This is a genomic window from Paenibacillus sp. XP01, from assembly GCF_057364885.1.
Map to the genome: position 1 here is coordinate 2985383 of NZ_CP139481.1, position 57671 is coordinate 3043053.

Here is a 57671-nt window from a genome sequence, read left to right on the forward strand (position 1 = left end):
TGCACAAAGCGATAATATGAGCAGTGCAGTGCCAGCCAAGCAACGCCTGCAAGAATCGGGCAGCGAGAATCAGGGCATAGCTGGATGAAAGGGCGGCAACCGTGTTAAAGGCGGCAAAACCAACGATGACGGCGAGCAGCAATGGGCGTCTCCTTCATTTGCCTGTAAACATGGCAATCCCTCGCTGATCTGCGGCAGCAAACCGGCTGGAAACGGTAATGATGCAGATGAATCCGGACATGGCCAGTGCGAGTTCTATACATTAATTTCAATGCAGTTTACTTGTCAATCACTTCCGGATCGATTAGTATAATGAGCATATTCAACGCTTGCTGGCCGCCGAACGCGACGCTTCAAAACGGTGGCTGATTCGCAGTTTTTTTGCGAGTTTATAATAACGTTCGGATTTGTTTGGGCAAAACCGGGCAACCCGGCGTATAATGATATATACATGTATTGAAGACAAGGTGGTAGAAATCATGAATTCTTATCAGGCATTATGCCAAACCCTGTTTGGCGATTTCCCCGAGGAACATATCAAATATTCCGAATTGATCCGGAATTATACGTATACAAGATTGGGCGGCGCCGCCGATGTGCTGATGTTCCCGACAACGGTCGACGAAGTGGCAGCCATCGTAAAACGATCAGCCGGGAATGACATCCCGTTGACGATTCTGGGCTATGGTTCGAACATGATCGTGCGGGACGGCGGCATTCGCGGCATTACGATGTCCCTCCAAAACCTGAACAAGATTGAAGTGCACGGAAACACGATCATCGCCCAGAGCGGGGCGGCGATCATAGACGTTTCTAGACAGGCGCTGGCATCCAGCCTCACGGGTCTTGAATTTGCCTGCGGCATTCCGGGTTCGGTCGGTGGGGCGCTCTACATGAACGCCGGAGCTTATGGCGGCCAAATGTCCGATGTGATGGAGTCGGCGACGATTGTTACTGAGGCGGGAGAAATAATGACGCTGCAGAGTGAAGATATGCTGCTGGGCTATCGCAAGAGCGTATTTATGGGCAAGAAGGACATCATCATCGATATCAAGCTCAACCTGGCGCCTGGAGATCCGGTGCAGATTAAGGCCAAAATGGATGAACTGACCTATGCGCGGGAGTCCAAACAGCCGCTTGAATATGCTTCCTGCGGAAGCGTGTTTAAACGTCCGGAGGGATATTTCGCGGGCAAGCTGATTCAAGATAGCGGGCTGCAGGGAACCCGGATCGGCGGTGCGGAAGTGTCCCGTAAACATTCGGGTTTCATCGTTAACGTGGACAATGCGACGGCGCAGGATTACATCGAAATGATCGCGCTCATTCAGGAAACGGTGAGCCGCAAATTCAACGTGGACCTGGAGACGGAAGTCATCATCATTGGCGATGAGGCGCCGGCAGGCAGCTAAGCACGCATCTTATAACCATAACCGAAGATTTTGGTAAAAGGACCTGCAGCTCAAGCCGAGCGGCAGGTCCTCTTCATTGTTCATGTCTGGTGCTGATCTTCTAATGATAACGTCGCGAAGTACTCGACAACGACCTCGCGAAAATCATGGGCGGCACGAGAGATATATCGGTTTTTGTGCGATAACAGGGCGATTTCCCGCACCAACTGAACGTCTTCTACTCGCAAATAAGATATCCGCTCTCTCGGATTTTTTGCTGTGCCCGGGATGAATCCAATGCCGATCCCGGCTTCCACCAGCGAGCTCAATCTGGCGGGTTCATCTCCTTCGTACACGTAGTTGGGTACGAATCCGACCGAGCGGCATCTGGCATCGACGAGGTCGCGCGTAGCGTAGCCTTTTTTTACGCCAATAAACCATTCGTCCTTTAATTCCGACAAAGGCACGCTGTGCCGATTGGCCAGTTGATGACCATGGGGGACGGCCACGAGAATCGGGTCGGCATATACCGTTTCGCAGTGAATTTCATCCGATTTAACCGGGGGCGAAGACAGGCAGAAGTCGACCTCTCCGCGATGAAGGCGAACCAGCATCTCATCCGTGGTCAGCATTTGCACATGAAAATGAAGATGAGGGTGCTTTTGCCGAAAAATGCTCAAAATTTGCGGCAGCCGGCTTGCGGTGGTTACGGCCAGCTCCAACGTACCGTGTTCCGGACCGGACAAGTCCTTGAGCTCCTGCTGTCCCTGTTCCAATTCAAATAATGCTCTCTCCGCACGCTGAAGGAAACGGTTACCGAATTCATTCAGCCGCAATTTCCTTCCCGTACGGTCGAAGAGGGGCACCCCCAAATCCTCTTCAAGCCGCTGAATCGTTTTGCTTAACGAAGACTGGGTAACGTGCAAGCTCCGTGCTGCCTCGGTGACATGCTCCAGCCTGGCGACGGCCAAGAAATAGTGCAATTGTAACAGTTCCATCTCCATTCTCCTTTGCTTATTCCCTTGAGTACATGAAATCATAACATAAAATGCGTTGGAATAAATGAACAACCTCCGGTAAGATGACATCATCAACAACAGGAGGGTACCACAATGAATGTGAATCGCAGATGGTTAATCATTTCGGTAGGGCTCGGCATTTTATTGAACCCCTTGAACTCATCCATGATTTCCGTGGCCGTGGCCAGGCTGAAAGAAGTGTATGCGCTGGATTTTGCGACGGTATCGTGGATCGTGTTTTCGTTTTATGTTGCGAGCGCAATCGCCCAACCCATTATGGGCAAAGCCAGTGACCTATTCGGGCGCAAAAAAATATTTTTGACCGGCCTTGCCGTTGCTTTTATCTCCTCCTTGCTGGCGCCGTTGTCCCCAACCTTTGGCTGGTTAATCGTTTTCCGGATCATACAGTCCATTGGCACAAGCATGATGATTGCCGTTGGCATGGCACTCGTTCGCGTGCATGTGACGACCAAACAAGGGGCGGCCTTGTCGGTATTGTCCATTTTTTTATCCGGCGCGGCTGCGATCGGACCTTTTGTCGGGGGAATGCTCATCCATTGGCAGGACTGGCCCGCCATTTTTCTCGTCAACGTTCCGTTCGTGGTGGCAGGGTTCTTGTTATCGTGGAGGTTCATTCCGGCTGAAAACACGCGACAGTCCGGAGCGAGAGCAAGATCTTTTCGCGAATGGTTGAAGTTCATCGACTTCTACGGCATATTGCTGTTCTCCTTGGCGTTGATCGGCACTTTGGTAAGCTTGCTCTCCTGGAGCTCTGTCGGAAAATGGTCCTTGTGGCCGGTAATCATCGGGGTTGTCGGGTTAATCGCATTCGTTTTGTTCATTAGGCGCGAACTGGCTATAGATAAACCATTTATTCCTTTGCGGGCGTTTGTCCGGTATCCGGGCATGGCTTGGGTCAACGTACAATACATCCTGATCAATGTGTTATATTATGCGCTGTTTTTCGGCGTGCCTTCGTACCTGCAGATGGTTCGGGCCGTTGACGAATTTAATACGGGTTTGATCATGCTGACGCTGGGACTATGCTCGCTTGTGGCATCGCCGTTTGCAGGCCGTTGGGTGGATCGTGCGGGAGCCCGGCCAGCATTGCTGGCTTCCAGCGCACTTATGGTGTTTGGTTCCATATGGATGGTGAGTTTGAATGCGTACTCGTCCGTTTTCGGGGTGATCGTGGCCTTGGCTGCATTCGGGATCGCCAATGGCTTGAACGGAGTGGGAATACAGGCAGCGCTGTTCCATAGTTCACCCCATGAAATGATCGGCGTCGCATCCGGACTGTTCAATACGTCGCGATATTTGGGTACGATCGGCTCGTCATTGTTAACAGGCATTATTATGGGTAAACAGTTCAGCGCCTCGGGATTTCGTGTGCTTGGTCTGGTTCTTGCCGTCATTGCCGTGTCTCTGGTTATCATTAACCTGAAAAAGTCCGAATCAGCCGTAGTGGACAAGACGTTTTCATGAAAACTATAATATCTGTGCCAGCATATATAAATTGAACGATATAATTAACGAGAACGGAGAGGGCAGAAAGAATCTGAAGAAGCGAAGCGGTCGCCTAAAAGCTTTCTGAAGGAAAGCTGCATCGGAAGCATAAGCTATCACCGGATTTCCCCTTGAGAAAGGGATAAGAAAAATCTGGGGATAACAGCGATCGGAAGATGGTTCTGACCACGTAGTTGCTCTGTGTAAATAGTGATTCTGAATTCCGATGGGAGCGTGGGCAATGATCACCAAAACGATCGATGGCGTTTCGTTTGATTTGCAAGAAGACTTCGATTTTGAGTTTCTGTCGGACTATGGACGCGTGTTTAAAGTTTATGACCAGCAGGATTCGGGCAATTTGTGTTTCGGAGTTCAGAGTGCAGAACGGAAACGGTTTGTAAAACTAGCGGGAGCGTCGACCGTGCGGTCCAATACAAGCCCGGATGAAGCCGTGAGTCGCATGAAAGGCACGATTTCCATTTACGAAGACTTGTCTCACCCCGCGCTAATCCATTTGATCGGGCATAAGGAAGTTAACGGAGGATATATTACCGTGTTCAATTGGTTTGAGGGTGATTGTATGGGTAGGCAGTATGCGTCACATGCACGGTTTGAAACGTTGCCGCTGACAGAAAAATTAAACATCTTTCATGAAATTGTGTTATTCCATATCCATGTTCACTCACGAGGGTACATCGCCATCGATTTTTATGACGGTTGCATCTTGTACGATTTCGAGCGAAAGCAAATGATGCTGTGCGACATCGAGTTCTATAGCAAAAACAAACCGATCATAAACACGATGGGGCGGATGTGGGGGTCAAGCCGTTACATGTCGCCGGAAGAGTTTCAACAAGGGGCCGTGATTGACGAAAGATCAAATGTGTATCTGATGGGTGCTGCCGCTTTCCAGCTGTTCGGCGGCGGAACGGATCGTTCGCGGGAAGCGTGGAGAGCAGGGGATGAATTGTACCGTATTGCCTTGAAGGCCGTGCAGGCGGAAAAGGCAGAGCGGTACTCAAGCATTAACGAGTTTCATTCGGCTTGGACGGAAGCTTTAGCCCGATAAGCCCGATGAGGGGAATCGGTTATTCATCGTTGCGGAAATTTCATGGGATTAATCAAAATATACGGATGCACGCCACCATGAGCATAATCAAAAGGGCGGACCTGTAAACAGGCCGCCCTTCCATTTTAGCTATACGACTTACAGCGTAGCGACGTCAATGACGAAGCGATAACGAACATCGCTGCGCAGCACGCGCTCGTACGCTTCGTCTACCTGATCGGCGGAAATGACTTCGATCTGCGGCACGACGCCATGTTCTGCGGAGAAATCAAGCATTTCCTGGGTTTCGGCGATGCCGCCGACGAGGGAACCGGCAATGCTGCGTCTGCCCATAATCAGCGAAAATACGCTGAATTGATTCGGTTCGGCCGGCGCACCCACATTAACCATCGTGCCGTCGATGCGCAGCAGTGACAGATAAGCATCCACATTGAGGTTGGCCGATACGGTGTTCAGGATCAGGTCAAAGCGGCCCGCGAGCGTCTTGAACGTTTCCGCATCGCCGGTAGCATAATAGTGGTCTGCGCCAAAGCGGAGTGCTTCGTCTTTCTTGTCCATGGAGCGGCTCAGCACAGTAACCTCGGCCCCAAGCGCGTGCGCGTATTGGATCGCCATGTGGCCCAATCCGCCCATGCCGACGATGGCTACTTTTTTGCCAGGGCCTGCATTCCAATGTTTCAATGGGGAATAGGTCGTGATGCCTGCGCACAACAAGGGACTTGCCACATCGAGGCCGAGGCTGTCCGGAATGCGAACGACAAATCCTTCTTTGACGACGATTTTTTGGCTGTAACCGCCGTATGTCGGGTTTCCGTCATAATCCAGGTTGTTATAGGTTTGTACCACGCCTTTGGTGCAGTATTGCTCGTCTCCATTCAAGCAGTATTCGCACTCACCGCAAGAATCCACGAAGCAGCCAACGCCAACGCGGTCGCCGACTTTGAACTTGGATACTTCCGATCCTACAGCTTCGACGATACCGGCAATTTCGTGGCCAGGAACCATCGGGAAGATGCCGCCGCCCCATTCGTCGTAGGCGCTATGGATGTCCGAATGGCAGATGCCGCTGTATTTGATATCGATCAGAATATCTTGCGGACGCAGGTCTCTGCGCTCGATCGTCGTTCTTTCGAATTTGGCTTTTGCGCTTGGTGCGCTCAATACTTTGGTTTGGCACATGATTCAAAACTCCTTTGTGTATTTATTTTTAGTGAGAATTTTAAAAAATAGAGAGTGTTGCTGCAGATGCTCATTAGGCATTGCGATCCGCGTTCTCTTGCTCCGTGTTAAAAATTTCCTGGGCAATGTTGAACGAAGACCAGGCTTTCGGCCAGCCGACATAGAAGGAAAGATGCGTGATGATTTCACTGATTTCCTCTTTCGTCACGCCGTTTGTCTTTGCTCTATGAAGATGAGGCGTCAATTGTTCGAAGCTGCCTCCGGCAATCAATGCAGCAATCGTAATCATGCTGCGGTCGCGAGGGGAGAGTTCTTGTTCCCTGGACCATACTTGACCAAACAGGACGTCGTCGTTCAGTTCGGCGAATTTGGGTGCGAAGCCGCCCAGCAGATCCCGTCCAGCTGTTTGCTTTTCCGCCATATCGATCAGCCTCCTATCGTTTTTTCAGGCGCAAGATGCAGTATAGACCTTCAAGTCCACTTGAAGGCAAGAGGGGATTTAATTTTTTTTAGTTGGATGTATATCTCTTGACTTCAAGTTAACTTTAAGTGATAAGTTAAAACGATGAAGATTAATGGGGTGAATCAATGAATATAACGAAAGTGGCAGAGCAATTCGATTTGACGTCGGCAACGCTTCGATATTACGAGCAGGTCGGGTTGATTCCGCCGGTACGTCGGAAAGAGAACGGGGTCCGCGATTATACGGAAGAGGATATCAAGTGGGTGGAATTCATCAAATGCATGCGGAGCGCAGGGTTGACCATCGAAGCGCTGATCGAATATACCTCATTGTTCATGAAAGGGGACCATACCCTTGAGGATCGCAAAAAAATTCTCATCGACGAACGCACGAAACTGGCAGCCAAGCAGCGGGAAATCGAGGAGACCATTCGCAGACTGGATCTGAAAATCGAAGATTATGATGGAATATTGTCCGCTTGCGAAGCAGAACTCGATACAGATCGAATCGCCGAATCCAAGGAAACAAGAACGGGCAATTGAATATCTGCATTACCGCTTGAACATCAAAGAAGAGCGAATCACACCGTAAAGGGTACGGGATGATTTCGCTCTTTTTTCATTTCAAATATTGTTTGCGGAATTGCAGCGGTGAAAGTCCGAATTCACGTTTGAAACAGGAGGAGAAATAGGGGGAGTAACGAAACCCGACTTCCTCGGCGACCCGGTCAATGGACCAGTCGGTCGTGACCAGGAGACGTTTGGCCCGTTCCAGCCGATACTGCTGCAGATAGTCCGACGGCGTGCAGCCGTATCTCGCTTTCATGCAGCGTACGATATAGTTCGGATGAAAATGCAGGGCCGACGCGATCGCTTCATTGGTGATTTTCTCGCGATAATGGGCCTGAAGGTATGCCGCAGTCCGTTCCGCCAGTCGGGAAGCCACCGAATCCGTTCGACCAAAGCTCCCTTCTTCGAGCAAGCCGAGCAATTCGCCAAGCAACTGCTGCTCCTGCCAAAAGGAGAGGGAGGGCGGTTGGGCCAGCAATTGCTCCACCATCCCCAACACCGTCCGCGGGTCAGGCAAATGCATGTATTTCGGCAGCCGCAGCGTGTAAGGGTTAATGAATGGCCTGGTTGAGTAGGGGGATGGACTGCTCTCCGTTTGCTCTGCCGGAAATGCATCCCGTTTGGGTGCATGCTCAAAGTGAACCCAATAAAAAACGGTATCCCGCTCACAGGGCCTGACAGGATAGTGTTCTGCATCTGGTAGCAGCAGGAGCATGTCTCCCTCCGTGAGCGTCCATTGCGATCCATTCTCGCCGATGTACATCTCTCCACGGACAATAATCAATAAATCATACGCTCCAATATGACTGCGGTGGGGATGTTGATCCCCGATGATGTACTCTGTCCGGCCTGATCCCAAATAATAGGGGAGCGGGGGCATCCGAAGCTCAATCATGGTGCTTTCGTCCAGAACGTTCACACCCCTTTGCCTGTGTTATATTTTATAGAAATTGGTTCATTCCATTGCTATTAAGTGAGTAATACCAAGCATATAATGGAGTTCGTAAAGAGTCAATTTATATAGGAGGTACGTTTGATGCAGACAACACAGGTTCACATCCGGGACCAATTTTGGGAGGGCTATTCCGCGCTGGTACGTCAAACGGTCATTCCATATCAATGGGAAGCGCTGAATGACCGCATTGAAGGGGCGGAGCCAAGCTACGCCATCCGAAACTTCCGAATCGCTGCCGGTCTGGAACAGGGCGAATTCGGGGGATGGGTGTTTCAGGACAGCGACTTATATAAATGGTTGGAAGCGGTTGCTTATTCGCTGCGGAGCCATCCTGATCCTGATTTGGAGAACATCGCGGACGAAGCCATTGATCTGATCGGTCAGGCGCAGCGCGATAATGGGTACATCAATACTTATTTTACGATCAAGGAGCCGGGCAAAGAGTGGACCAACCTGTACGAGGCCCATGAGCTGTACTGCGCGGGACATCTGATCGAAGCCGCAGTGGCTTATGCCGAAGCGACGGGCAAAAGGAAGCTGCTTGACATTGCATGCCGTTTCGCCGACTTGATCGATACGCTTTTCGGCACAGGGGAGAATCAGATGCGAGCGTATTGCGGACACCAGGAGATCGAACTGGCACTGGTCAAGCTGTACCATGCGACCGGAGAGCAGCGTTATTTGAAATTGAGCCAATATTTCATCGATGAGCGGGGCAGCAGCCCGAGTTATTTCGTCCAGGAATGGGAACGGCGCGGCAGAACGGGGCTCTGGTCGCAAGGTTCGCCCAATCTGGAGATGTACCAATCGCACCTGCCGGTGCGCGAGCAAACGGCTGCGGTCGGACACTCTGTGCGTGCCGTTTATATGTATACGGCCATGGCCGATTTGGCTCGTTTAACGAGGGATGACAGTTTGCGAGCGGCATGCGAACGGCTGTGGGCCAATACCACTCGTAAACAGATGTACATTACGGGCGGCGTTGGTGCGACGCATCTGGGCGAGGCGTTCACCTTCGACTATGATCTGCCCAATGACGCGGTGTACGCGGAGACTTGCGCATCCATCGGACTGATTTTCTGGGCGCGCCGGATGCTTCGCCTGGAAGCGAAAAGCGAATATGCGGACGTGATGGAACGTGCGCTGTACAACAACGTGCTTGGCAGCATGTCCAAGGACGGCAAACATTTTTTCTACGTCAACCCGCTTGAGGTATGGCCGGAGGCCAGCAAACGCAATCCGGACAAGCATCATGTGAAACCGGTCCGCCAAAAATGGTTCGGCTGCTCCTGCTGCCCGCCGAACGTGGCCCGTTTGCTCAGCTCGCTGAACGATTATATTTATGATGTGTCTGCGGAGGATAACGCGGTTCACGTTCATCTGTACATTGGCAGCACGGTGCAATTTACGTCGGCCGAAGGCAGGGAAGTCACGCTTCGTCAGCATTCCGAGCTCCCATGGAACGGCAAAGTTGACTTCAACGTCTCGCTTGCTCCAGGAAGCGCAGACGGCACGGACTTTACGCTGGCGCTGCGGATTCCGAACTGGTTCCAGAGCGGGCAGCCTGTTCTGCGAGTAAATGGCGAAGTGCAGGCATATATGGTGAACAACGGTTATGCTCATATCCGCCGTCTCTGGTCAGAAGGAGATGCGCTGGAGTGGCTGCTGCCGATGGAAACGCAGTTGATCGAAGCTCATCCGCAAATTCGGGCTGACGCCGGTAAAGCTGCCATTCAGCGCGGACCGCTCGTATACTGCGTGGAAGAAGCGGATAACGGAGCGCCGCTTGCCTCGTTGTCCATTGCCGAGGCAGCGAACCTGACCGAGCGCGAAGCCCCGCATCTGCTCGGCGGTTGTGTTGTGGTGGAGGGTGACGGATTGACCGCCGACGCATCCGCATGGCCGGAGGACCAGCCGTACCAGCCGATTCGCAAACCCCGCACGCCGGTACGCTTTACGGCAATTCCTTATTACTTATGGGGGAACCGTGAACCTGGTGAAATGAGCGTCTGGCTGCGCCATTGATGCAGAGATGGAGGTATCAGCGCAACCCCCCGTTTCAAGGCGTTGTACTGTTGCCCGGCCATAATGTGCGGTTTCAAGTCTTGCAGGACAGAAGGTCCCTCTGTACTACCGGGGGCCTTCCGTCATGCCCTGCATGTTGAAACGCGGAAGCGGAGTTGAATGCATGGATAGAGAACATGTACAAAAGTCCCGTATCGAACGAATTACGCTAAAAAATCGGATTCTTCTGCTTTTTGCCGCCGTGGCCCTCATCCCCTTCCTCTTATCCTGCTACCTATCCTACAATACGATCAATTCCATTCTCACGACCAAATTGCAATCCGGCATCCAGAGCAATCTGAAACAGGTGACCCTTTCTTTGGAAAACACGCTCAGCAACCTGAACCATGTTTCCCAGCAGCTCGCCTTCGAAGGAAGCATCGGCAAACAGCTGGAGCAGCTTATGATTGCAGATCAACCCTATGACCGCAGTTATTTAACCGACCAGATCAAATACCAGCTGAACCTGATTGCGTTCACCAATCCCAATATCGGGTTATGCATGTACTATTTTCGCGAAGACGGGAACGTTCTCTTTGAAACGATGGGGGTAAAGGATTCATTTGATCCGGATCAGCTGCCAATTATGGCCGAATATTACGGAATCACGTATTTTGGGCCTCATATCAGCAATGACCGATTTAACGATCAATATGTTCTTTCCGCGCTGCGAAAGGTGGATTTGCCCGAACGGGGCGATGCCTATGTATACATTGAAAGCGGGTTTAACCTGACGCAAAGCATTCTTGACCTGGATGATGTCAGCAAAAACACAGCTCATCTTATTTTGGATAATCATGGACGTGTCTCGTACAGCGAGTTAAGGGATGTATTTCCCGAAAACGCGGCGTTTCCGGCTTCGGACAATCCTTCGCTTACAGCGGCAGCTTCAGGGATCACTTCGGGCTATTATTGGTACAGGCAATTCAGCAACCAGGGATGGAGCGTGGTTTCCCTTATCTCCAAAGCGGATTACGACCAGGAGAAAAACCGCTGGGTGATGCAGATGGTCCTGTTAACCGTGCTGTTTGCAGCAGTCAGCTTGGCCATCGGCTGGTTGTTGTGGAAAATGGTATATCGGCCATTGTCCCAATTCCACCGGGAGATGAAGCAGATGCTGAACAGCAACTTCAACGTGGTGGACGCCAACTCGCGCATACCGGAATTTGAAATGCTGCTGACACAGTTCGGGCGGATGAAGTCCCACATTGCAAGATTGTATTCCGAGGTCGAACTCAAAGAGAAGCGCAGGGCGGATCTGGAAATCGAGAAGCTGCTGTACCAGATCAATCCGCATTTCCTGATGAATACGCTGGATACTGCCCATTGGCTGGCTGTCATGAATGGTCAAGAGGAGATTGACCGACTCGTCACTTCGCTGAACAAGCTTCTCTATTACAATTTGCGCAAAGGCGGCCAGAGCTCTACCATCCGGGAGGAGATCGATTCGCTCAGGCAGTATTTGATCTTGCAGCAGATTCGCTATAATTTTCAATTTGATGTTTGCATACACATCGATGACGAACTGCTTAACGTATCGGTACCGAGGTTCATTTTGCAGCCGCTCGTTGAAAATTCGCTGTACCATGGGCTGGATGACAAGGGAAGGATCGAAGTGGAAGTAAACAGGCACAACGGCTGGCTTGAAATCTCGATTAGGGACAACGGCAGAGGCATCTCCGAAGAAAAGATCAAAGTACTGCTGGAACAGGAGCAGGCCGAACGACATCGGGTTGGCATGGGCATCGGCATGAATTATGTCAAACGTATGCTGGAGTCTTATTATGAAGGCCATGCCAGCCTGATCGTCACCAGTGAGCCGGGGAAGGGAACCCGGATCGTCATTGGGCTGCCGATTCAATGCAAAGGGGAGGAACCATCATGATCAACGTGCTGATCGTCGATGACGATCAATTGGTGCGCAAAGGGCTCATGCTCGCGATGCCTTGGGATGCTTTTGAAATGAAGGTGATTGGCGAAGCAGGGAACGGGGAGAAGGCACTTGAATTTTTATCGGAGAACCGCGTGGATTTGTTGATTACCGATCTGGCCATGCCCGTCATGTCAGGGATCGAGTTAATCCGTGCCGCGCGCAAGCAATACCCGGATTTGCCAATTGCGGTTCTGACGCTGCATCAGGATTTCGAATACATTCAGGAAGCGCTGCGTCTGGGCGCCATTGATTACATTGCCAAAGTGCAGTTGGAGAAGGAACGGTTCGAAGAAGTGCTTGGACGCATTCATGACCGTATTCAGGCTGACAGGCGTAAACGCTCCAACGACGATATTGCATCGGAATCCGGTAAGGATGCACTGTTTTACGGAGAGCTTGAAAGAGGCGGTGCACAATCACTGAACGAATCGAATGGCGAACGGGAGCATACCGGAGCAACTTTGGTTGAGGCGGAGGATGGAGGCATAAAGGACAAGCTGCACTCGTTTCGCTGGGTTCATGATGAGCGATATATGAATGAAATGCTGCAAGAATTGAGGCTTATGCAATTGCCCGTGCCCCGGTTGATGCAGTTGCTTTACGGCGTCACGGTAGACTGGAACCGCATATTCAAAACCATTGTACAAACAGAAATGATCACGCCCGTTCATTTTGCCTCCTGGCAAGACGTGGTGGAATGGATGGCGGAATTTCGCGCAGCAGCACTTGGTTTATCGGGGGGCCAGTATCTCCGCAAAGAGGTAAGCAGCAGCATCTTGACTGCCGTCAAAATCGTACATGACGAGTTACACAAGCCTTTGTTCGCCAGCGATGTCTCGAAGCGTGTTAATCTCAGCCGCAGTTATTTCAATCAATGCTTCAAGGAAATGGTCGGTTATTCTTTTAATGAATATCTGCGCAAAATCCGGATCGATAAAGCACGGGATTACTTGACTCAAACCGCCAAACCGATTGTCTGGATTGCGGAGCATACGGGTTATGCCGACGAGAAGTACTTCAGCCGGATCTTCCGTGAGCAGGTGGGCATGCTGCCGAGCGAATACCGGAATGCGCCAAGACGAGGGTAGACGGATGGAGCTTGGGTGGGATGAATGAATTGTAAGCGTTAACAAAATCGGACGTTTCACCTCCTGTTTCTCGTTCGGTTCTCTATCTATCGATGTTTCAGGCTCGTGTTATATTGTTGGTGCTGGACGCGAATGACATTCCAATAAAGGGGGAGCATCCATTTGGGCAAAAAAATGGTCATGGTGGCGATGATGCTGCTGCTCGCATTCACGAGCGCCTGCAGCAGCGCGGGCAGCCAGGAGAACGAAGCGGCGGGGAACAGTACCACGCCAGGCGTTACGGAAGAAGGGCCGGCAGATCCGTTCGGCAAGTATGATCAGACGATTACTCTGACGTTTGGCAAAGAGGTCGATCCAACGGACAAAAGCTTGCCTGCCGGGGATACCCCGGAGAATAACCAGTATTCGCGTTATGTGAAGGATAACCTGAACATTGATACGAAGGTCACCTGGCAGGCGGCCACCGGCACGAACTACGAGCAGAAAGTGAACCTGGCGATTTCAAGCAACGATTTGCCCGACGCGCTCGTGGTCAAGGATACTCAGCTGCGGGCGATGGTGAAGGCGGGGCAGCTGGAAGACCTGACAGATGCATTTAATCGATTCGCTTCGCCGGCCATGAAGAGTTATATGGAAAAAACGAACGGCGTATCGGCCGAGGCGGTCACATTTGACGGAAAAATGTATGCCATTCCTAGTATACAAGTACACTCCGACGGCGTTCACCAAATGTGGATCCGCAAGGACTGGCTCGACAAGCTGGGGCTTGAGCCGCCCAAAACGATGGAGGAACTGGAGCTGGTCGCGAAAGCATTCGTGGAACAGGATCCGGACGGCAACGGTAAGCATGATACGATCGGAGTTGCCGGACAGCAGAACGGCGGGCGGTTATACGCCAATTTCCTGGAGTCGACGAACAACACGTATGGACTTGATCCGATTTTCGGGGCCTACAAGGCGTATCCCGGTTACTGGTTAAAAGACGATGCGGGCAACCCGGTCTATGGTTCCATTTTGCCGGAAACGAAGGAAGCGCTCGCCAAACTGCGCGATATGTACGCTGACGGGTTAATCGACAAGGAACTCGGCATTCGCAAAAGCGCGTCCGAGCCTGTGGTTAACGGTAATGCGGGTATCTTTTTCGCGCCGTGGTGGATGGGGTATGGACCTCTGCCCGATGCCATCAAAAACGATCCGAATGCCAACTGGCAGGCCTACTTGTTGCCGCTGGATGCCGACGGGCAATTCAACGCCCACATGGGCGCTCCTTCTACCGTATTCGTCGTCGTTCGCAAAGGATACGAGCATCCCGAAGCTGTCATCAAAATGCTGAACCTGCTCATTCGCGACGAGTCGACATTCGATATCTCCGTGCCAGTGGGGCACTACCCGCTGCGTGTTCCGATGTCTTACATGGATGAGAGCGAATATTCGGCGAAAGCGTTGCAAGAGGTACTCGCCGGTACGAAGAAACCCGAAGACTTTACCGATCCGGGTTACAAACTGCTTGCGGCAGATATCCAGAATGTCAAAAAGGTGAAGAAAGAGCCGTATGACAATATGGACATCCAGTATTGGGACCCTCAAGCAGACCTTGGCGTATGGAGCCGCATCTATTCCCTGTTGGTCGGATCATCGTCCTTGCAGCAGGACTACAACAAGGTATATAGCCTTCTGTATTCCCAGACCCGCACGATGGAGAGCCGCTGGTCCAACCTGAAGAAGCTGGAGGACGAAACTTTCCTGAAGATCATTATGGGAGCGGCCCCTCTCGATACGTTCGATACGTTCGTCAGCGACTGGAAGAAGCAGGGAGGGGACAAAATCACCGAGGAAGTCAAAGAGTACGTGAAGTAGTACGTCATTTTAAGGGGGCAGCTGTCCAGGGCGCCGGGTTCATCCGGCGCTTCTTCTTGAGTAGAACGTGATGGAGATTGCGGAGGAGGAACACCGGATGCGGAACCGAAGTTTCATCAAACATTATTACGTCATGTTGCTGCCCGGAATGGTGTGGCTGCTGTTCATCAGCATCATACCGATGTTCGGGATTGCCATTGCTTTTCAGGACTTCAACCCGGGTCAAGGCATCTGGAAATCGACCTGGATCGGGCTGGAGAACTTCGAATATATGTTCAGCCTGAACGATACCAAGACCATTTTCTTCAATACGGTGTATATAGCCGTCATGAAAATTGCCGGCAATCTGATCGTGCCGTTGATTTTTGCGATCATGCTCAATGAACTGCGTCTTTTGGTGGTCAAACGCTGGGTGCAAACGATCGTGTATCTTCCTCACTTTTTGTCCTGGGTCATTCTGTCCGGCATATTGCTCGACGTGTTTTCGTACACGGGTCCTGTCAACGGACTGCTGAGCATCCTTGGATTTGAACCGGTGTTATTCTTTGCCCGAGCAGACTTATTCCCGTTTATTGTCGTGGGTAGTGACGTATGGAAGGAATTCGGTTTCAACACGATCATCTACCTGGCCGCGCTGACCGGCATCAGTCCAGCCTTGTACGAAGCAGCTTCGATGGACGGAGCCAGCCGGATGCGCAGAATCTGGCATGTGACTTTGCCTGGATTGCGCACGACGATTGTACTCTTGGCGGTGTTAAGTTTGGGAAACGTGCTGAATGCAGGTTTTGATCAAATTTTCAATCTGTACAATCCGCTGCTGTACTCGACGGGCGATATTATCGATACATGGGTATACCGCGAAGGGTTGCTGAACATGCAGTACGGACTCGCAACCGCGGTTGGCCTGCTAAAATCGGTAGTCAGCTTTGTGCTCATCATCGTCTCGTATCTGCTGGCTTCGAAGTTCGCCAATTACCGCATATTCTGATAAGGAGAAGGAGTCGAGCGAGATGATAAGAGAAACGACGCTGCGATCCCGGGTGTTCGATGTCACGCTGCTGGTCGTGCTGCTGTTGATCGCATTCCTGTGTATATTGCCCCTCTGGTACACGCTGGCGGTATCTTTAAGCGAGAAATCGGCGGCTGCTGCCGGGAAAGTATGGCTGTGGCCCGTTGGTTTCAATTTCAATTCATACCAGCAAATTATCGGAGACCGTTCCTTTTTCAATTCCTTCTGGATTTCCATTCAGCGGGTGGTGCTTGGGGCAGCCATCACGTTTGTTGTAACAACGATGATGGCTTATCCGCTCTCCAGGAGCCCGCGCGAATTCCGGATGCGCAACGTATTCATGTGGATTCTCGTGTTCACGCTGCTGTTCAACGGCGGCTTGATTCCCTGGTACATGACCGTGAAAGCGATTGGGCTGTATGATACCATTTGGGCGCTTGTTCTAGGCGGGGGAGTGCCGGTCTTTAACGTTATTCTGATCGTGAACTATTTCCGGAATCTGCCCAAGGAACTGGACGAGGCTGCACTTGTGGACGGGGCCGGACCGTGGCGCATGTTGATCACCATTTATGTGCCGCTGGCCGTGCCGGTACTGGCTACAGTCACGTTGTTCACCATCGTGTATCATTGGAACGAGTTCTTTCACGGGCTGGTGCTGACTTCCGGACAGGATCATTATCCGCTGCAAACGTTAATCCAGCAATTCGTCGTCGTCATCGACGCGTCCAACATGACGGAAGACCAATACAAGCGGATGAACGAGTTATCCAATCAAACGCTGAATGCCGCAAAAATATTCATTGCCATGCTTCCCGTGCTTATTGTGTATCCGTTCCTGCAGCGTTTTTTCATCCATGGCATTACGCTTGGGTCAGTAAAGGAGTAGCGCTTCATTCATATGAATTCGGGCGGATATGAACATGGGCCCCTGGTCGGTGCATTTTATGCAAATCGAAAAAGCCTTCATGAAGATGGACCGATCCGTTCCTTGTTCATGAAGGCTTTTTTGGCTTACATTTTGACCAAATGGAGGAAGCTTGATAAAATTAGTTATTCGCATAATGGATGCAGGATGGGCGAATGGGTTTCGTTTTATATTACTGAATAGATCAGGTGATTGAATGAACGCAGCGAATAACTCGAACGAACTTTTAAATACGTGGATTTCCCTTACGAATATTCAAACGAACATCAATGATGAGCTGGAGCGTGTGTTAGAAGCTGAATACGGTTTGTCATTAAAAGAATTTTTCGTGCTTTATTTTTTGATGCAGACCGATGAGAAAAAATTAAGGCTGCAGCAGCTGCAGGACCTGGTTGGCTTGAGCCAGAGTGCCATATCCCGGCTTGTCGGCCGGATGGAAGCTGAGAACTGCGGTGCCTTGAACCGGCATATTTGCGAGGATGACCGCAGAGGGATCTACACGTGCATTACCGGTCTGGGGCAAGAGAAATTCCGCAAAGCGCTTGTTACGTTTAACGAGATGCTGGAAACCTCTCTGCAACAAGGAGATCTCAAACAGCAGATCCAGTCGCTGATTCAAAAACTGTAAGCGAACGTCACGACAAAGAGCCAATCTCCTTTCCGGGTCCCGGGGGAGAATGGCTCTTTGTTTAAACACACTCCAAAATCACCATTGACATGAAACGCGTTCCAGCCGGTAAGATCAAATTGTAGTTTGAAATGGAATGCACAAATTTCGAGCAGATCGTTCATGTTCGGGTGAAATTGGATATGTTCATCCGGGTTGTACCCCTTAAAATAAAAACTTGAGCTATTTAAGAAAACGTTTTATATTTGGAACAGATTCGAGGTGAGTTCTTATGAAGGTTGTAAATCCGCTTTCGGCCAACATCGTGCAATTGCTGGAACATTACGAAAGCAACGGTCACTTGAACATACAGGCCTCATTGATGGGGGACCGCTCAGCGCTGTACGAATTGGAAAATTACAGTCTGAAAGTATATACCGCTCGAGGGAAGTTAGACGGAGAGATGGAATGTGATGTTATGTTATCCATGCAGAATCTTCGCCATGTCCCTAAAATGTATGCTTATGCCCCAGGCAAGTTCGTGCTCACGGAGCGCGTGCATGGTCTTAATTTAAAAGATTATTACAGTGTGCATGGGAGTGTGCCGCAGCATTTGCTGTACGATATGCTGCAGACGGAGTATGAGCAAATTCAGGCCGGGTATCATGATTGGGAAGTGATCCAGTATGAGCAGCTGCGCTGGACGGCCACCGGAGAAGTAAAGCGCGTTGACTTTTGGTTGTGCGAACCGATGGGCAGTATACAGTCGCAAACCGTACAAGCTTTTATGAACAAAGTGGAGAGAATCCATGCGGGCGATCCTACCGATTTGGAAACGATCATGTATTACTTCAAAAGACATGGCCTGAGCGAGGCTGACATTCAATGCGTGTTTGAACAATTCAGAATGCGGCATTCGCAGCCTTTTCAGCCGCAAAGAACATTGAACGGTTAAAGAATGAAGTCGCAGAACATGCGACTTTTTTAGTGCGAACAAAAAAGCCCTTATCCTTCGGAAGGGGATAAGAACCATGCCGCCGCCTTTGTTTGGCCTTATGAATAGCTCCATAACTATTTTTGGCACATTGGTAGACTATCAGACGGTCGTAACAGGCATTTCCAGTGGAATCATGGCAGGGCTTTATGTACATCCGTTAAGGTGTAGTTCTTCAAAATCGTATACAGGATGCCCCACAAAATGGGGCATCCTGCATACCAAGCTAGATGAAATTAGTAGTATCTTCTTTTTTTACAAGGAACGATTTCAATCTTCACGTGAGAGTGCTTTTTCTTTGCGATCGGAACAAATTTGACTTTAGTAACGACGGTTTTGGTGATTTTTTTGACAAAGCATTTCGGCTTATGGCCGTGATGGTGATGATGATGAGAATAATATTTTTTCTTCACTGTGAATCCCCCCTAACTTGTTGATAGTGCAATATATGGGGATCTCCTTGGATTGTTAAGTGCTATTGTCCCTGGCATGTAGAAATGAGTAGATTGCCGGGGGTGGAAAATGGAATTAAATGTTTACTGGATACGAAATGTATCTTATAATATCTTTGCGATACATAATGTATTGCCAAGGTTGCATCATGAGCATTGAATCTTTCAAAGAAGGAGGTGGCTAAGATGGAAGCGAAAAAAGAAATGTGGCAAGCTCCCGTATTGGAAGTACTGGACGTTGCTCAAACGTTGGCTGGTGCAGGTTACAGACAAATCGACTGGGTTACGGAACATGATGCGGACATTTATGATCCACTGTCCTAATCCTTTTCCACAAGCCATATGGGTTCAGGTATTCCGTGCTGAGCTGTACTTATGAACATAATCTCTCTCTCAAGGTCGCCCATGGGCGACTTTTTTTCATTGGTTGGCGAAAAAAAGAACCAACCTCTCCATAGGGAGCAGATTGGTTGGTTCCACTGCAAATTATGATTCCGTTTCTTTGATGGCCGATGCATGGACGGCACTTTCCATTCCGCTGTTATACGCGCGGAACAAGCCGAGTCGCCAGAATGCTGCCCCTTTTAGGTCGTATCGCTTGGCAAGCCCCAGCTTGTCATCGACGGAATCAGGTTTCTCGCTGCCCAGACTGATGCCTAGCAGCAGCTTCTGTTTAGGTACGCCAGCTTCCAGCGCAAGTTTGATCGCTTGCTCCACAAGGGAGTTCGGCTCGGGTACCTGCGCTTTGGTGCCGACGGGATTATACTGATACGCCATGATGATCAGATCGTCGGCAACCGAAGCGAGCGTTTTGTAGTCGTAGCCTTTGTAAGCCCCGTTCAAGGGAGGCACGGCGATCGACAGGGAGATGTCGGAAGCGACGGCATTCTTCAACTCTTTGACGTATTGGTTAAACAACTTTTGCTGTTCAACGGCATCCAGTTTGAAGCCGAGGCCTTCGAAATCCAGCACGATTCCTCCAAATCCGTTCTCCTTGACGGCAGCAGCAATTCCATCGATCGATTTTTGACGCATGCTGCTATCGCTCAGCATCCGGGTTAACTCCCCGCTGCCATCCAACGCATAAACCATCAGATACGGGCGAACCCCCTGATTGGCTGCATCTTGAACAAGGGACTGCGGCGTTACTTCTCCGGCAGCGGCAGGCATGCGGTATTCATCGCCCTCCAGCGTGAATTGGCCATCACGGTCGATGCGGCTCCAGCCGTAGGCGACCGAATTCATGGAGGATACCAAATCCCTTTCCTGGAAGGACTGCACGGCATAGAAAGCTCTAAGGTGCATTTCCTTTTGCGGAGATACGAGAGAAACGGTACGTGTCGATTGGTTCCAACTTACGCCAACGCCGAATTGGGCGCTGAATGAACTAAGCGGAATCAGCACGCGTCCTTCTCTCTGGATTGGAGCAGCTGCCAGTTTAACCTGTTTACCGTTCACCGTGGCTGTCGTACTGCCAACGTGAAGCAGAACTTCAACGGTTTCACCTTTTACGCTGCCTGCAGCCTGAACGGTTTGGGTTTTGCCGTTCCAGGCAATTTCGATGCCTAAAGCTTGGCCCACCGTGCGGAACGGAACATACGTAACGCCTTTCTCGATCCGGGGAGCGGCATCGAATTGCAGGCCAACGTCATCAAGCAAGACCGAAATGCCGGGAACTGCCTGTACATGGCTGACACCCGGAGCAGCCCCGAACAGGGATAATGCAACAATCGCAGCAAGGGCGTTTCTTCCGACACGATGTGCGAACATAACTGATTACCTCCAATGCATGTACGAAGATCGTATTATAACTACGAATCTAGCATGGTATAGTATAGCAAAATTTTCATAGAGTTCCAATTTTCAAAGGGTAGGTAAAGAAGATTCGCTTACATAAAATGGTGGGTGTTGGAGATACTGTGGTCAAAATCTCCTGAGTGGAGTGATACCTATTTATGCGTGAAGCAGGCACCAAATTGAACACATCCGAGGCCGTTATCGTCGTTTTAAACAGTGTGCTCGGTGCGGGCATTTTGACGCTTCCCCGTACCATCAGCAAGGCGGTAGGGACCCCGGATGTATGGATCTCCGTGCTGATGTCAGGGCTGTTAGTTACAGCGATCGGCCTAATGATGGTGGCATTGTGCCGGCGGTTTCCTGGAAAAACGGTGTTTGAATTCCTTCCGCAACTTACGGGGCAATGGGGAGCATATGTCTTGGGGATGTTAATCGTTTCCTATTTTGTTGTGTTGTGTTCGTTTGAAATCAGGGTTATGGCGGAAATTACAAGCATGTACCTGCTAAAAGGCACCCCAAGCTGGGTTTCCATCATGGTAATCATGTGGATCGGAATATATATGATGAATGGCGGACTGAAGGTGATGATACGGGTTTTCGAAATCATGCTGCCGATCACGCTGGCGCTGTTTCTGCTGGTATTCCTTTTGAGCGGGCGGTTATTTGATCTCAACAACCTGCGGCCGGTGCTGGGCGAAGGGTTCATGCCTGTGTTGAAAGGCATCAAACCTTCATTTCTGTCCTATTCGGGTTACGAGGTAGTATTAATAACAACGGCTTTTATGGCCAACGCCAAAGCAGGAAGCCGAGCGGTCATTTATAGCGTACTGGTGACGACTCTCATATATCTGGTTACGATTGTGATGGTCATTGGCAATTTGTCTTTGGAGGGGGTTCACACAAGAACGTGGCCGACATTAGACATGGTTAGAAGCTTTGAAATCAGAGGATTTTTTTTCGAACGTTTCGAGTCCTTTTTCCTCGTTTTTTGGTTGACGCAAATTTTTGCCACATATGTTTTTAAGCACTATTTTGCGTCGATCGGATTGCGGGAATTATTTCGGCTCAAAAACGTGCAGGTTATACAGTATGCGCTGCTTCCGGTTCTGTACGTGCTATCCTATTTGCCACGGAATTTGGATGAAACCTTGTCTTTGGGAGACAAACTGGGTGATATATCCATATTTTTGTTCGGATTGATGCCCTTGATGCTCCTGATCCTCAGCTTTGCGAGAAAAGGGGCGGCAGGCAGGTTATAGAAACTCTCGCAATGCAGAAAAAATGTTGACCCGGTTCGAGAAAGAGCGATTACAACCAAGAAATCGAATGCAGCCTCATTGGATCATAAGCAACATTGAATTGAAAAAACATCGCCGGAGGTGAAGGAAGTGAATCCATCCCCATCGCAAATCAGCACAACGGATACGATTGTGGTTTTGATCAATGCCATGCTCGGCGCGGCCATTTTTATGGTTCCCCGTTCAACGGCCCTGGCCGGCGGAACTCCGGATGTTTGGATTTCCATCATAGTGTCAGGAACCATCGTTGTGGGCATGGGGTACATTATGGTTGGACTGTGCAGGAAATATCCGGGGAAAACACTGTTCGAATTCATGCCGGAGATTACGGGCAAATGGATCGCGATCCCGATCGGGTTCTGCATGATCGTATATTTTCTCGTAAGGGCTGCTTATGAGATAAGAATCATGGCAGAGGTGACGGGCATGTATTTGCTCGAGGGGACGCCGCTATGGGCCATTATCATGATCTTTATGTGGATCGGGATGTACATGCTGTTGGGGGGGTTAAAGGTCATCGTACGTGTGCTGGGGATTATTCTGCCGATTACGCTGGTGCTGTTCGTGCTAGAGGTCCTGCTCAGCATTCAGCTGTTCCATCTGAATTATTTAAGACCATTGCTTGGAGAGGGCATTTTGCCTGTCGTGAAGGGAGTCAAGCCCGGCTTGCTGTCTTTTATCGGATTTGAGGTGTTGTTCATTTTGGCAGCAAACATGAAAAAGCCGAACGAAGGACGCAAGGCCGTTTTGTGGAGCACCGGAATAACGGCGGCGTTTTATCTGATCACCGTAGTGATGGTTATCGGCAGTCTTTCCCTTGACGGCATGTGGAACCGGACCTGGCCCACACTGGATCTGATCCGCAGTTTTGAAATTGAGGGACTTGTTTTTGAGCACTTCGAGTCCTTTTTGCTCATCATTTGGATCATGCAAATTTATGCAACGTTTGCGATTTCGCATTATGCTGCTTCGATCGGAGTGAGCGTGGTCGGTATTTCGAATCAAACATGTGCAGGGCATCATCTATACGTTGTTCCCCTTCGTTTATCTTGTTGCGATGATTCCTGAAAATGTGGAAGAAACCATTGAATTAGGAAACAAGCTGGACAACGTCTTTCTGGTTTTGTTCGGGATTGTTCCGGTATTACTGTTGTCGGTAAGCCTGATTCGCAAAAAATGGGGGAAGGGGGACAAGGCAGGTGCAGGGAATGTTCAAACAGAAGGAGAGACGCCATGAGCATAAAAGAGCGCTTGGTCTTAATTCGGAGTACGTTCATAAGCCCGAAATGAATGAGGGACTGCGCCGAGGTGAGAAGTGAAGCCGGTTGACTGGAGTAACCATCAACGGCTTCAAACTACCCATATAAGCATTTCGTGTTGGGCAGCATGAATTTTCGCTTGACAGCAGAAAACAGATCCTTTAAATTGAATGCATGCGCATGCTTTTTGTAATCGATGGAGGTGCGCCACAAACGTGTACATCGGAAGCGAGGATGTGAGGGAAATGTTTTGGTTCATGATGATCTCCGTGTTGACCGGATTGGTTGTTCTTATTCACCGATTATGGCCTGCCCCATATCTTACGCAAATCCATTATCGGAGCTTGATCAATCAGAAGGAGAGCTTGCACCATTTCAAAATTGTCGATATCCGGGACGCTTCTGAGTATGAACACCAACCGACTCCGGATTCCATCAATATTTCATTGGGCCGCCTTCCGTATGTATGGCATAAACACCTGTTGAGAGAAGAACGCATTTTTATTTTGTCCAACGAAATGTACAGGGCCAAAAAGGCCGCGCGGATCTTGCGCAAAAAGGGGTTTCAATCCTTGTACGTTGTAGAAATGGATCGTAAGCCGGTTGTGTCAACGCCAAAATAGAATGGATGTGTACGCATTGAGAACAACAGACGAACGTTTGGACACCTGGTTTTCATTGACGCATATCCAATCCGAGATCAATGAACAACTGGAACAGGTGCTTCAACAGAAATACGGTTTGTCTTTAAAAGAATTTTATGTGCTGTATTTTATTTCGCAAACCGATGATAAAGAGCTCCGCTTGCAACAGCTGCAAGAGAAGATCGGTTTGAGCCAAAGCGCAACATCCCGGCTTGTAGCACGGATGGAGGCCGAAACCTGCGGCGCGTTGGAAAGACATATGTGCGAGAAGGACCGCAGAGGGATCTACACCGGCATAACCGAACGGGGCGAAATGAAACTGCGCGGCGCGCTTGAAACGTTTGACGAAGTATTGCAGGAAAAGCTGCTGAACAAGGGGTTGAAAACGGTAATGGAATCGTTGGTTGCCGAGCTCGGTTGAGGCGAAGAAGGAGATAGTGGATCGTAAAGCGTGTTCCTTCCTGGTACGGAATGAATCTGAAGAAATGTCTCATCCCCATTCACATGCGTGTTCATGCATGTTTTATATAGATAACAGAGATGTGAGAGGAGATTTACGATGAAAGATCTATTTAGTTCGTATACATTGAAAGGGTTGGATTTGAAAAACCGGATCGTGATGCCTCCCATGTGCCAATATTCTGTTGAAAACAAAGATGGCATTGCTACGGATTGGCACTATTTGCACTATGTAAGCCGTGCTGTGGGCGGTACCGGGTTCATTATTATTGAAATGACCGATGTGGAACCCGATGGCCGCATTTCCGATTTCGATCTTGGGCTGTGGTCGGACGATCAGATCCCGGCGTTGAAACGAATCGTGGATGCTTGCCACAGTTACGGCGCCAAAGTAGGCATTCAGATTGCCCATGCGGGACGCAAAGCCGAAGATGCCGAGGTTCCCGTGGCGCCGTCTGCGATCGCGTTTGACGAAAATTACAAACAACCGCGCGCACTGACGACGGCCGAAGTGAAGGACATGGTCGAAAAATTCCGCAGTGCGGCGGCCAGAGCGGTGAAAGCCGGATTCGATGCCATTGAAATCCACGGTGCCCACGGCTACCTGATTCATCAATTCCATTCTCCGCTGACCAATAAACGCGACGACGAGTACGGTCAGGACCTTACCCTGTTCGGCCGCGAAGTCATTCAGGCTGTTAAAGGCGAAATGCCTGAAGACATGCCGCTGATCATGCGGATTTCCGCCAAAGAGTACGTTGAAGGCGGATACGGCATTGAGGAAAGCATCGCTTTTGCTAAAGCTTACCAGGAAGCCGGCATCGACATGTTTGACGTTTCCTCCGGCGGCGAAGGCCCGATTGCGGCTTTTGGCAGACCCGGCACGCATGCGGGCTATCAGGTGCCGCTCGCCCGTGACATCAAGCAAGCGCTCGATGTTCCCGTCATCGCCGTCGGCAGATTGGATGACGCAAAGCTCGCCAATGCGGTGATCGGCAATGAAGACGCGGACCTGGCAGCCGTAGGCAGAGGGCTGCTGAGAAACCCGCATTGGGCACTTGAAGCGGCATCGAATCTGAGAAAAGAAACTTCGATTCCGAAGCAATACTCGGCAGGATTCTAAACGATCGTTGCGAATAAACTAACCAAACATTCCAAAATATCCGAGGAGGGTTAACATGCCTTATTCCAATTCCGTGCAATCTCTTTTTGAGCCTATTACTTTAGGAAATCTGGTCCTGCCCAATCGCACCGTCATGGCGCCGATGACCCGCGGCATGTCGCCGAACGGGGTTCCCGGCCCGGACGTTGCCGGCTATTACCGCCGCAGAGCCGAGAATGGCGTCGGTCTGATCGTGACGGAAGGCACGGTGGTGGATCATGCAGATGCATCCGACCAGCAAAACGTTCCCCATTTCTATGGAGAAGAGGCTCTCAAAGGCTGGGCCCACGTGGTGTCCGAAGTGCATGCGGCTGGCGGCAAAATCATGCCGCAGATTTGGCACATGGGCGTAAAAGGCCAAGTCAATGATTATTCCGAATCGGACATTGCGGGCATCGTGTCGGCATTTGCCCAAGCTGCTGCCGAGGCCAAACGCATCGGTTTTGACGGCATTGAAATCCACGGCGCGCATGGGTACCTGATCGACCAGTTTTTCTGGGAGAAAACGAATCAGCGCACAGACCGTTACGGCGGAAGCATGCTTGCGCGCACTCGTTTTGCGGAAGAAGTGGTTCGTGCATGCCGGAAGGCGGTAGGTCCGGATTTCCCGATCATCTTGCGCATTTCGCAATGGAAGAGCTCGGATTATACAGCCAAACTGGCAAAAACGCCGGAGGAGCTGGAGCATTTCTTGGCACCGCTGCTTGAAGCGGGCGTAGACCTTTTCCACTGCTCGACTCGGCGCTTCTGGGAGCCTGAATTCGAAGGTTCTGATTTGAATTTTGCCGGTTGGGTGAAAAAAATAACGGGCAAGCCAACCATCACTGTCGGTTCTGTAGGCCTCGACGGCGACTTCATGGCACTGTTCACCCGTGGAGAGGGTGCAGGCAACGCAGGCATCGAAGGTTTGGCGCAGAAGCTCGCCAACGGAGAGTTCGATTTGGTAGCGATCGGCAGAGCGCTTCTGGTCGACCCGGCTTGGGTCAGCAAAATCCGGGACGGCCGCACGGAGGAATGGATTCCATTCACCCCCGAAGCACTGCAAACTTTATCTTAATCCATATCAGGCAGGGACGAAAGCTGGCCAACGCCAGCTTTTCGTTGTATCCCCGGTATCACGCGTGGCAGGCATGGAGCAGGGATTATTCATCGTCGACGCCGGCAGCTGGAAGCGGAAGCAAGGCTTCGCAAAAAAGGGGTTGCAAACGCTTATAATTATGGTATACTAAGTTTACATAACAGGATTGTGACCGGTAAGGCGGGCAATGCCTAAATTGATTAGAGTACCATCAGCGCATGGTATTGTAATTAATTTAGGCATTTTTTGTTGATACTGTTCCTGTGGGGAGGTGTAACCGAGATGATGTTTGTTGAGAAGGTGCTAAATAACAATGTATTGTTAACCAAAAACCATAAAGGCAAAGAAGTCATCGTTATGGGAAGAGGCATTTCTTTTAACAAGGCTGCCGGAGACCGGGTTGAGGATGAAAAAATCGATAAAATTTTTGTGCTGAACGAAAATGAATTCACAGCCAAGTTGATGGAGCTCTTGAATGACATTCCCGTTACTCATCTGGAAGTGGTTAATGAGATCGTTACCCGTGCCAATGAAGTGTTAGGCACCACGCTGAGCGACAATATTTATTTGACCCTGACCGACCACATCCATTTTGCGATCCAGCGACACGAGAATGGCGTGCAGCTGAAAAATGCGATGCTGTTCGAAATCAAAAGCTTTTACAAGAAAGAATTCGAGATTGGCCTGGAGTCGCTCCAATACATCGAGAACTCCCTGGGGGTGAAGCTTGGCGAGGATGAAGCAGGATTTATCGCACTACATATCGTGAATGCGCGCATGGACAGCAGTGAAATGAAGCTGACGATGAAAATGACGGAAATGGTTCATTCCATTCTGAACATCGTGACCTATCATTACAACACGATCATGGACGAGTCTTCCGTAAATTATTCCAGATTTTTAAGACACTTGCAGTATTTCTCGATGCGTGTTCTTCGAAATGAAGTACAGCAGACAGGCGAAGACTTTTTGTATAACCAAGTGAAGAAGACGTATGCCAATGCCTTTGAATGCACGCGCAAAATCAATGACTTTCTGGAAAAAACGTATCAGCAATCATTAAGCAAGGATGAATACGTATATTTGACCATTCATATTCATCGGGTCACGGAACGCAATCATCTGGAAACAACCGAATAACAAACCATCCGGCTAAGGGGTGTAACTGGTAATGCAGGCAAAACCTAAACTGATGGTGAAATGAGCAGCGATTCCGCAAGCTGTTATTTCACCACGAGTTTAGGTTTTTCTTGCTTGTGGCGGTAGGATGCTGTGATTGGGCATACTACCAGGCATACCTGGACCATAAACCTAAGCCGATCATCCACGTAAAAAGAGGAGAGCTGTATATGAACGACAAAGAGTTATCTTCCAAAATTCTTGAGCTTGTCGGCGGCGAATCGAATGTCAATTCGGTCTTCCATTGTGCGACAAGATTAAGATTTCAATTGAAAGACCGGGACAAAGCCGATAAAGAAGCGCTGCAAAAAACGCCGGGCATCATTACCGTCGTAGAGAGCAGCGGCCAGTTTCAGGTTGTTGTCGGCAACAACGTTGGGCCGGTTTACGAGAAAATGATCGAAGGTACAAGCATCGGAAACGCGGATGCATCCAAGAAGGATGAGTCCTCCGAGAAGAGCACGATTCTGGGCAAAGCCGTCGATATCATTTCAAGCATCTTTTCGCCTACGCTTGGCGCGCTTGCCGGGGCCGGGCTGTTGAAAGGACTGGTTGCGCTCTTCCTGTTCCTGAAATGGCTTGATGCTTCGAGCGGAACGTATCTCGTGCTGAACGCGGCTTCGGACAGCGTGTTTTACTTCCTGCCGGTCTTCCTGGCCGTGACCGCATCGCGCAAATTCAAAACAAACATGTTTGTATCCGTGGCCATCGCCGGAGCGCTCCTCTATCCGGCCGTCATCGCCGCGGTCAGCGCGCCCGACAAATTAACGTTCCTCGGCATTCCGATGGTGCTGATGAATTATTCCTCCAGCGTCATTCCGATCATCCTTGCCGTCTGGGTACAGTCTTATGTCGAAAAATGGTTTAATTCGTTCGTGCATTCGTCCGTCAAAAACATTTTGGTGCCGATGCTCTCGCTGGTCATCGTCATTCCGCTGACGTTTCTGGTGTTTGGTCCAATCGGCTCCATGATCAGCAGCGGACTGGCTACCGGTTATGGCTGGATCTACAACCTGAGTCCGCTGCTTGCCGGCGCGGTAGCTGGCGCGTTCTGGCAAGTCTTCGTCATTTTCGGCGTGCATTGGGGATTCGTGCCGGTCATTCTCAGCAACATCGCGGAAGTTGGTTACGACACGATGCTGCCAATGCTGACTGCGGCCATCCTGGCTCAAGCAGGGGCGGTATTCGGTGTATTCCTGAAAACCAAAGATACACAGCTTAAAGCGCTGGCCGGTTCTTCCGTAGTCGCATCCGTCTTCGGGATCACAGAGCCTGCCATTTACGGGGTTACGCTGAAGCTGAAAAAACCGTTCATTTATGCCTGCATCGCCGGTGCTGTGGGCGGCGCGATCATCGGCTCGGGCGGTGCGCAAGCGGTGGCCTTTGCTTTACCGGGATTGCTGGCGTTGCCAACGTATATCGGTACGGGATTCCTGTCCGTGATCATCGGTTTGGTTGTGGCGTTTGTGCTGGCTTTGGTGATCGTTATGGTCCTTGGATTCAAAGATAGCGTTCAGGAGCAGGCTGCGCCGAAAGAAGAAGCGCCTGCATCCACGCCTGTGCAAGAAAGCACGGTACTGAAAAAAGAAATCATCGAAAGCCCGCTGCAAGGTGCGGTCAAACCGCTGGAGTCGCTGCCGGATGAAGCTTTTGCGTCCGGTGCGATGGGACAAGGAATCGTCATTGAACCGTCCGAAGGCCGATTGACTTCTCCGGTGAACGGAACGATCACAACCGTGTTCCCGACAGGGCATGCGATCGGGATAACTTCGGACGAGGGCGCCGAGCTTTTGATTCACGTCGGCGTGAACACGGTTCGCCTGAAAGGCAAACATTTTGAGAAACAAGTGCAGGAAGGCGACCGCGTTGAAAAGGGACAATTGATCCTGCTGTTCGACATCGAACAGATCCAGGCAGCAGGTTACGTCACTTCGACGCCGGTCATTGTGACGAATTCCGCCAATTACCTGGACGTACTGAAAACGTCCGAATCGGAAGTGCGCCGTCAGGACTATCTGATGACCGTGGTCGTATAATAGAATAACTTGTGTCACGAAGCCTTCGATCGATACGATCGAAGGCTTTTTTGCATGCACATTGCAGCCACTCGTGTACGAACAATATGACAATAATGTAAGGCAGGCGTAAGGTTGATACATAGGAGATCAAGGGGCTATGCGGTAAACTCATTTATATTGAAGAGAGCGACTCAAGAGTTCGTCAAAGAAAGAGGAGAATTGCAGGATGACAATGAACCGACGCAGGGTACTATGGATCACCACCATCGTCTACACCCTGATTACGTTGTATTTTTTGTTTTTGGCTTTTGGCAGGCTGGACGCCGCAAAACACATCGTGGATAATCCGTTTCAATGGATTCCCGATTCTTTTTTCAAATTTCCAACATTATCGTTCCATTCAGGCATTACGTTAATGGACCTGGTTACCTTGTGGAATTATGCGGCATTCATTCCGTTCGGCATTCTGATCCCCATGCTGTACAACATTCGGTTCATCCGGTTTATGTTATGGTTTGTGCTCATCATTTTCGGAATCGAATTTTTGCAGAAATTGACGATGCTGGGCAGCGGGGATATCAACGATGTTCTTCAAAATTCCATTGGAGCATGCATCGGTTATGCCGCCTATCGTGCAGGAGAAAGGGGAGAGCAAGGAAGGAAACGTTGGCTGATTGCAGGTATGGCGTGTATCGTGTTATTCCTGATGACGTGGGGAACGGGAAACGTGATCAACCAACTGGCGACCAAAATCGAAGGCCCCTTCGTGGCCATGAAGCTGGAAACGCAGCGTGGAGCAGGAACGGATGCTCAAGGTGCTGCGCTGGGGAGGTTTAATATTAAAAAGGAACAAATTATACCTGAACACAACATGTATGATAGCCAAGGAGGCCAACAAACCTATACGTTTACTTTGAAAGACGATGAACTTGTGTTGACCGGAAATTACGGCATCCCCGATCACGCGCCGCCTGAAGGGAAAATATCCATTATTGTCGATGGGAAAGAGGTATTAGTAATAGAAGCGAATGATTATCAAGGGAGTGCAGAACAATTCGAAGTCTATATTGAACATGCTCGGCAGATGACCATCAAGATTGAAGGAAGCGAGCGATTGTGGGATATCGGATATCGGCCGCTGCAGTATAGATGGGAAAGGTAGATTGGGCGGCCCCCTCGCCAGGGATTGCTTTACACCTTAAAGTAGGAGGGATATAGTAAAACCGATTGTTGAGCGGCCATCGATGAGTATTTTTCCAAGTTCTATACGCGTGAGAATGCCAAAGAGATCAAGCCGAATCCGGAAATCTATCTCACGATGATGAAAGAACTGGAGGCATCCCCGGAGGAATTCCTTATTTTTGAAGATTCCCTCATTGGAGTGGAGGCTGCAACAACGCGGGCATCGAGGTCGTAGCGATGGTTGACCGGTATTCGGATCACGACAGAGAACGGATCAACGCATGTTCGGACGTTCAGTTTCACGACTATGAGGAAGTGCTCAGCTTCATCGAAGCCGACAACAATTCCAGCCCTCTTTCCAATTCCTCCAACGTCAATGTCGAAGATAGCGCTACTCTCAAGTAGTTCTCTCCCGTATTGGTTCCGCTCAGAAAGCGGTCGGAATGGAATACGCGAATGCCCTTTTCCAGGAAATGCGACTCGGTACGTCTTCCTCCGGCAAGACCGGGAGCGGGCAGCCAGCGGTAGAAGCTGAGCGGATGGCCCTGACTGAAAGCTTGGGGAAAATACGTATCAAACAACTGGTTGGCCTGCCGGGCCAGCCTTTTTTTGTGCAGAACGATGGCGCTCGCTTTCCCCGACAGAATCAGCTCGGTAATAATTTCGGCGTCCAGTGAGGACGTTTTGACGTTGACGTTGAAAATCGCTTTCATGATGCGGTCCTTGTACATCTCGTGAAACACAAGATAGGCGACGCGCAGCCCCGAACAGATGGATTTGGTCGTACTGCATACATAGATCGTGCGTTCCGGAAGAAGCTGATACATCGGCTGACCGTAGTGTTCAATCACACCTGCGGACAGAAAAGCATGGATGTCATCTTCGATCAGGATCAATTGATGTTTGCGGATGACGCGGGCCAGTTCCTTTTTGCGTTCCTCCGGCATCATGATGGTCGTTGGGTTTGCACAAGAGGGCATCAGAAAAACGCCATGCACGTCGGCCTGACGGCAGTGCTCGTCCAGTGCTTCCGGTCGCATGCCGTGCAGGTCGCCCGGAATGGGGACAAGCCTGATGCGAAGCATGTTGGAAAATTCGATGAAATTCGAAAAGGTATACTGGTCCACGGCAATGCGATGCCCGGGTTCAAATAGAGCCAGCAGCGTGATGGCGAGCGCGTTTTGTGCGCCTGAAACGATGGCAACCTGCTCCGGATCGGCATGGATGCCCAGCGTGCTCATCCAATTCAGTGCAGCAAGCTTTTGATGGGGGATACCGGCAGGATCATTGTAATTCAACAGCTGTTCGAGATAGGTTTTTTGCATCACGTTTTTGGCGGCTTCGGCAACGAGGTCGTTGGTCTGCTCAAAGGATGCCACCAAACCCAATTCGATATAGGTGTTCATCCCCGGTTCCTTGGCGATGGCAATCGAGCGTGCTGCGTTGGCCGACACAAACGTGCCGCTGCCCGTTATGCCATAGATCAAACCTTTAAGCTCGCATTGTTTGTAAGCACGTGTAATCGTAGTGAAATTAACGTCCAGAAAATCGGCCAACTCACGCTGAGGTGGGAGCTTGGTTCCTGGCGCAAGCAATCCATGCGTGATGTCATGCTCCAGCATTTTGGCGAGCGACTGGTACAGCGGGCGTGACAATTTGTTTTTGTCCGGCTTCCATGACATGGGATATTCGTCGAACGAATTGAATGGCATACACTCACCTCACAACATTGTAATCCATACAATTATAACATTGATTGTATGGAAATGTATTGCTACACTAACGTAGAACCGTATTATAGCAAGGAGATGCAGCAAACGATGACAGACAGAATGAAGCTTCAAACGGCTTTTCGGGCCGCCTTTCCGACCACGCTTCCGATTTTGGCCGGATTTTTATTTTTGGGGATTGCGTACGGCATTTTGATGAATGCCTCGGGCTTTGGAGCGAGTTATGCCATCCTGATGGCGCTGCTCGTTTTTGCCGGATCGATGGAGTTTGTGGCGGTAAACCTGCTGCTTGGCGCATTTAACCCGATCGGTGCGCTAATGATGACCTTAATGGTGAATGCGCGGCATTTATTTTACGGCATTTCAATGCTGGATAAATATAGAGGAACCGGCTGGAAGAAGCCGTACCTGATCTTCGGATTATGCGATGAATCGTTTTCCATCAATTATACGGCCGACATTCCCGAAGAAGTGGATCGGGGATGGTACATGTTTTTCGTCACCTTGCTCAACCATAGCTATTGGGTCATTGGCGCTGCCATCGGAGGCTTCTTCGGATCACTCGTCAGCTTCAACCTGGAAGGGCTGGAATTCGTCATGACAGCGTTGTTCGTCGTCATTTTCATGGAGCAATGGAGCAAGGAACGGTCGCATCACAGCGCCTTGCTTGGCTTGGGCATTTCGATCCTGTGCCTCATCATCTTCAAAGGCGGCAGCTTTATCATTCCCTCCATGGCCGGACTGCTGATCGTGCTTACGCTGATCAGACCCAAACTGGATCAGAGAGCGGGGGAAACGACATGTCCATGACGGTAACCGAACAACTCATTACGATCGGCATGGTTGTGCTTGGCACGATGATGACGCGCTTTCTTCCATTTCTGTTGTTCCCGCCTGGTCGTACTACGCCTAAGTACGTGCAATATTTAGGGAGGGTTCTGCCGGCAGCGGCGATCGGCATGCTGGTGATCTATAGCGTCAAAGACATTCATCTGTTGTCCGGGAACCACGGCGTGCCTGAACTGGTGTCGATCCTGGCTGTTGTGCTGCTTCATTATTGGAAGAAAAACATGTTATTGTCCATTGCTGGCGGAACGATGCTTTATATGGCCTTGGTGCAGTTCGTCTTTTAGCATCACGTTGGTTGTGCGGCTGATGAATCTGGCCTACTTTAAACATCTCTCGGACGGAAGGCAAGCATACCTTTGCTAACCGGTTGGGGGATTTTTTTCTGCCAGCATCAAGTGATTTGAAGGAGTGTTATGAATATGAACCCATATTTTGAAGATGACGGAAACTTCATGCATAATATGGATAGGAAAAGGATTCTTAATCGGGAACTGAGAAAGGGTGGATCAGATGGGAGCACCTACATTTCTGGAAACAGGTCACATGAAGGAAGGCTTTCCGATTCGGGTCATTCATACCGGTCCGCAGTTTAATTTTGCCGCACATTGGCATGAAGAAGTAGAGATGGTAGTTGTCAGGGGAACGCGGGCGCGAATTGGCCTCAACAGCCGGGTCGTAGAGTTGGGGCAGGGCGACATCATGGTGATCAAACCGGGGGACGTGCACTGTTTTCTGCCCGGCACCGAGCATCTGACGATCATTCTTTTCCGCTTGGAGCTGTTCACAGAGAGCTTGGTCGTCGACAAAGCCACCCAGCCGCTGCGGGAGTTATTCGGCAAATCGACGCATTTACCCGCGATGACGCTCAAAGAAATCGACATCAACCGCTATCTTGACGTCATTTCCAATGAAAACAGAAACGAGCAGATCGGTTATCAGTGGGTCATGATTGCCAGGTTTTACGATCTTGTCGTTCATCTGCTGCGCACGCAAAAGCCTGCGGAGGAGGAATGCAGCGGCGAATGGCCGTGTACCTTATCCAAAAAGTTCGAATTCGTCGAGTCGGTCTGCGAATACCTTGAAGCGCACTACGAAGAACCGATCAAGCTGGATCAGGTCGCGGAGCATATCAAATTCAGCAAATTTTACGTGTGCAAGCTGTTTAAGGAAATCAAAGGAATTACGCTCATGGAGTATTTGAATCACTTCAGGATCGTGAAGTCAGAGTGGGCGCTGCTGTTCAGCCAAGCGACCATTTTGGATATCGCGATCCATCATGGATTCAATAACCTGACTTCCTACAATCGGCTGTTCAAAAAATATAATGACTGCACGCCTTCCGAATTTCGGAAGCGGCATCGCACAAAGATCACAACATATGAAGGTTGATGAACAATATTTGTGGAGAAAGCCCTCCTCCAAAATCACTATACTCAAGTAAATTGAAAGCGTTTACTTTTCTCTGGAGGAGGGCCCTCATGAAGAGCTTTAAACGATATGCCGTTTCAATGATCGCATTATTAAGCGCAACGCTAATGTTGTCCGGCTGTCAACCCGGCATGGGAAACGCGTCCAAACAGCAGGAAATTACCGTCTGGAGTTTTACGGATGAAGCGGGTTATGCCATCGAGAAATTCGAGGAAACGTATCCGGACATCAAAGTGAATTTCGTCAACATTCCAGGGAACTTTTATATGACCAAATTGAAGTCGGCTTTGCAGACCACGTCCAAGGCTCCCGACGTGTTCATGATCGAAAACGGCGGCATTCGGGAACTGATCGATGTTCCGCATCTCGAAAATCTGTCGGCCCCGCCGTATAACGCCGATAATTTGCTGCAAGAGCAGTATGCTTTTGTGCAGGCCAATGAAAAGGATAGCGAGGGCAACGTCAAAGCGATTGGATACCAGGGTACGCCGGGTGGCATTTATTATCGGAGGGATCTGGCCAAAACGTATTTGGGGACGGACGACCCGGTGAAAGTCGGTGCGCAGATCGATACCTGGGACAAAATTTTCGAGATCGGGGAGCGGGTGCAGCAGGAGAGCGGCAATCAGGTTCATGCCCTGGCCAACTGGAATGCGATTTCCAACTCGTATGACGGCATTCCTTGGGTAGAGGACGGAAAGCTTGTGATCAACCCCGTCTACATGCAGATTCTGGACCTTGTCCGCGAAGCGCGCCAGCGTCATGTGCTGGCAGAGTTCGAAGAAGGCAGCGCCGGTTATGCCGCATCCATGCAAAAGGGGCAGGTCATGTTCTATCCCGGGGCAACTTGGGCGCTCCAATATACGTTCAAAGCGAATGCGCCGGACACCTCCGGTTTGTGGGGACTGGCGGCAGGCCCGACCGATTTCAGTGCCGGCGGGACGTATATTGCGATGTACAGCAAAAGCGACAAAAAGGATCTCGCCTGGAAATTCATCGAGTTTTATAACTTTAACCATGATTTCTTGAAAGAGCTGGCGACCGAGCAGGATTATTTTACGAGCAATATGGTCGTGAACGACGAGCTTGCGCAAACGGCCACATCAGACTATCTCGGCGGACAGAAGCATTTCGAATTTTTTTCCGAGGCGGCCAAACGCGTTCCCGTGTATGAGAGAACCCGTTATGACACCACGATCAACAACGACATTTTCAAAAACGTGCTCCAGCTGTATCTCAACAACGACATTAACACCAAAGAGGAAGCCGTGGAGAGGATCAAGCGCGATGTTCGGTTAAGGTTCCCGGAACTAGAAGTCAACTAAGCATAGGCCTGAAAGACTCACGAATCCGATGACTGGAGGTTGGAACGATGTTTGCCAAGTCGCTGCGCAAAGACCATTACGGCTACTATTTCATTGCTCCTTTTTTCATCATTTTCACCATTTTTGGGTTGTATCCGATTCTTTACTCCCTATATATCAGCTTCACCAATTACGATGGCATCACTACGCCGGACTTCGTCGGAGTCGGCAATTACGTGGCCGTTCTGCAGGACCCCCTGTTCTACAAAACGTTGTTCAACACGCTGTTCATTTGGGGCGTCTCCGTCGTTCCGCAGCTTACCGTGTCGCTTGTGCTCGCCTTTATCCTTAATGACAAGCTGCTCAAAGGAAGGGATTTCTTCCGGGCCGTCTATTTTTTCCCGAATATCGTTACGGCAGCCTCGCTGGGTCTGTTGGTGAGTCTCATTTTCGACTGGCAGTCGGGAGGGTTAAACCATTTCCTCGTGCAGACCGGAATCATTAGTGACCCTATTAACTGGAAGAATGATCCTTGGTTTATGCGGCTTATTGTCTCATCGATTCTGTTCTTTCAATATTTCGGGTATTCCATGGTCATTTATTTGGCCGGTTTGCAAGGGATCGATCCTTCGCTGCAGGAAGCGGCCCAGATTGACGGCGCGGAGAAAAGGCATATCTTCATGCATATTATCGTACCGATGCTGCGCCCGATTATCCTGTTTCAGGTCATTACGTCCATCATCGGCGGAATCCAGATTTTTGATCAACCGTTCACGTTGACCAATGGTAACGGAGGGCCTGACCGGGCTGCGATGACCAGCATCATGTACTTGTACAATGTTGCTTTCCAGAGTACGCGCTTTGGATACGGTGCAGCCATTGCGTTCTGTTTGTTCATCATTATCATTTTGTTGTCCGTCGTTTCGTTCATCATGACGACCCGCAGAAGCCGTTCATAGGGAAGGAGGAGATTTCATGCAAACCGCGAAAACGCTGGAGCATTCCAGTGCTGCCGTCCAATCCTATGCCAGAGCCAGAAGGCTGACGGTAGGCAAGGTGTTGGTGTATCTGTTTCTCGTCATTCTTGCTTGCATCTGCATTATCCCGTTTTATTTGATGCTCATCTATTCCACGCATAACAATGCGACGATTGCATCGACGTTTACTTTCCTTCCCGGACCGTTTCTGCTCGACAATTATGTAAACATGGCGTCCAAAATCAATATTTGGCGCGGGTTCGCCAACAGCTTCTTCATTGCGGGAACATCGACCGTATTATCCTTGTATGTGGGAGCGCTTACGGCATACGGTTTTGCCAAGTTCAAATTCAAGGGCCGAACCTGGCTCTTCCTGTTCCTGCTTGCGACGATGATGGTGCCCGGGCAGCTTGCCCTGATCGGGATGTACCGGTTGTTCAGTACGCTGGGCATGCTGGACAGTTATGCGGCCATCATTTTGCCTGCGGCGGCGAATGCCTTCAACGTGTTCTTTATCAAACAGTTCATCGAGGCCAGCATTCCGGACGAAATCGTCGAATCTTCGCGCGTGGATGGCGCTGGCGAATTCCGCACATTCAACCAGATCGTGCTGCCCATCTTGGGACCGGCGGTCTCCGCGCTTGGCATCTTTACCTTCATCGGCTCGTGGAACAACTTTTTGACGCCGCTGGTGCTGTTCTTCTCCCTGGATAAATATCCGCTTCCGGTGCTCGTTGCATTAGTACAGGGATATTATGGCATGGATTATGGGTTGCTCTACTTAGGCGTGGCCATTTCCATCGTTCCCATTATTATCGTGTTCGCTGTATTCTCCCGGCAGATCATTGGCAGCGTGGCATTGGGTGCCGTCAAAGGATAATCACTGAGGATGAGCATCTCAAATTCCATAATATCATTCGCTGAGCAGCTGTCCGCAATGGATGGCTGCTTTTTTTAGGATGGGGGTGCTTTGGTACGACGCAAACTGGTTCGAAATCTTAATTCGACTGGGTATAACTCCTGTTACTTGGTAAAATAATTAAATTAATCCTATCCTGCCGTCTGTAAAGGAATATTTTGAAATATTCACTTAAATTTGAAACAAAAACAACCTTGTTTACGTCTTATGGTTAGTCAATTATCAAATAACAAGGTGGGATTGTTGTGAAAACATATATTTCAATATTATTGATTCTGATCATTGTTGTCTTTACTGGTTGCAGTAGCAGTAACAATCACTTAACAAAAACATCCGCGCTAGAAAAATATCAGTATCAAGCAGGTGAAAGAATGGACTTTCAGGGGATTATTGTTGAAAAAAATAATTCAGGAGTTACTGTTATAGTTGGTTTATCCGAAAAAGAAGTAAAAGGTAAAACAACGAATGAAATCATCACTCAGTATGAACCAAAAGCTTATGATGTTTCAACACGTGATATAAAAGCAAATCTTGAAGTTGGCGACCATGTCAAAGTGTGGACAAATGGCATGTATGAAGATAGTAGAATTAGACGAACAACTGCTACAAAAATAGAAATTGTAAGGTAATCCATATACTAACTGTACACATCTGATTTGTTAAGACGACACGAACATACATGCTTAATAGCCGCGTAGCTGCGGCTTTTTTGGTGTTGACTTCAAGTGAGCTTGAAGTAATAGAATCGAAATGTCCATAAACGAAAAGACGATGATCATCAATCTATTTCCATCGTTGGTTTCGTAGCCGTATTCGCAACAAGTGCGAGGCGTGGTTCGAGTGAGCCAACATAGGAGAAATAGGCAACGATTCAGCACGAATGAGATAGAGCCCGAAACGCCAGTTGTAGGATAATCAATATATGGTTTTTCGGTATAGTTTCTTTGTTGCCGAACATTTGCTGTTGAATGGGAGAGAATGTATTATCATGTCTAAATTCATCCGATGGTTTGAAGGATGTATGATCCGTAGGCTGGGCGTGCTAATCGAATACGAGCATCATGCGGTTTTCAGAAGGATGTATGAGGATTATTTGCTGCATCTGTATCACAACCAGTGGAAGGCCGATCCGCGGCAAAACCTTGTGCATCGTTTCAACGCGACTGCAAAGAAGGCGGATGGAGCTGAGCGCAGCTCATAACGATGCCTTATCTTACCCCTCATCCTAGACAGGAACAATGCTCAAGCCGCAAACGGGGCTTCACATCCTTCCAGGTGAGGTCCCAAGGTAATGCCGCCAATCATCAGCAGGGCAAGGGAGCAATAGCAAGCAGAGATTAGAAAAAGGAGTTCGCCAGCAGCGATCTCCTTTTTTCTTGAGCTTAGATAAAGCAAATGCTATTTAATATAATTCCAGACTCCTACAACAAATTCATAAACGAAATAGATCGAGAATCCGATTAACATGATCCCTGCAATGACCGAAACCCATTGAATCATTCGGCGGCTCATGACCTTTCTGGTCACGGAAACGACCGATAGAAGTCCGATGTCATGAATCAGGATTCCGCTAAGTACGCCGCATGCCGCAAACGCGAAACTTCCTGCATTGCTGGAGCTGTAGGAATCGGAAAGGACGGCGCCGAATACGGAGACCCAAAAAATAAGATTGCCCGGCGATACCGCCACAAGCAATCCGTTTCTGTAGGTGCTCCAAAACGATTTTTGCGTTTTTTCGTCCGCAGGGGTGATGTCCTTGTCCGCATTTTTGATGGAATCATAACCCAAATAGGCCAGAAAAGCTGCACCTACGAGCCAAAGCGGCAGTTGAATATATGGCAGCGACAGGAGGGAGGCAAATCCTAAATACATCGCTATAATCAAGCTAAGATCAATGGTCATGCCCCCGAGGCCGACAGCCCAGCCATGAATAAATCCGTTTTTCAAACCTTGCTTCGTCATTTCTACGGTAACTGCCCCAACCGGCATGGCGATCGCAAGGCCAATCAGGAAGTACTTCAAGTATATTTCCATGCAATATCCCTTTCATCTTATGTAGAATTCATGCTGCTGGCGAAAAAACAGTAACATCCAGTGTAAACCATAAAATCATCCAAAACAAGAACTTATTCTCTGTCGGGGCGGGTTCCGATCATATTGCCATTTAAAATGTGTCATAATTTTATATATGAATTGTCGCAAGATTCGATTTAAATAAGATGAACTCTGTGATAATTTATAGTGGAATGTCAGAATATTATATATCGGAGGTACAACATCGTGACCATTCGAATTGGCAAAATCAGCTTATGGCATGTGCATGCCTGGGACTACATCCGCCAAGCCGAGCAGCATGAAGAGACCGTGCTGGCTGCCGTGTGGGATGAAAACGCCGAGCGCGGCAAAGAGGCGGCTGAGCGCCTGGATGTACCTTTCTTCCCGGAGCTCGGGACCATGCTCGCACAGGAGGATCTGCAAGCGGTAATCGTGGATGCGCCAACCCGCCTTCACCGTGAAGTCATCGTGGCCGCCGCCAAGGCGGGCAAACATATTTTTACCGAGAAGGTTCTTGCTCCAACGCTGGCGGAAACGAACGAAATTTTGGCGGCCGTTCGGGAACACGGTGTTAAACTGACGGTTTCGCTGCCTCGCTTGAACGAGGGATATACGTTGAAAACGCTGGACATCCTCCAGCAAGGTTTGCTGGGTAAGATCACACATGTCAGGGCCAGGTTATCGCATAATGGAGCGATTGGGGAATGGCTGCCAGAGCATTTCTACAGCCTTGAAGATTGCCTGGGAGGCGCGCTGATTGACCTCGGATGTCATCCGATGTACCTGGCCAAACTTTTCCTTGGGGAGGAAGTTACCGGAGTTCAAGCGAATTTCGGATACGTGACCGGCAAAGAAGTCGAAGATAACGCCGTCGTGACCTTGTTTACGGAATCAGGCGCCATCGGCGTGGTCGAGGCTGGATTCGTGAACAGCCATTCCCCATTCACGATCGAGATTCATGGCACGGAAGGGTCGCTGCTATACGGTACGCCTGAAGCCAAGCTGCTTATTCGCACCAACAAAGGTCCCGAAGCTTATAGGGAGTGGACGGAAGTCCCATTGCCTGATCGTAAAGAAAGCGCATTCAATCAGTGGGTTTCCCACATTCTTGACGACACCCAGGCGGTGGATAATGTTGACATGGCCGTGGAGCTGACCCGTTTGATGGAGGCATCCAATATTTCTGCTAAAGAAGGGCGAAAAATTTCGCTTCACGAGCTGCAGGCGTAACTAGGGAAGGCGGGTGGAGCTTGTGAGCCGATATCCCTATGGAAAAATGCTTGAACGGCAGGATTTGCTGGAGAGACTGGATGTTTCGATCCTATGGGGGCATTACGAAATTCGGGTCCTCCGATTTCATTTGACTTCGTTTCCCGCAGGAAGGGTCATCGATTTCCACAATCATGCCGAATACGAATTTCACTTTATCCCCCGCGGCAAAGGAATCGTAATTCTTGGGGAGCAGTCGCATTCCTTGTCCGAAGGCATGCTGTATTTGACAGGCCCTGGCGTGGTCCATTATCAGGAAGCGGATGCCGAACAGGACATGGACGAATTATGCCTGCACGTGGACATCGTCCCGCGCCGGAGGGAAGATGTTGATCCTTGGGAAGCGGCCGAAGCGGAAGAAACGGTGCAAAAGCTCGGCGCGCTGCCGCTTGTTCCTGTCCAGGATTACCATCGGGCCATGAGCTGTTTTTTGGAAGCATACGAAGCGTGTGATCATAAACGCGTCGGGTATTACACAACGATTAAACAGCTGGTCGTCAGCATTTTGCTGCGGACGGTTCAGGCTTACGACAACGGACCGTACCAAGCGGAAGCGCCCATACGGGACATGACCATGTACAGGTATGAATACGCGCTCCAATACATGGAGGCCAACCATCCCGCAGCCGTGACGCTGGAACATGTGGCAGAAAAGCTTCATATCAGCACAAGGCAATTGCAGCGGATATTTTACCAGGTTCAGCCGAACATGCCGTTTAGCCGCGTGCTGGAAGATATTCGCCTGCGCAACGTATGTCGCAATCTTGAGGAAAACAGCCTTTCCATTGAAGAGATCGCCGGCGCTTCCGGGTTTGCCAATGCCAATTATTTGCATGCCGTCTTTCGCAAGCGCATGGGTCTGACTCCGGCGGTTTATCGCAAAATGAAACAAAGTTCAAAATAAACAGGTGTGAGGAGAATGGATATGGAAAAAGTATACCGCGTAGGAATCATTGGATGTGGCGGCATTGCCAAAGGGAAGCATTTGCCCAGTTTGAGCAAGCTGGATCGGGTTGAGCTTGCAGCTTTCTGCGATATCGTCGAAGAACGTGCCGAAGAAGCGAAACAAAAGTATGGCAGTTCAGATGCCAAGGTATATGCGGATTACCGCGAGCTGCTTCAGGACGAAACGTTGGATATCGTGCATGTGCTCACCCCCAACAATTCGCATGCGGAGATTTCCATTGCGGCCCTGGAGGCAGGCAAACACGTCATGTGCGAAAAACCGATGGCCAAAACGGCTGCCGAGGCCAAACTCATGCTTGAAGCTGCGGAGCGTACCGGCAAAAAGCTGACGATCGGATACAACAACCGTTTCCGGGAAGACAGCCTTTACCTGAAACAGCTGTGTGATGCCGGGGAACTGGGTTCGATCTATTTTGCCAAAGCCCATGCCATTCGCCGGAGAGCCGTTCCGACTTGGGGCGTATTTCTCGATGAAGAAAAGCAAGGCGGCGGTCCGTTGATCGATATCGGCACTCATGCCCTGGACTTGACGCTTTGGATGATGAACAACTATAAGCCGAAAGTGGTCCTGGGTACGACCCATCACCAGCTTTCGCAAAGGGAAAATGCCGCAAACGCATGGGGACCGTGGGATCCCAAACAGTTTTCCGTCGAAGATTCCGCCTTTGGCATGATTGTCATGGAAAATGGCGCAACCATTATGCTGGAATCCAGCTGGGCGCTCAACTCGATGGATATCGATGAGGCCAAATGCAGCTTGAGCGGTACCGAGGCAGGCGCGGACATGAAGAACGGACTGCGGATCAACGGGGAAAAACTGGGCCGCCTCTATACCCAGGACGTGGAGTTAAGCGCCAATGGCGTCGCGTTCTATGAAGGAAAAAGCGAAAGCGCTCCGGACGTCGAGATGCGCAAATGGATCGAAGCGATCGACAAAGACGAGGATCCGGTCGTTACGCCAAGGCAGGCATTGGTCGTGTCGCAAATTTTGGAAGCGATCTATGAATCGGCACGTACCGGCAAGGCCGTGTATTTGAACGAATCCAACTAATCAAGCCATGTGAATTGCAGCTTAGCGGAATCGAAAATGACCCCCGTTCTAAACGAATGCGGCAGTTGAGAGAGGTTGTACACTCTTGGCTGTCGTATTTTTTATCATTGAAGGCGAGAAGACTCCCTCCTCAAAAGCGTCAGCTTTAGGCGGGGAATGAATTGCCATTTTTTTCTATCCAAAACCGAACGTATGTGCTATAATAACTGCAAGGAACGGAGGTTTATGGCATGCTCTTCCATAAAGCATACAAGTATCGGATCTACCCCAATCGTACTCAGCAGCAGTGGATCCATCAGATGTTTGGCTGTTGCCGCTTTGTGTTCAACTATTTTCTGGGACAATGGAAGGATACGTTTGACGCTACGGGCAAGAGCTTGTCGTACCATGCTTGTGCCACGCAGCTTCCAGATCTAAAACAAGAACATCCTTGGTTGAAAAAAACGGATAGTATTGCCCTACAATCGGCTGTTCGGCATGTAGCCGATAGCTTTGATCGTTTCTTCAAGAAGCAGACACAGGCTCCGCGTTTCAAAAACCGTAAACATCCAGTGCAAAGTTACAAGGGCCCGATACACCAATGGAAACATCGCTGTGAATGGGAGGAAGCTGAAGCTCCCCAAGCTGGGGTGGCTGCGGTTTGCAAACTCTCGCACCTGTGAAGGACGCATCCTCTCGGCTACGGTACGGCGAAATGCCGCGGGGAAGTATTTTGTATCGCTCATTTGTGAAGTGGAGATCGAGCCCTTGTGGGATAACGATAAGTCGGTAGGGATCGATCTAGGACTTAAAACGTTTGCGGTATCCTCCGAGGGTGTGCGGGTTACTCATCCGAAAGCCTGGAGCCAATATGAAAAGAAGTTGGCAAGTTGGCAACGGAGGCTGGCCCGGCGCACGAAAGACGGCTCCAATTGGAAAAAAGCCAAACGGAAGATCGCCCGGATCCACGAGAGAATGGCGAATATCCGCCATGACTTTTTGCACAAGCTGTCCACCAAGCTGATTCGTGAAAACCAAACGATCAGTACCCTAGGACTTAAAAGTTTCAAACATGCTCAAGAATCACAAGCTGGCCAAATGGATCGCCGATGCGTCCTGGAGTGAATTCAGAAGGCAGCTCACGTATAAAGCGGAATGGTACGGGCGTACCCTCAAGATTGCGGAACCGTTCGCTCCGACAAGTCAAACCTGCCATGTATGCGGAGCGCTACACCGAGAAGTGAAAGATCTTTCGGTACGGCAATGGGTGTGTCCATCCTGCCAGACCCTCCATGATCGAGATGTTAATGCAGCCCGAAACATTAAGGATGTTGCCATATAGATCGTCATATCGAAAAGAACTGTGGGGACCACAGGGATCGCTTGGTCCACTTCGAACCCAGAGGTTCGATTACCCAAGAATCCCCCCACTTCAAGCGAAAGCTAAGTGGTGGGAGTGTTCAAGCACGCACCAAGCCGATCAAGCAGGATGGAACGGCGGAAGAGGCGTCCAAAATTACGGAAAGTTTCAATGGCGAGACCATTGAATATACGGTTGAACCGGATGGCACGATCTATTTGATTCCAGCCACGGCAGGTGCCAAAGTATATTTCAAAAAATCAAAAACCTGCTCTGAGGGAAGCGTACTTCAGCTTGTTCGAGCGGGCCGAAGAGAACCATGCCCGTGAAGAAGGCGACACAACGAGTACCGCGAGAGGAAAGGTTCAAAACTTTGTGTCGTTTACGGTGGACGGGAACAAACTTTCCGCATTGACGTATGAAATTAATCAAAATAGCAATACAAAAATCCGAGCACTGACTTGGGTGAAGCTTACTACAGTCTCTTTGATCGCGCGGAAGAGAACCATGCGGCCAAGTATGGTCCGGATCCTAAAGACAACCGTCGACCAATGCGCAGCCAGGTTCAGAATTTCGTTGGCATTACGATTGAAGGAAACAAACTGACGGCAGTGACCTATGAGATCGACCAAAACCTGCATGACGCTGCGCCGTTTGTCATTGACCAATTTGGTATCGTAAAGAAATCCGCTGTAACGAATCCTAGCAATCCGGGGAATTCGGGTTCGAATCCGGGAACGGGTTCCGGATCGGGCGGAAACGGTGCAACTACCGGATCTGGTGGAAACGGTACAACCACTCAACCAGGCAGCAGCACGGACAAAGATCAAGATAAAACGAGCACTACGCCGGGCAGTGGAACGAACCAAGGGTCCCAACCTGGGACAGGTTCGAGTTCCGGCGGAAGTTCGGCAAATGCGCCGGCGCTTAAGGATATTTCGAGCCATTGGGCAAAAGCAGCCATCGATAAAGCGGTCAGTGCAGGGTTCGTAAACGGGTACGGCGACGGTACATTCCGTCCGGATCAGAAGGTCACCCGTGCCGAATTTATGGCGATGCTCAGCCGGGCTCTGGGACTCAAAGAGGCAAGCGCAAGCGGCAGCTACGCGGATGCGTCACGGATTCCTGCATGGGCCAAAGCTTATATCGACAGTGCCGTGGAGGCCGGAATCATCCAAGGTTACCCGGATGGGTCCTTTGGTCCGCACAAACCGCTGAGCCGTGCGGAACTCGTGACAATCATCGCGCGCGCAGCGAACTTAACAGCGGATGGTTCGAAGCAGCTTGCATTCAGGGATGCAAACGAAATTCCGGCATGGGCGCTGCCGTATGTGGCGGCCGCCGTTGAATCCGGATTGGTGAACTGTGTAGGCAATAACCGGTTTGCTCCAGGGAAAATCGCGACCCGTGCCGAAGCGGTAACGATTTTGACCCATTTACTTGATCTTCAAAAATAAAAGATCGCGAGCAATAATAATTAGTGAGGGAAGACACCATACGTGGTGTCTTTCTTTGTGTAATAGAGCTAATATTCCGTTTTCTGGCGATTTGGACACACAAACGACAAACGGAATCAATAAAATAGGTTCATCTACCGTGAAAGTTGAAAGGCGGTCCTGGGGATACTGAAAGGAAAGCGCGTTTATACAGGTTGAACTGCACATTTTATATATTCTAACAGAACGAACATTCAGTATACGACGAAACCTTCAACACCAGCACGATAACTCGATCATGAAATGCACCATGAAGAGGGGGATCACATGAACTGGGTCATGGAAACCGTTAGCCAATACGGATACGCCGCCATATACATATTGCTCGCTGTAGGTATCGTGGGACTGCCCATTCCTGATGAAATTTTGATGACGACGGTAGGTTACCTGGCTTCGATTCAAACGCTGGATTACATGCCTTCTATTGCGATCAGCTTTTTGGGAGCCATGACCGGCATGATGCTGAGCTACTGGCTGGGCAGAACGTTTGGACATCCATTGTTGGTTCGATACGGAAAATATGTCTTTCTGACACCTGACAAGCTGGATAAGGTTGCCCATTGGTTCAAACGTTACGGGGGATGGACGATTCTGATCGGCTACTTCATTCCGGGATTACGCCACCTGACTTGTTATTTTTCGGGCATTAGCGGCATGCGGTTCAGAAATTACTTCTTCATCGCCAGCCTTGGCGCTTTGCTCTGGTGTTCCATCTTCATCACTATGGGCCACGCGCTTGGCCGAATGACTTAAATGATCATCATCGTTCGATTCGGGAGAGAAATGGGGTTTGACACAATGAGTCGTTTGTTGACATGGCATGCGGGAACCGACGAAGACTTGTTCACCACGCTCATGGAGCGCTACCGGAACATGGTTTTTCGATTGGCTTCCAAATACTTCAAAGAACGTCAGGATTGCGATGACATCGTACAGGAAACGTTTTTGCGGGTTTATAAAAATATGGACAGCATGGACGAGAAAAAAAATATCACGGCATGGATTTATCGAATCGGCAAGAACGTCTGCCTGGACACATTGAAATACCGAAAGGTTCGAAAAACGGTCAGTTCACTTGGCTCGGACCAGTCGGATGTTCTCGAATGGATTCACATCATCCCCTCCGATGAGCAAACGCCGGAAGAGAAATTGGTGCACAACGAAGAAGCAGGCAAGATCCATGCGATGATTCAGAATATTCCCTCGAAATGGAGACCCTACATTTATCAGCGTTATGTGCTCGGCATGTCATTGAAAGAAATCAGCGCTGTAAACCAAGTTCCGGAAAATACGGCCAAAACCTATTTGTTCCGGGCACGCAATGATTTGAAGAAACGTTTGGTCATGGAGGCGCCCGTCAACGGCATTCATACCTTTTCATAACTGATTGCAAAGCATCGTAAAGTAAGGAGAATGCATGAAAAATTGGGGAATCACGCGCAAATTATTTTTGGTGACGGCATTGTTTTTTGTTTGCTTTTACGGGATCGTTATTTTTTCCCAGCTGTTTTTCTTTGAACGCTTTTATGAAAATCACAAGCTCGGCAAGGTTGAACAAAATCTGGCTAGACTGGCCGAATATTATAAGGATACGCCGGGTGACAACAAGAGGTTTTCCAACCAGATGCTGCAGTTCATGAATCGAAACAAAAGCCAGGTCACGGTTGTGGATATGAAGGGAAACTTGGTATGGGAGGACCCCTACCACATGATTATAACGGAGGATGACGGTCAAAAAACAAACGTGTCTCTTTCGCTGTTCATGAATCTGTACGGGGAAGAGTTCAAACGTTTGGACATTAAGGTGGGGGATCGTCTAACCGTTTGGAGCGATGAAGACATCGAAGCGATGGAGAGCGCGAATCCCGATCACGTGATGTATCCCGGCCAAATATCCAAGAAAGGCCTGCCGCTCATCGGTGAACAAGGGGATTCGTCCAAAACGGTCACGGGCACCGTAACGGAGCTTACCCTGCCCAAAGTCTGGAACAACCGGCACGGGCTTCTGATGGAGGCGATCTATGAGCAATTCCCGTTGCCTGATACCCTGATCGAAGACCTCCGCAGCATGAAAAGCGTTGAACAGGAATGGGAGGAACCGTGGAGCGGTACCCGCAACATCATTACGATTCAACCTGTACAGCGACCCGATCAGGAGCTGGTGTTGCTGTTTTCGCTCACATCGCTGCAGGAAGTAAGCGACACGAACGAGGCATTCCAATGGTTTTCGATCTATTGGGGAATCGGAGGAGGTGTGCTCATTTTGTTTTTGTCGCTCTTTTTCTCCAAAGTCGTTACCCGCCCGCTTATTACGTTAAATCAGATGGCCAAACGAATGGTCAAGCTTGATTTCAGCATGGAACCGCCGCCTTTGCCGCAGCGTGATGAAATGGGAAGCCTGGCTCAAAGCATGTATACGATGTCCGTCAATCTCGACGCGGCATTACATGAGGTGACCAAGGCGAACGAGAAGCTGCAAAGGGACATGGAGCAGAAGCAAAAGCTCGAAAAGATGCAGCAAAGTTTTTTCTCAGGGGCATCGCATGAGCTGAAGACACCGTTAAGCATCATTAAAAGCTTTGCCGAAGGATTGCATGACGCCGTGAGCGTGCAAAAGCAGGACCACTATGTATCCGTCATTATCGAAGAGACGAAAAAGATGGAGAAGTTGATCAAAGACATGCTTGATTTGGCCCGGTTTGATTCGGGATCGATTGCGCTTCGAAAGACGACCTTTTTGCTCAGCGAACTGACGGAGCGGGTGGCCGGCAAGCTCATTCATGCCTTGGACGGCAAACGGTTGGCCATCGACGTCGTTCCGGTAAATGAGCTTCCCATCGTGGCCGATCCGGACTGGATCGAGCAAGTGATCCGGAATTTGCTCGTAAACGCGGTTCGGCATGCGGATGAACATAGCATCATTACCGTGGAGATTCGAAGCAGCGCCCTTTCGACGAGGTTGACGGTAGAAAATAAGGGCCAGCCCATACCTCAATCCCAATTGGACCTGATCTGGGAAAGATTTCACCGGATCGATGCATCGCGAAGCGGTTATAACAGCGGCAACGGGTTAGGCTTGTCCATCGTCAAACAAATTTTGGACATGCATGGCAGCGGATATGGCGTAACGAATTTGGCCGATGGGGTTCGATTTTTCGTTGAATTTCCCACGGGCGAGGGAGAAGAGAGCTAATCCCCTAATCCAGCTTTCTCTTCCTGGGCATTTTGGGTCTCGTCAGTTCGAAACTGTGCCGGACCAACTCTTGTATATCGTCATCCGGCAATTCGCCGTCCAGATAGACCGTGTTCCAATGCGCCTTGTTCATGTGATATCCCGGCGTAACGTCCTTGAACATGCCGCGCAGGAAATCCGCGCGTTCAGGTTCGCATTTCAGATTGACGCATGGACGACCGCCCAGCTCCATAATGAGCGCAAACATTTTTTTGTTCCCGGCGTGGCGCATCGTAGTGGATTCAGGGCCAAAAGGATGGTCTTCGTAAGCGCCGAGAAAGGTCAGGCAATATTCGACGAGTTCGTCTTTTGTCATGGGTGATCGCCTCCATATGTATAAGGATGATTGATCATCATTATATCAGAATGCGCGTTCGGTTTGCAGTGAATCAATGACGTTGGAATAAGAAAAGGGAGGGTTTGCGTCGTTCGCAAGCCTCCCTTTTTACATATCACGCTCTAATAGACATCGTTGGCGTATCGTTTGGAACGAAGCATGTCTTTGACGTAGGATTCTGCCTCGTCCCTGCTCATTCCACCATGCTTCTGAATAATATTATGCAGCGTGGCATCGACTTCCTTGGCCATTCTGGAAGCATCCCCACAAACGTAGAAGTGGGCGCCTTCCTCAAGCCATTTCCATAATTCCGCTCCATGCTCCAGCATGCGGTCCTGAACGTAGATTTTTTCCTCCTGATCCCGGGAAAACGCCGTATCCAAACGGTGGAGGTACCCGCTGCGCTTCATCGATTCCAGCTCATCCTCGTAGTAGAAATCGGCCGCTGCCCGCTGCTCGCCAAAGATCAGCCAGTTCCTGCCCGTGGCTTCCTGGGCTTGCCGTTCCTGCAAAAATCCGCGGAACGGACCGATGCCGGTGCCTGGACCGACCATAATCATCGGAGCTTCCGGATTTGCCGGCGGCCTGAAGTGGGTGGATTTTTGCACGAAAATGCGAACCTCACCGCCTTGCTCGGCCCGATCGGCCAAATATGCCGAACATACGCCGTGCCTTCGTGCTTCGTTGCATTCGTAACGAACCGTGGATACCGTAATATGCACCGTATCAGGATCGGCGAGATAACTCGACGAAATAGAGTAGAAACGGGGCTGGAGAGGCTTCAGAATGGATAACAGCTCTTCCGTGTTTAGCCGGATCGGAAATTGCTGTAAGACATCGGCAATCTGGCGGCCCCATAGCCACTGCCTCAATGGTTCCTTGTCATCATCCTGGATAAGGCGCTTCAAGGTCTCATCTCCGGAGCGCTCTTGCACGAATTGCAAAAATCCGGGGGTGATGCGCGCAATTTCAAGATGTTTGAGCAGCGCCTCCGATAGCGGGATTTCCCGATCTTTAATATTCACCAGAGTTGTGGAATCAAGCCCGGTCGCCTGCAAAATTTCTTCGACCAGCGAAGGGCAGTTGACTGGCCAGACGCCGAGCGCATCGCCTGCTTCATAATGAAAGCCCGTGTCGGAAATATCGAATGCATAATGGCGGGTTTCTTTCTCGGAACCTTCGCCGCTTAACAACCGGTTCGAAACAATGCGTGTATGCAAAGGGTGATTGCGATCGTACGTTTTCAAGGCGCCTTCGTGCAAAGGAGCTTCCTTCAAATTGATTTCGATCTTTCCAATCCATGGTGCGATCTGCTGTTCGAAATCGGTATCGCAATCGACCCGGTCCGTCAGCCTTGAAGCGCCGAGCTGTTCCAGCCTCGCATCCAGGTTCCGGGCGAACCCGCAGAATTCATCGTAGCTGGAGTCGCCCAAGCCCAGGACGGCATAGCGTAAACCGTGTAAACGCGGAGCGTTATCCGACTTCAGCGCATGCCAGAAGGCTTCGCCGTTATCCGGCGGGTCGCCGGCTCCAAAGGTGCTTGAAATGAACACCGCGTTTTGTTCGGAGGCCAAGTCTGCAATCGCGTATTCGTTCATGCATACAAGCCGGGTATCCAGCCCTGCTGCTCGGAATTTGCGGCTGCACTCGTTCGCCACGTCCTCCGCATTGCCGGTTTGGGAGGCCCATAACAGGGTCAATTTGGGTTTAGCGGAATCCGTCTCGCCCGTTTGCTGGGGCATTGTGGCAGTTGCGGAGGCTTCGGCATAAGGACTCATTAAAGGAAGCAGGTTCGTTTCCGGAAGCTGGGTGCGCGAGAACATGCCGGCCAGCAGTCCGTCCAGCCATAACTTTTTGGAAGGATCGACAGGGGCGGTATGGGGCAATACCGGCACGCCGGAGGGAGCTATGGCTTCATCCGCACGCAAACTGGCAATGAAACCGGCGAGATAGATTTTCTCATGACCATCCAAGGTCATCTCCGGCGAGGCGGGGATGCCTAATAGATCGGCAAGCGTATCGACCTTAGCCATATACTTTTCCTCCTTTTGCAAATGGTTCATGGTGTCGGCGGCATCGCGAGAGAATTCCCTGCCTCGGGGCGAAGCAGGATGACTCGTTGTTTGATCCGCAACAACCGTAAGGGAAACCGCGCTGTATTTGAACTCGGGTTGGAGAGACACCGGATCGATGGCATCGCTCGTCACCGCGTTAATGGCGAGGTGTTCGCCGAATGCATCATTCCAATGAAACGGCGCAAAACAGCTGCCGGGCATGACGCGATCCGTAATGACGGCAGGCAGGATCGCATGCCCGCGGCGCGATTGGATGTGGACGCGATCCGATTCGCGGACGCCTAACGCTGCTGCATCTTCGGGATGGATTTCGATGAAAGGGCCGGGATTCAGCTTGTTCAGCTTGGCGATCTTCCCGGTTTTGGTCATGGTGTGCCATTGGTGCTGCAATCGTCCCGTATTTAAGACAAATGGGAATTCGCTGTCCGGCAGCTCTGCGGGCGGGGCGTACGGCCGGGCCCAAAACACGGCTTTGCCGCTGTCGGTGGCGAACGAAAGGGAGGGAAGGATCCCGTCCTCGTTTTCCCGCAGCTTCTGGCTGATTCCATCGTTCAGATACCGTATCGGGTTACGCGTCTGATCCGATTGGGGGGCGCTGGGCCACTGTACGGGCGCCTCGCGCAATCGCTCGTATGAAGCGCCGCGGATATCGTAACCGGTTTTGGGGTTCCAGGCTTGCTGGATTTCGCGGTAAACATCGGCCGAACTTGCGTAGGTGAACGCATCCGAAAATCCCATCTCGCACGCGACCTCGGCAATGATCTTCCAATCGGGAAGCGCCTCGCCGGGAGGATCGACCGCTTTCCTCATCAGCGTCACATTGCGCTCGGAATTGATCATCACGCCTTCGGCTTCGGCCCACAGCGCGCCGGGAAGCATAATATCCGCGTACGCGTTGGTTTCGTTGTTCAGGAACGCATCCTGCGTAATAACCAATTCGGCTGCCTGAAGGGCTGCAATGACGTTGCTGCGGTTTGCGACCGTGGCGACCGGGTTCGTGCAAATGATCCAGCATGCTTTGATATCGCCCGTTTGCATGCTCTGGAACATGGAAATCGTGCCTGTACCCACTTCCGTACGGATCGTGCCGCGGGGGATGTTCCACAGGTCTTCCATGAAATGGCGTTCTGCTTCAACAAGCACGGACCGTTGGCCTGGAAGACCCGGACCCATGTATCCCATTTCGCGGCCTCCCATGGCATTCGGTTGCCCGGTGAGGGAGAAGGGGCCGCTTCCGGGACGGCATATTTTGCCTGTAGCCAGATGTAAGTTGCATATCGCATTGGTATGCCACGTACCGTGCGTGCTCTGGTTAAGGCCCATCGTCCAACAGCTCATCCATTCGGGGGATTCGCCGATCCATTGGGCTGCCAGGCGAATATCCGCTTCGGGAATGCCGGTGATTGCGGCCACTTTGTCCGGCGTGTAATCGTCAAGGAAATCGGGCATGCTCTCCCAGCCCGCCGTGAATCGGGAGATGAAATCCTGATCGGTGTGCCCGTTGTGCACGAGCAGATACAAGATTCCGTTAAGCAGGGCGAGATCCGTTCCCGGCTTAATTTGCATGTAGAGGTCTGCCTTGTCGGCGGTCGCGTTGCGGCGTGGATCGACGACGATCAGTTTGGCGCCGGCTTTGACGCGATCCATGACTCTCAGAAACAAGATGGGATGGCAGTCGGCCATGTTGGCTCCGATGACGAAAAACAGATTCGTGCGGTCCATATCTTCATAAGAACCCGGAGGACCGTCCGCGCCGAGCGAAAGCTTGTATCCGCTGCCGGCGCTGGCCATGCAAAGACGGGAATTGGACTCGATGTGGTTGGTGCGAATGAAACCTTTGGAAAGTTTGTTGACCAGGTACTGGGCTTCCAGCGACATTTGGCCCGACACGTAGAACGAAATGGCGTCAGGACCATGTTCGTCAAGAATAGAGCGCAACCGTCGCGCCGTTTCTTTAATGGTTTCTTTCACGTTGGCCTGAACGGGAGCTTGCCCGCGGGCAGGGCGTTGGTACGCAAACTCCATTCTGCCCGATTCAACCAAGGCCTCGGCACATGAGTTCCCTTTGGTGCACAAGCGGCCGTAATTGGCGGGATGCTCCTTGTCGCCGGTAACTTTAATGACGCGATTGCCGGATACTTCCATAACGATTCCACAACCTACGCCGCAATAAGGGCAGACGCTTTTTATTTTTTCAGTCATCATCGAAATCACCATACTTGACGTGTATATGACACGGATTTTTTTGTAGCTTGAATGTTGTTTATTAAAAATCCAATTTATTCGGAACTGTTTAGCTAAAATATATATCGCTTCACGATATAAGTCAATAAATTAATGTTATGTTACATGACATGGTAATTGTGATTTTTAAAAATGAATGTTTAGAGAGGGTGGATAGGCGGTGTGTAGGTGGAATAACATATCATTATATGTTATGTATAAGTTATGTTTGAGTTGTGTCACTGAAGAAAATGAAATAAACTCTATATAGGTTGAACTAGACATTTACACGATAACGGAGAGGGCAGAAAGAATCTGAAGAAGCGAAGCGGTCTAAAAGCTTTCTGAAAGAAAGCTGCATCGGAAGCATAAGCTTCACCGGATTTTGCAAAAAGGAGATCAAAAAAATCTGGGGATAACAGTGATCGGAAGATGGTTCTGACTACGTAGTGACTCCGTGTAAAAATCATCGGTTCAACTTATATAGATAATGATCTCGGTTGAAGGAGTTTTTCGATGTCCATGAATCCATTGCCCAAACATATTTATGAGCAGCTTGCCATGTTCCGCTATCGCATTCGCAAGTTCATTCGGTTCAGCGAGGAGGCCGCACGAAGCAAAGGACTTACCCCGCAGTATCATCAATTAATGCTCTCGATTATGGGATTTCCTGATCGCGAGCATGCTACGCCGACAGAACTGGCCGAACGGCTGCAAATTACGCCGCACGCTTGCGTCGAGTTGGTCAAACGATGCGAGGAACTTGGCCTGGTAAGCCGATTCCCCAACGAACAGGACAAACGCAGCACGTTCATTCGGCTGACGGAACACGGAATGGAATTGTTGGCCGAATTGTCGGAGATTCATATGGAAGAGCTGAAACGGGCTGGTTTGCTGGAATTTCAAGGGCTTTAGGCGGTTTCGGTCGCGCGGCTTGAGGCTGGACGGAGAACGAAGAAAAGATGAGGGAGGGACAAGTCGCGGCGCGAATGCCGACCGTTCATGTGTCAGGAGATAAAAAGGGAGCCACTGAATGCTAACGTTCAGTGGCTTTTTCGGCATGCTGCACGGATGGAAGCCGGCCCGATAACAGCGCTCCGCCGCTCGGGTCGTTGCCTGCCGCAAGCTCGCCTCCGTGCCGCCGGATGATGCGCTCGGAAATGGTCATGCCCAGGCCGCTACCTCCGGTAGCCCGGTTCCGGGACATTTCGCCCCGAAACAAAGGCTCGAAGAGCCGACCTAGTTCCTCCGGGGCAAACCCCGGTCCGGTATCCCGAATCGTAAACCAGACCTGATCGTTCGCGGAGCCGCACTCCACGCTGACCTTTCCATGATCAGGCGTGTATCTCACGGCATTATCCAGCAAATTGCTTATCGCACGTTCCAGCAGATGAGCGTCGCCGCGAACGATGCACGCTTCCGCGGAACGTACCGCGAGCGTTACGTTCTTTTGCCGGGCGAACGGCTCCACGCTATCCGCCGATTGCTGCAGGACCGTGCGCAGGTTGACGATTTCCTTGGCAATCGCGCCTTCGCCGTAATCCATTTTGGCAAACGTAAACAAATCCTCGACCAAACGGTGCAGCTGGGACGCTTTTTCCTTGCAGACGGCTATGTACTTCGCCGTTTTCTCGGGCGACTGGGCAATGCCGAGCTGCAGTCCGTCAAGGTACCCGCGCAGCGCGAAGAGGGGGGTTCTAAGATCATGCGCTACGGCGGCAATGACGAACCTGCGCTCTTCTTCCAGCTTCGTTTGCTGGAGATTGGACTTCTTCAGTCCTTGCACCATCTCATCGAAGGCATCCCTGACATCGGCGATTTCTTTAATGCGGGAAGCAGGCATCGGCACGTTCCACTCCCCGCCGGCAAGCAGCCGCACGGATGCGCTAAGCTTCTCAAGGGGTTTGATCAAATAACGCCGCATTTCCATGCCGATCACGAACAATGCCAGCAAAAACCCCGTGAAGATGGACCACACTTGAAGCTGGTTTGTTTTGGGGAGATACAGTTCGACCCTCCCCTTCAATCGGCCGTCTTCCATCAGCGTATACCGTTCAACGGAAGCATATCTTTTGGTTTGGTTGACATCGGAACGATAGATCTCCTGGCCGGATGCCGAGAACAGGGAAACATTCATGTTTGCGTGATCCAACAGGCCTTTCAGCTGGGCTTGCCAATCGGATGCACTCCACCGTTCCGTATTCCTTTCGATCTGTTCAACGATTTCGTTCTGCTGCCTTTGCTGCTCTTCATTCGGCAGCGGGGCAACGGAAAATCTGAACGTCCCGGATTCGATGTAATGGGCGGTCACAAACAGGAGCCAGGGCAGCAGCAGGATGAACAACAGATAAAGCAGCATGAGTTTACGAATCCGAAGCGTTCTCACGAGATCCTCCTTCAAAGCGATATCCCACGCCCCATACGTTGACCAGAAGCTGCGGATTCGCGGGATCTGCCTCGATTTTCTCGCGCAGACGGCTTAAATGCACCCGTACCGTGTGCCTGTCGCCGATGCCGCCCCAAAACTTGTCCAGCAGTTGATCATACGTAAATACTTGCTTCGGATGCTGAGCGAACAGGAGCAGCAAATCATATTCCTTTGGCGTGAACATGACTTTGCTGCCCTCCACGAATACTTCTCTGGATGCAAGATTCAATTGCAAACGATCGTATTCCAGCAGCGGTTCGACCGCGGATGGAGGAGGGGAGAAGGTACGCCTTAATACGGCCTTCACTCTGGCGACGATTTCGCCAGGCGAAGCCGTCTTCACGATATAGTCGTCGCCGCCCAGCGTGAGTCCCCTAATTTTATCGACGTCATCGCTTCTGGCACTAAGGAACAAAATCGGCACACTGCTTTCTTTGCGGATGCGGCGGCACAGATCGAAGCCGTTCTGCCCAGGCATCATGATGTCCAGAACGATGCATTGGATCGCATGCTGCCGGAGCGCGTCCCAGGCTTCGGCAGCGTTGCAAGCAGTGATGACGCGGAATTGTTCGTTTTCCAAAAAGTCCTTTAACAATTCGACAATGCTAAGGTCATCGTCGACAACAAGCACGGTGCTTGAATCAGTCATGAATATCCCACCTTCAAAACCTAGTGTAGCATGATCGCAGCGAAAACCGGTGGAAGTTTATCATTTTGTGATGATTCGTTGATGGTTTTGTGGCGGGTTTGCGTCTTCTTTCGAGAGATATCGCTGGTATGATCTTCAAAGGCACAGGGGATCTTGCCCTGCATGACAAATCGAGATATAACAGGGAGGAC

At 50.3% G+C, this 57671-nt stretch carries 53 protein-coding genes and 1 pseudogene (1 of these 54 cut by a window edge); 42 read left to right on the plus strand and 12 right to left on the minus strand.

Features of this window, described 5'->3' with window-relative positions:
• Positions 1–142, minus strand: partial view of a hypothetical protein gene (locus SNR34_RS13755; RefSeq protein ID WP_486182155.1) — the start only. Its footprint begins 245 nt before the window's first position; only the first 142 of its 387 coding nucleotides appear in the window; the start codon lies at positions 140–142; its stop codon lies beyond the left edge, outside the window.
• A gap of 337 nt (positions 143–479) precedes the next feature.
• Between SNR34_RS13755 and murB the strand changes: the two genes are divergently transcribed.
• Positions 480–1409: a UDP-N-acetylmuramate dehydrogenase gene (gene murB / locus SNR34_RS13760; RefSeq protein ID WP_236416937.1), complete on the plus strand. Its 930-nt coding sequence runs from the start codon at positions 480–482 to the stop codon at positions 1407–1409.
• 80 nt (positions 1410–1489) lie between these two features.
• Here murB and SNR34_RS13765 read toward each other — a convergent pair whose 3' ends face one another.
• A complete protein-coding gene (locus tag SNR34_RS13765) occupies positions 1490–2386 on the minus strand; it encodes a LysR family transcriptional regulator (protein ID WP_486182156.1) in 897 nt (298 codons plus the stop codon).
• Between the two features lie 114 nt (positions 2387–2500).
• Between SNR34_RS13765 and SNR34_RS13770 the strand changes: the two genes are divergently transcribed.
• Together SNR34_RS13770 and SNR34_RS13775 are read left to right on the plus strand one after the other, a co-directional pair.
• The gene (locus SNR34_RS13770; RefSeq protein ID WP_486182157.1) at positions 2501–3892 is read left to right on the plus strand and encodes an MFS transporter; all 1392 of its coding nucleotides are present in this window, start codon (positions 2501–2503) and stop codon (positions 3890–3892) included.
• Between the two features lie 262 nt (positions 3893–4154).
• Positions 4155–4982: a serine/threonine-protein kinase gene (locus tag SNR34_RS13775; protein WP_343260789.1), complete on the plus strand. Its 828-nt coding sequence runs from the start codon at positions 4155–4157 to the stop codon at positions 4980–4982.
• 138 nt (positions 4983–5120) lie between these two features.
• Here the strand turns inward: SNR34_RS13775 and SNR34_RS13780 are convergent, their stop codons facing one another.
• Both SNR34_RS13780 and SNR34_RS13785 read right to left on the minus strand, forming a co-directional pair.
• Complete coding sequence (locus tag SNR34_RS13780; protein ID WP_236416943.1) at positions 5121–6161, minus strand: NAD(P)-dependent alcohol dehydrogenase; 1041 nt, start codon at positions 6159–6161, stop codon at positions 5121–5123.
• Between the two features lie 73 nt (positions 6162–6234).
• Positions 6235–6582, minus strand: a complete 348-nt coding sequence (locus tag SNR34_RS13785) for a carboxymuconolactone decarboxylase family protein (RefSeq protein WP_236416945.1) — start codon at positions 6580–6582, stop codon at positions 6235–6237.
• Positions 6583–6749: 167 nt separating this feature from the next.
• On the opposite strand from SNR34_RS13785, the gene SNR34_RS13790 reads away from it, so the two are divergent.
• On the plus strand, positions 6750–7166 hold the full coding sequence (locus SNR34_RS13790) for a MerR family transcriptional regulator (protein ID WP_339277989.1): 417 nt from the start codon (positions 6750–6752) through the stop codon (positions 7164–7166).
• A gap of 76 nt (positions 7167–7242) precedes the next feature.
• Here the strand turns inward: SNR34_RS13790 and SNR34_RS13795 are convergent, their stop codons facing one another.
• A complete protein-coding gene (locus SNR34_RS13795) occupies positions 7243–8088 on the minus strand; it encodes a helix-turn-helix transcriptional regulator (protein ID WP_486182158.1) in 846 nt (281 codons plus the stop codon).
• Between the two features lie 141 nt (positions 8089–8229).
• Here SNR34_RS13795 and SNR34_RS13800 point away from each other — a divergent pair, with 141 nt between their 5' ends.
• The 9 genes from SNR34_RS13800 (at position 8230) to SNR34_RS13840 (ending at position 19401) form a co-directional block, all read left to right on the plus strand.
• Entirely contained in the window at positions 8230–10173 is a 1944-nt protein-coding gene (locus SNR34_RS13800; RefSeq protein ID WP_486182159.1) for a glycoside hydrolase family 127 protein, read from the plus strand.
• Positions 10174–10336: 163 nt separating this feature from the next.
• Entirely contained in the window at positions 10337–12097 is a 1761-nt protein-coding gene (locus tag SNR34_RS13805; protein ID WP_486182160.1) for a sensor histidine kinase, read from the plus strand.
• On the plus strand, positions 12094–13233 hold the full coding sequence (locus tag SNR34_RS13810; RefSeq protein ID WP_343260787.1) for a response regulator transcription factor: 1140 nt from the start codon (positions 12094–12096) through the stop codon (positions 13231–13233). The genes SNR34_RS13805 and SNR34_RS13810 overlap by 4 nt, the downstream gene beginning before the upstream one ends.
• Positions 13234–13407: 174 nt before the next feature.
• Positions 13408–15090, plus strand: coding sequence for an extracellular solute-binding protein (locus SNR34_RS13815; RefSeq protein WP_486182455.1), 1683 nt, complete (start codon positions 13408–13410; stop codon positions 15088–15090).
• A 97-nt stretch (positions 15091–15187) separates the two neighbouring features.
• Positions 15188–16078: an ABC transporter permease gene (locus tag SNR34_RS13820; protein ID WP_236416960.1), complete on the plus strand. Its 891-nt coding sequence runs from the start codon at positions 15188–15190 to the stop codon at positions 16076–16078.
• Between the two features lie 22 nt (positions 16079–16100).
• Positions 16101–16985 carry a carbohydrate ABC transporter permease gene (locus SNR34_RS13825; protein WP_236416961.1) on the plus strand — a complete coding sequence of 295 codons (885 nt, stop codon included), beginning with the start codon at positions 16101–16103 and terminating at the stop codon, positions 16983–16985.
• Positions 16986–17220: 235 nt separating this feature from the next.
• Complete coding sequence (locus tag SNR34_RS13830) at positions 17221–17652, plus strand: MarR family winged helix-turn-helix transcriptional regulator (RefSeq protein ID WP_236416962.1); 432 nt, start codon at positions 17221–17223, stop codon at positions 17650–17652.
• 271 nt (positions 17653–17923) lie between these two features.
• Complete coding sequence (locus SNR34_RS13835) at positions 17924–18586, plus strand: hypothetical protein (RefSeq protein ID WP_486182161.1); 663 nt, start codon at positions 17924–17926, stop codon at positions 18584–18586.
• Between the two features lie 677 nt (positions 18587–19263).
• Entirely contained in the window at positions 19264–19401 is a 138-nt protein-coding gene (locus tag SNR34_RS13840; protein WP_236416965.1) for a paeninodin family lasso peptide, read from the plus strand.
• A gap of 162 nt (positions 19402–19563) precedes the next feature.
• Here SNR34_RS13840 and SNR34_RS13845 read toward each other — a convergent pair whose 3' ends face one another.
• Positions 19564–20847, minus strand: a complete 1284-nt coding sequence (locus SNR34_RS13845) for a stalk domain-containing protein (protein WP_486182162.1) — start codon at positions 20845–20847, stop codon at positions 19564–19566.
• A 185-nt stretch (positions 20848–21032) separates the two neighbouring features.
• On the opposite strand from SNR34_RS13845, the gene SNR34_RS13850 reads away from it, so the two are divergent.
• The 11 genes from SNR34_RS13850 to SNR34_RS13900 all read left to right on the plus strand — a co-directional run bounded on the left by SNR34_RS13850 (position 21033) and on the right by SNR34_RS13900 (position 31388).
• Positions 21033–22133, plus strand: coding sequence for a GerAB/ArcD/ProY family transporter (locus SNR34_RS13850; protein WP_486182163.1), 1101 nt, complete (start codon positions 21033–21035; stop codon positions 22131–22133).
• Positions 22134–22262: 129 nt separating this feature from the next.
• Positions 22263–23240, plus strand: coding sequence for a GerAB/ArcD/ProY family transporter (locus SNR34_RS13855; protein ID WP_486182164.1), 978 nt, complete (start codon positions 22263–22265; stop codon positions 23238–23240).
• A 4-nt stretch (positions 23241–23244) separates the two neighbouring features.
• On the plus strand, positions 23245–23409 hold the full coding sequence (locus tag SNR34_RS13860) for a hypothetical protein (protein WP_486182165.1): 165 nt from the start codon (positions 23245–23247) through the stop codon (positions 23407–23409).
• Positions 23410–23676: 267 nt separating this feature from the next.
• Complete coding sequence (locus SNR34_RS13865) at positions 23677–24054, plus strand: rhodanese-like domain-containing protein (protein WP_236416972.1); 378 nt, start codon at positions 23677–23679, stop codon at positions 24052–24054.
• Between the two features lies 1 nt (position 24055).
• A complete protein-coding gene (locus SNR34_RS13870; RefSeq protein ID WP_486182166.1) occupies positions 24056–24496 on the plus strand; it encodes a MarR family winged helix-turn-helix transcriptional regulator in 441 nt (146 codons plus the stop codon).
• A gap of 138 nt (positions 24497–24634) precedes the next feature.
• Complete coding sequence (locus tag SNR34_RS13875; protein WP_486182167.1) at positions 24635–25657, plus strand: NADH:flavin oxidoreductase/NADH oxidase; 1023 nt, start codon at positions 24635–24637, stop codon at positions 25655–25657.
• A 55-nt stretch (positions 25658–25712) separates the two neighbouring features.
• Positions 25713–26753, plus strand: coding sequence for an NADH:flavin oxidoreductase (locus SNR34_RS13880; RefSeq protein ID WP_486182168.1), 1041 nt, complete (start codon positions 25713–25715; stop codon positions 26751–26753).
• 306 nt (positions 26754–27059) lie between these two features.
• Positions 27060–27914 (plus strand): BglG family transcription antiterminator LicT, encoded by an 855-nt coding sequence (licT, locus tag SNR34_RS13885; protein ID WP_236417051.1) that lies wholly within the window; start codon positions 27060–27062, stop codon positions 27912–27914.
• A gap of 209 nt (positions 27915–28123) precedes the next feature.
• Positions 28124–29989 (plus strand): beta-glucoside-specific PTS transporter subunit IIABC, encoded by a 1866-nt coding sequence (locus SNR34_RS13890; RefSeq protein WP_486182169.1) that lies wholly within the window; start codon positions 28124–28126, stop codon positions 29987–29989.
• A 208-nt stretch (positions 29990–30197) separates the two neighbouring features.
• Positions 30198–31133: a VanZ family protein gene (locus SNR34_RS13895; protein ID WP_486182170.1), complete on the plus strand. Its 936-nt coding sequence runs from the start codon at positions 30198–30200 to the stop codon at positions 31131–31133.
• A gap of 78 nt (positions 31134–31211) precedes the next feature.
• Positions 31212–31388, plus strand: a complete 177-nt coding sequence (locus SNR34_RS13900; RefSeq protein WP_486182456.1) for an HAD-IA family hydrolase — start codon at positions 31212–31214, stop codon at positions 31386–31388.
• 70 nt (positions 31389–31458) lie between these two features.
• Here SNR34_RS13900 and SNR34_RS13905 read toward each other — a convergent pair whose 3' ends face one another.
• Positions 31459–32865: an aminotransferase-like domain-containing protein gene (locus SNR34_RS13905; RefSeq protein ID WP_486182171.1), complete on the minus strand. Its 1407-nt coding sequence runs from the start codon at positions 32863–32865 to the stop codon at positions 31459–31461.
• Between the two features lie 108 nt (positions 32866–32973).
• Here SNR34_RS13905 and azlC point away from each other — a divergent pair, with 108 nt between their 5' ends.
• From azlC to SNR34_RS13945, 8 genes are all read left to right on the plus strand, one after another.
• Positions 32974–33693: an azaleucine resistance protein AzlC gene (azlC, locus tag SNR34_RS13910; RefSeq protein ID WP_343260775.1), complete on the plus strand. Its 720-nt coding sequence runs from the start codon at positions 32974–32976 to the stop codon at positions 33691–33693.
• Positions 33684–34016, plus strand: a complete 333-nt coding sequence (locus SNR34_RS13915; RefSeq protein WP_486182172.1) for a branched-chain amino acid transporter permease — start codon at positions 33684–33686, stop codon at positions 34014–34016. The genes azlC and SNR34_RS13915 overlap by 10 nt, the downstream gene beginning before the upstream one ends.
• Before the next feature lie 226 nt (positions 34017–34242).
• Positions 34243–35121 (plus strand): AraC family transcriptional regulator, encoded by an 879-nt coding sequence (locus tag SNR34_RS13920; protein ID WP_339278006.1) that lies wholly within the window; start codon positions 34243–34245, stop codon positions 35119–35121.
• A gap of 89 nt (positions 35122–35210) precedes the next feature.
• A complete protein-coding gene (locus SNR34_RS13925; protein WP_486182173.1) occupies positions 35211–36485 on the plus strand; it encodes an ABC transporter substrate-binding protein in 1275 nt (424 codons plus the stop codon).
• A 47-nt stretch (positions 36486–36532) separates the two neighbouring features.
• Positions 36533–37423: a carbohydrate ABC transporter permease gene (locus SNR34_RS13930; RefSeq protein WP_486182174.1), complete on the plus strand. Its 891-nt coding sequence runs from the start codon at positions 36533–36535 to the stop codon at positions 37421–37423.
• 16 nt (positions 37424–37439) lie between these two features.
• Positions 37440–38321: a carbohydrate ABC transporter permease gene (locus tag SNR34_RS13935; RefSeq protein WP_236416995.1), complete on the plus strand. Its 882-nt coding sequence runs from the start codon at positions 37440–37442 to the stop codon at positions 38319–38321.
• Between the two features lie 284 nt (positions 38322–38605).
• Positions 38606–38989 (plus strand): DUF3221 domain-containing protein, encoded by a 384-nt coding sequence (locus SNR34_RS13940; RefSeq protein WP_236416997.1) that lies wholly within the window; start codon positions 38606–38608, stop codon positions 38987–38989.
• A 359-nt stretch (positions 38990–39348) separates the two neighbouring features.
• Positions 39349–39561 carry a hypothetical protein gene (locus SNR34_RS13945; protein WP_486182175.1) on the plus strand — a complete coding sequence of 71 codons (213 nt, stop codon included), beginning with the start codon at positions 39349–39351 and terminating at the stop codon, positions 39559–39561.
• Between the two features lie 197 nt (positions 39562–39758).
• On the opposite strand, the gene SNR34_RS13950 is transcribed toward SNR34_RS13945, so the two are convergent.
• Complete coding sequence (locus tag SNR34_RS13950; protein ID WP_486182176.1) at positions 39759–40394, minus strand: LysE family transporter; 636 nt, start codon at positions 40392–40394, stop codon at positions 39759–39761.
• 246 nt (positions 40395–40640) lie between these two features.
• Here SNR34_RS13950 and SNR34_RS13955 point away from each other — a divergent pair, with 246 nt between their 5' ends.
• From SNR34_RS13955 to SNR34_RS13995, 9 genes and pseudogenes are all read left to right on the plus strand, one after another.
• Positions 40641–41645, plus strand: coding sequence for a Gfo/Idh/MocA family protein (locus tag SNR34_RS13955; RefSeq protein WP_486182177.1), 1005 nt, complete (start codon positions 40641–40643; stop codon positions 41643–41645).
• Positions 41646–41667: 22 nt separating this feature from the next.
• Positions 41668–42588, plus strand: coding sequence for a helix-turn-helix domain-containing protein (locus SNR34_RS13960; RefSeq protein ID WP_236417000.1), 921 nt, complete (start codon positions 41668–41670; stop codon positions 42586–42588).
• A 21-nt stretch (positions 42589–42609) separates the two neighbouring features.
• On the plus strand, positions 42610–43701 hold the full coding sequence (locus SNR34_RS13965; protein ID WP_236417002.1) for a Gfo/Idh/MocA family protein: 1092 nt from the start codon (positions 42610–42612) through the stop codon (positions 43699–43701).
• A gap of 230 nt (positions 43702–43931) precedes the next feature.
• Positions 43932–45022: pseudogene (tnpB, locus tag SNR34_RS13970) on the plus strand (IS200/IS605 family element RNA-guided endonuclease TnpB).
• 41 nt (positions 45023–45063) lie between these two features.
• Positions 45064–45369, plus strand: a complete 306-nt coding sequence (locus SNR34_RS13975) for a hypothetical protein (RefSeq protein WP_486182178.1) — start codon at positions 45064–45066, stop codon at positions 45367–45369.
• 132 nt (positions 45370–45501) lie between these two features.
• A complete protein-coding gene (locus tag SNR34_RS13980) occupies positions 45502–46497 on the plus strand; it encodes an S-layer homology domain-containing protein (protein WP_486182179.1) in 996 nt (331 codons plus the stop codon).
• 306 nt (positions 46498–46803) lie between these two features.
• A complete protein-coding gene (locus SNR34_RS13985) occupies positions 46804–47289 on the plus strand; it encodes a DedA family protein (RefSeq protein WP_486182180.1) in 486 nt (161 codons plus the stop codon).
• Between the two features lie 45 nt (positions 47290–47334).
• Complete coding sequence (locus SNR34_RS13990; RefSeq protein ID WP_486182181.1) at positions 47335–47919, plus strand: RNA polymerase sigma factor; 585 nt, start codon at positions 47335–47337, stop codon at positions 47917–47919.
• Between the two features lie 34 nt (positions 47920–47953).
• On the plus strand, positions 47954–49729 hold the full coding sequence (locus tag SNR34_RS13995; RefSeq protein WP_486182182.1) for a sensor histidine kinase: 1776 nt from the start codon (positions 47954–47956) through the stop codon (positions 49727–49729).
• Between the two features lie 4 nt (positions 49730–49733).
• Here SNR34_RS13995 and SNR34_RS14000 read toward each other — a convergent pair whose 3' ends face one another.
• Together SNR34_RS14000 and SNR34_RS14005 are read right to left on the minus strand one after the other, a co-directional pair.
• Entirely contained in the window at positions 49734–50084 is a 351-nt protein-coding gene (locus SNR34_RS14000; RefSeq protein WP_486182183.1) for an MmcQ/YjbR family DNA-binding protein, read from the minus strand.
• 143 nt (positions 50085–50227) lie between these two features.
• On the minus strand, positions 50228–54385 hold the full coding sequence (locus SNR34_RS14005) for a sulfite reductase subunit alpha (protein ID WP_486182184.1): 4158 nt from the start codon (positions 54383–54385) through the stop codon (positions 50228–50230).
• A gap of 534 nt (positions 54386–54919) precedes the next feature.
• Here SNR34_RS14005 and SNR34_RS14010 point away from each other — a divergent pair.
• A complete protein-coding gene (locus SNR34_RS14010; RefSeq protein ID WP_236417017.1) occupies positions 54920–55318 on the plus strand; it encodes a MarR family winged helix-turn-helix transcriptional regulator in 399 nt (132 codons plus the stop codon).
• Positions 55319–55439: 121 nt separating this feature from the next.
• On the opposite strand, the gene SNR34_RS14015 is transcribed toward SNR34_RS14010, so the two are convergent.
• Both SNR34_RS14015 and SNR34_RS14020 read right to left on the minus strand, forming a co-directional pair.
• On the minus strand, positions 55440–56789 hold the full coding sequence (locus tag SNR34_RS14015; RefSeq protein ID WP_486182185.1) for a sensor histidine kinase: 1350 nt from the start codon (positions 56787–56789) through the stop codon (positions 55440–55442).
• Positions 56767–57480, minus strand: coding sequence for a response regulator transcription factor (locus SNR34_RS14020; protein ID WP_486182186.1), 714 nt, complete (start codon positions 57478–57480; stop codon positions 56767–56769). The genes SNR34_RS14015 and SNR34_RS14020 overlap by 23 nt, the downstream gene beginning before the upstream one ends.
• Positions 57481–57671: the final 191 nt, after the last annotated feature.

Coding starts and splice junctions, on each gene's coding strand:
- SNR34_RS13810 (WP_343260787.1), top strand. CDS start 12,094: ATGATCAACGTGCTGATCGTCGATGACGATCAATTGGTGCGCAAAGGG.
- SNR34_RS13880 (WP_486182168.1), top strand. CDS start 25,713: ATGCCTTATTCCAATTCCGTGCAATCTCTTTTTGAGCCTATTACTTTA.
- SNR34_RS13875 (WP_486182167.1), top strand. CDS start 24,635: ATGAAAGATCTATTTAGTTCGTATACATTGAAAGGGTTGGATTTGAAA.
- SNR34_RS13995 (WP_486182182.1), top strand. CDS start 47,954: ATGAAAAATTGGGGAATCACGCGCAAATTATTTTTGGTGACGGCATTG.
- SNR34_RS13835 (WP_486182161.1), top strand. CDS start 17,924: ATGAAGGTTGTAAATCCGCTTTCGGCCAACATCGTGCAATTGCTGGAA.
- SNR34_RS13945 (WP_486182175.1), top strand. CDS start 39,349: ATGTCTAAATTCATCCGATGGTTTGAAGGATGTATGATCCGTAGGCTG.
- SNR34_RS13770 (WP_486182157.1), top strand. CDS start 2,501: ATGAATGTGAATCGCAGATGGTTAATCATTTCGGTAGGGCTCGGCATT.
- SNR34_RS13965 (WP_236417002.1), top strand. CDS start 42,610: ATGGAAAAAGTATACCGCGTAGGAATCATTGGATGTGGCGGCATTGCC.
- SNR34_RS13935 (WP_236416995.1), top strand. CDS start 37,440: ATGCAAACCGCGAAAACGCTGGAGCATTCCAGTGCTGCCGTCCAATCC.
- SNR34_RS13785 (WP_236416945.1), bottom strand. CDS start 6,582: ATGGCGGAAAAGCAAACAGCTGGACGGGATCTGCTGGGCGGCTTCGCA.
- SNR34_RS13800 (WP_486182159.1), top strand. CDS start 8,230: ATGCAGACAACACAGGTTCACATCCGGGACCAATTTTGGGAGGGCTAT.
- SNR34_RS13795 (WP_486182158.1), bottom strand. CDS start 8,088: ATGATTGAGCTTCGGATGCCCCCGCTCCCCTATTATTTGGGATCAGGC.
- azlC (WP_343260775.1), top strand. CDS start 32,974: ATGACAGACAGAATGAAGCTTCAAACGGCTTTTCGGGCCGCCTTTCCG.
- SNR34_RS13830 (WP_236416962.1), top strand. CDS start 17,221: ATGAACGCAGCGAATAACTCGAACGAACTTTTAAATACGTGGATTTCC.
- SNR34_RS13840 (WP_236416965.1), top strand. CDS start 19,264: ATGGAAGCGAAAAAAGAAATGTGGCAAGCTCCCGTATTGGAAGTACTG.
- SNR34_RS13895 (WP_486182170.1), top strand. CDS start 30,198: ATGACAATGAACCGACGCAGGGTACTATGGATCACCACCATCGTCTAC.
- SNR34_RS13775 (WP_343260789.1), top strand. CDS start 4,155: ATGATCACCAAAACGATCGATGGCGTTTCGTTTGATTTGCAAGAAGAC.
- SNR34_RS13865 (WP_236416972.1), top strand. CDS start 23,677: ATGTTTTGGTTCATGATGATCTCCGTGTTGACCGGATTGGTTGTTCTT.
- murB (WP_236416937.1), top strand. CDS start 480: ATGAATTCTTATCAGGCATTATGCCAAACCCTGTTTGGCGATTTCCCC.
- SNR34_RS13845 (WP_486182162.1), bottom strand. CDS start 20,847: ATGTTCGCACATCGTGTCGGAAGAAACGCCCTTGCTGCGATTGTTGCA.
- SNR34_RS14020 (WP_486182186.1), bottom strand. CDS start 57,480: ATGACTGATTCAAGCACCGTGCTTGTTGTCGACGATGACCTTAGCATT.
- SNR34_RS13985 (WP_486182180.1), top strand. CDS start 46,804: ATGAACTGGGTCATGGAAACCGTTAGCCAATACGGATACGCCGCCATA.
- SNR34_RS13890 (WP_486182169.1), top strand. CDS start 28,124: ATGAACGACAAAGAGTTATCTTCCAAAATTCTTGAGCTTGTCGGCGGC.
- SNR34_RS13915 (WP_486182172.1), top strand. CDS start 33,684: ATGTCCATGACGGTAACCGAACAACTCATTACGATCGGCATGGTTGTG.
- licT (WP_236417051.1), top strand. CDS start 27,060: ATGTTTGTTGAGAAGGTGCTAAATAACAATGTATTGTTAACCAAAAAC.
- SNR34_RS13765 (WP_486182156.1), bottom strand. CDS start 2,386: ATGGAACTGTTACAATTGCACTATTTCTTGGCCGTCGCCAGGCTGGAG.
- SNR34_RS14000 (WP_486182183.1), bottom strand. CDS start 50,084: ATGACAAAAGACGAACTCGTCGAATATTGCCTGACCTTTCTCGGCGCT.
- SNR34_RS13870 (WP_486182166.1), top strand. CDS start 24,056: ATGGATGTGTACGCATTGAGAACAACAGACGAACGTTTGGACACCTGG.
- SNR34_RS13925 (WP_486182173.1), top strand. CDS start 35,211: ATGAAGAGCTTTAAACGATATGCCGTTTCAATGATCGCATTATTAAGC.
- SNR34_RS13820 (WP_236416960.1), top strand. CDS start 15,188: ATGCGGAACCGAAGTTTCATCAAACATTATTACGTCATGTTGCTGCCC.
- SNR34_RS13950 (WP_486182176.1), bottom strand. CDS start 40,394: ATGGAAATATACTTGAAGTACTTCCTGATTGGCCTTGCGATCGCCATG.
- SNR34_RS13990 (WP_486182181.1), top strand. CDS start 47,335: ATGAGTCGTTTGTTGACATGGCATGCGGGAACCGACGAAGACTTGTTC.
- SNR34_RS14010 (WP_236417017.1), top strand. CDS start 54,920: ATGTCCATGAATCCATTGCCCAAACATATTTATGAGCAGCTTGCCATG.
- SNR34_RS13790 (WP_339277989.1), top strand. CDS start 6,750: ATGAATATAACGAAAGTGGCAGAGCAATTCGATTTGACGTCGGCAACG.
- SNR34_RS13805 (WP_486182160.1), top strand. CDS start 10,337: ATGGATAGAGAACATGTACAAAAGTCCCGTATCGAACGAATTACGCTA.
- SNR34_RS13930 (WP_486182174.1), top strand. CDS start 36,533: ATGTTTGCCAAGTCGCTGCGCAAAGACCATTACGGCTACTATTTCATT.
- SNR34_RS13815 (WP_486182455.1), top strand. CDS start 13,408: ATGGTCATGGTGGCGATGATGCTGCTGCTCGCATTCACGAGCGCCTGC.
- SNR34_RS13905 (WP_486182171.1), bottom strand. CDS start 32,865: ATGCCATTCAATTCGTTCGACGAATATCCCATGTCATGGAAGCCGGAC.
- SNR34_RS13780 (WP_236416943.1), bottom strand. CDS start 6,161: ATGTGCCAAACCAAAGTATTGAGCGCACCAAGCGCAAAAGCCAAATTC.
- SNR34_RS13825 (WP_236416961.1), top strand. CDS start 16,101: ATGATAAGAGAAACGACGCTGCGATCCCGGGTGTTCGATGTCACGCTG.
- SNR34_RS13920 (WP_339278006.1), top strand. CDS start 34,243: ATGGGAGCACCTACATTTCTGGAAACAGGTCACATGAAGGAAGGCTTT.
- SNR34_RS13850 (WP_486182163.1), top strand. CDS start 21,033: ATGCGTGAAGCAGGCACCAAATTGAACACATCCGAGGCCGTTATCGTC.
- SNR34_RS14005 (WP_486182184.1), bottom strand. CDS start 54,385: ATGATGACTGAAAAAATAAAAAGCGTCTGCCCTTATTGCGGCGTAGGT.